Here is a 57671-nt window from a genome sequence, read left to right on the forward strand (position 1 = left end):
GCCTCTGATCCTCTTCGGTTTACCTGACATGGAGGAGGAGCGCACCCGCTTTGCCGTCGAGATCCCGGCACTCGGCAGCCTGATTCTGACCCACTCACTGACTGAGCAGGTTCCGGCGCTAAAATCATTCCCCAAAGATGAGCGACCTAACTCTGCTATCGTCTTCTGGTCATTCAGAGTGATGGTCGGCATGGGGATCCTGATGATTACCTTAGGCCTTGCGGCGCTGTGGCTTCGGTTTCGTCATCGGCTCTATACCTCACGACCTTTTCTGCATTTCGCCCTGTGGATGGGGCCGGCAGGCCTGATTGCCATTCTGGCTGGTTGGGTGACCACGGAGGTGGGACGACAGCCGTGGGTGGTTTACGGATTACTGCGTACCGTTGATGCCGTCTCTCTGCACAGTACCTTACAGATGAGCCTGAGTCTGCTTGCCTTCTTCGTGGTTTATACCTCTGTATTCGGCGTGGGCTATGGCTATATGGTGCGTATTATCAAGAAAGGACCGCAGCCTTATGATGCGCATCCTACCGATGGTCGACCGGCACGTCCGCTGTCTGCCGCTGGCGAGAAATTTGATAGTGAGGAGAGAAGCTAATGGGTATCGATCTGTCACTTATCTGGTTTGTGATCATTGTCTTCGCCACGCTGATGTATATCGTCATGGACGGATTTGATCTGGGTATAGGTATCCTTTTTCCTCTTATTCAGGACGAGGGTGAGCGGGATGTTATGGTCAATAGCGTCGCCCCTGTCTGGGATGGTAACGAAACCTGGCTGGTGCTTGGCGGCGCGGGTCTGTTCGGGGCCTTCCCCCTCGCTTATGCGGTGATCACTGATGCACTGGCTATCCCCCTGACGTTAATGCTGATTGGCCTGATATTCCGTGGCGTAGCATTTGAGTTTCGATTCAAAGCAACGCCGGAGCACAAACCTTTCTGGGACAAAGCCTTCCTCGGCGGTTCCCTGCTGGCCACCTTTACGCAGGGCATCGTGGTGGGCGCCGTGATAAACGGATTTCCCGTGTCGGGTCGCACCTTCAGCGGTGGCGCGCTGGACTGGCTGACGGCGTTCAACCTCTTCTGCGGAATAGGCCTGGTCATCACCTACGGGATGCTGGGCGCGAGCTGGCTGGTGATGAAAACCGAGGGTAATCTGCAGAACCGTATGCGGCGGGCCGCCAGGACATTGCTGCTGGCTTTATTACTGGCGATGGCGGTTGTCAGCATCTGGACTCCCCTGACCCATTCGGCTATTGCCGGGCGCTGGTTCACCTTCCCTAACCTGATGTTCTTTGCACCCGTTCCCCTGCTGGTGGTAGTGCTGAGCGTATTACTATGGCGAACCCTAAACGACACGCGGTTTCATGCGCTGCCCTTTATTTTGACGCTGGGGCTTATCTTTTTAGGTTTTAGCGGATTGGGTATCAGTATCTGGCCAAATATTATTCCGCCGGACATCTCATTATGGCAGGCAGCATCACCGCCACAGAGCCAGGGCTTTATGTTAGTGGGCGCTTTGCTGATTATTCCGGTGATACTGATTTACACTTTCTGGAGTTATTACGTGTTCCGTGGGAAAATTCAGCATGGGGAGGGATACCACTGATGTCATATAAACAAAAGGCGACCGTAAAAAAAATAATGTGGTTCGTTTTGCTGTGGCTTGGCAGCGTCCTGGCATTATTTGTCGCCAGCTCATTGATCAAACTTTTAATGTCAATGGCTGGCCTTCATACCTGAAATTAAGGATTAGCGGGTTGGTGAGCCTTCATCTTTTAATAAGGTGATTAATGCGCTCATTGCCCAGGCGGCAGCGGCTTTTACCACCGACTCGCTATCCCCTTCAAAGTGTTTTAACTGGGTATGGACTTTGTTATCAGGCAACTGCCAGGCGAACCAGACGGTGCCTGCCGGTGTACCATCTTCTCCACCATCGGGACCTGCATAGCCACTTACCGCCAGACTCACGTTCGCACCAGAACGCCGTTGCGCCCCTGCCGCCATCTCTTTTACCGTCTGCTCGCTTACCGCAGTCCACGTCGCGATGGTCTCATAGCTAACCTCCAGCACGGCAATTTTCGCTTCGTTGGTATAGGTGATAAAGCCACTACCGTAATACTCGGGCGTGTCTCCCGCAGCACATAATGAAGAGGCTATCAGCCCGCCAGTGCAGGACTCCGCAGTGGTCAGTTGCAAATTTTTCTTAGTCAGTACACGTCCAAGCTCCCTGGCAATGGATACTGTTTGCTCTGTCATCTTTCACCTCTTAGTAAGATTAGAGGGCGGCCTCGCCACGCGGGCCGCCCTTAGCAGTTACAGGGTTGCTTTCTCGCCTTGCATCCCCGGCACCAGAATGACCTTACGGCACTCCTCCTGGCGTTTTTCAAAGATTTCATAACCACGCGCCGCGTCTTCAAGCGGCATGTGGTGGGTCACTATCTCTTCCGGAGTGAGATGCCCTTTATCGATAAGCTCAAGTAAATCAGGCAGGAACGCGTGAACGTGAGTCTGCCCCATCTTGAATGTGATCCCTTTATCAAACGCATCACCAAACATAAATCCATGAATGAACCCGGCATAAACACCAGGGACGCTGACGATCCCACCACGACGCACAGCGGCAATCGCCTGGCGTAACACCTTGCCGCTGCTTCCCTCAATTTTCAGGGTACTGAGTACCGTTTCCGTAATGCTGCCCTTTGCCTCAAACCCAACGGCATCAATCACTGCATCCACCCCGCGATGACCAGGGGTGTTATCAATAATCCAGGCCGCTGGATCGTCATTCTGATCGAAATTAATGGGGATCACGCCATATCGCTGACTGGCAAAGGCCAGACGATAATCATTGTGGTCAATCATGAAAATCTGCTCTGCTCCCATCAGACGAGCACAGGCGGCGGATAACAACCCCACCGGCCCGGCGCCATAAATCGCGACGCGGGAGCCCTGCTTAATCTCGGCGTTCTTCACCGCCTGCCATGCGGTTGGCAGGATGTCGGAAAGGAAAAGCACTTTTTCATCAGGCAGGTGTGACGGCACTTTAAAAGGACCGGTGTTAGCTTTCGGCACACGCACATATTCTGCCTGGCCACCGGGAATGCCTCCGTAGAGATTGCTGTAGCCGAAAAGCGCAGCAGGCGGCGTGATGCTTTTACGGTTCAGCGCCGCCCCTTTCCCTGAGTTGGTGGTTTCGCAGGCCGAATACTGTTGCAGGCGGCAAAAAAAGCAGTCACCACAGGCGATAACGAACGGAATGACCACGCGATCGCCTTTGCTGACGTTTTTCACGTCCGGGCCCGCCTCAACCACTTCTCCCATAAATTCATGCCCGAAAATATCACCATGCTCAGTGCCAGGGATCTTTCCACGGTAGAGGTGCAAATCCGAACCACAGATTGCCGTTGCGGTTACCCGAAGAATGATATCGTCGCTGGCTTCGAGGCCAGGATCGGGCATATTATCGACGCTGACCTTATGAGGCCCATGATAAGTCAGTGCTTTCATCAGCAATTCTCCCGAAAAGGATTAATGATTTTAGAGGAACTCCACGGCCGCCTGAAAATATAATTCAGTGACAGGTCCCAGGTATAAATCTGAATCTGCTGGAGTAACCCAGTAATTGAGCTACCCATCGTTATTTCGTCAGAATATCGGCAATTAGCGTTCCATTCTTTCATTAAGATTAGAACATAAACCCTTTGCTGGCGTTGAATCTCAGCTATTTAATTACCGTCCTCAACAACCGAAACGGTATTAATGCTGTTCATTTTCGCTGCACTCTTCGGACTATTCCGGCTGAAAACTGGAATATCTGCGTTTATGCAACTATACCCTTCAAAATATGTTTTTTTGTTTGCTACAGCGTGTGGAGTAAAATGGATTACCTGGCCTGGACCGCAGCAACCGGCTGCCTGCTTTTACTGATGTCACTTTCTTATGGCTGGATTAGCCGCGTTCCCATCCCGGTCTTTGGCCTCTATTTACTGGTAGGGATCGTCTGCGGCCCCTGGGTACTGGGATTTATTAATCTGGATATTGCCACCCACGCTTCCCTGACCAGCCGCATCACCGAAATCGCCATGGCGGCTTCACTGTTTATTACCGGGCTTAAGATTCGCCTCCCCCTTACCTCCTCCTACTGGAAGATGGGGGTGATGCTGGCTGTTCCGGGCATGTTACTGACCATCGCCGGGATAATGGTGGTTTCACACTTTCTTACCGGGCTTTCATGGCCGCTGTCGCTGGCGCTGGCCGCTATTCTTGCCCCCACCGATCCGGTGCTTGCAAGCCTGGTCGCCATCACTGATGCACAGGATGGTGACAAGCTTCGTATCGCGCTTTCAAGCGAAGCGGGTCTTAATGACGGGACCGCGCTCCCTTTCCTGATGCTGGCGCTGGTCTGGCACAAAGCCAGCGGCACTATTGATTCCCATGAATGGTTAACCTGGTTCAGCGTGGATCTCCTCTGGGCTCTCTCGGGGGGCCTTGCGATCGGCTTTTTGTTAGGCCGGACCATTGGGCTGGTGGCGACCCGCTCACGCCATGCTCAGGGTGAAGTCGCCCCCAGTGATTTCATTGCCCTCGCCTTAATTTGCCTGAGCTTTTCCCTGGCAATGGCCGTGAGCGCCTCGGGTTTTCTCGCGGCGTTTGCCGCTGGTGTTGGCTTACGCAGTGCAGAAGTCACCGTGCAGAAGCGCCACCCCAATGAAACTGAAAAAGAGCACGATATTCCCGCTGAGATGCAGGTTAATCCCCATACCCGGCACGGGCTGGAAGAGCAAAACCCCATTAAATCGGTCGGCCTGGTTATCGGAGACGCGCTCTCCTTTGGCGATACGGTAGAGCGCATCTTTGCCGCCACGCTGGTGATTATTCTCGGTGTGACACTGGCACTGCACTGGGACGCCCACGCGCTTTTACTGGCCTTCATCATTTTTGTGGTTATCAGACCGCTTGCCGTATTCATTATTACCTGGCGTTCGGGCGCCTCCTTTTTCCACCGTCTCAGTCTTGGCTGGCTCGGCATCCGGGGCATTGGCAGCCTGAACTATATCGCCTTTGCGTACATGCATGGGCTTCAGGGAGGCAGTGCAGACACGCTCACCGACATGGCCATCACCATTGTGACCCTGAGCGTGCTGGTGCACGGGATATCGGTCACTCCCCTGCTGGCCCTGAGAAATAAACGACAGCAGCACTAACCAGCCCATTAATCCGGTAATGACTGCTATCTTTCATAACACAGAGGATAAAAAAAAGAGCAGCTTGTATTCCCGATGAGCGCCCACTGACGCACTGTTCAGAAGGCCGTTCTGCGCGTTCCTAAGGAGCATTTATGTTCTCAGGCCTGAATAAAAAAGAAGCAAGAAAACTTGCTGCTATTGAGATTCTGAAAAGAGATGACGCAGAACGCGACCGCGCCCTCGGAGAATTTGCCAGGCTTGCGAGCAGGGTGATGGGGGTTTCAGGCTGTTTTGTCACTATTTTTGACGATCGATTTCAGTACATTAAATTTTCGTTCAATATCCCGGATCTGAGCGGAAAAATGCCTGTCGAAGAAACCCTGTGCAAACATTCTGTGGCAGCCTGCCAGCCTGTTATCTGCTCCGACACCCGCACCGACCCCCGCTTTGTCGGTCATCCCCTCGTCAGGAACGGGCATGTTATTTTCTACGCGGCTGCACCGCTGAAGACAAAGGATGGCGATGCGCTTGGCACCTTATGCGTCAGTGAACAAAGCCCCTTTACCCCGACGCAGAGCGATATTGAAGAGTTTTTACGTATTGCCTCTCTCGCCAGCGCTTATCTCGAGTCATGGTACTCGTTAGGGCGCATTGATCCGCTCACGGGGCTACCCAACCGCCAGCATTTACGCGGTGAAATTGAACGACTGACGCACAAGAGTAAGACCCAGCAACATGCGTTACTCATTTTTGACTGTATAGACATTCCCCGGGCCTACGAGCTATCACGCTATCTGGGTCTGGCGGCAATAGAAAAGATGCTGCACAGTTTTGGCCCGCTGCTGAGGATGCGGCTTGAATTAGATAAGAGCGTGACGCTTTATGCCTTTGCGACAGGTCGCTATGCCGTTCTGGTCACCAGCCAGTACGCCAGAATACTTATCCGCAGAGCAAAAAATCTGCCCTCCACTCGCGCGCTGATCACCGGGGATATTGAAGTGCAGTTAAATATCTTCACCGGCTATGTCTTTTTTAAGGGGAGAACTATCCCTCCTGCCGAGATACTCAGACGTAGCGTCAGCGCCCTGCATGAAGCCATCAGACAGGTTGTTCCGGTAAAAGAGTTTGATGTGACCCTGGATCGGAAACGCAATGATGATTTCCGACTGCTCTATGACTTAAGCCAGGCATTTAAATCCTCAGACCAGATTTATCTGGTCTATCAGCCGAAGGTATCACTACGCACAGAAAAGATAGTGGGTGTCGAAGCGCTGCTGCGCTGGAAGCACCCTGAGCGCGGGCAAATCTCTCCGGCTGTCATCGTGGGGCTGGCGCAAAAAACCAGCCTGATGAATGACATCACCCACTGGGTAGTCAATGAGGCGTTGCGCCAGATTGGCCTCTGGCATGCCGCTGACATCCACATTCCTGTTTCTGTTAACTTCACGGTGAGTGATGTCTCGCAGCCCGGCTTCGCGAACGCTCTGGAGAGCAAGCTGCTGAAACTGGGGTTAACCACGGCGGATATTCGTATTGAATGCCTTGAAACCGAAGAAATCATTGCCAACGAGACAGCGCTCCGGGAGCTGGATATCCTTAAAAACAAAGGCTTCGATATCCTGCTTGATGATTTTGGCGCGGGCTACAGTAACATTAATTACCTGCGCAAAATTCCCCTCGACGTCATCAAACTCGACCGTTCAATTATTGGCAAAATAGCGGAAGACACGGGAAGTCGTATCATCGCCAAAAACATCATTACGATGCTCAAAGAGCTCGATTACACCGTGCTTGCCGAAGGTGTTGAGAATGCAGAAACTGCGGCCATTCTGCGGGAGTTTGGCTGCGATGAGGCGCAGGGTTTTTATTACTGCCACCCCATGATGGCCAAAGACCTGATCGACTGGCTCACCTCCCGCACGGCGACCACCGATACCGATCCTGATAACGCGTAAAAAGGCTGCACATGCAGGAGCACACCGGCGACGTACCGCCTGCTCCCGCGCAAAAAACCTGGCGTGAGCTGAATTTATTCTCCCCGCTATCGTTATGCGTCGAAGGGAAAGGCACCAGGAATCCTGCACGAAATCTCACATTACCGGTGAGGGTTTCTATACTTACCGCCGGAGGTCATTAATGAGAACGTTTTTAAAATCTTTATTCGCAAGCCCTGACACCTTACTTCAGGTCATGAGCCATAGTGAAATTCAGGATGCCATCGAGGATGGGGAGAGGATCGTGGTCGATGCCGATGGCAACACTTCGGTCAATGTACGTTGCGAGAAAGTCCAGCAGGACTTCAGGCGACACGTTGATGCACTGAAGAGGGCCTAGGTATGGGTACGGCAATTTTTATGGTAATGATGGTGTGCGGTTACTGGTATAGCTCCCACGATCTCACTACCCGCTTTAAATTTAAACGCAGCTTTGGCTGGGACGTCTATTTTCTGGTGGCCCTCTATGGCTGCATTTTTGTTTTACAGGGCATGTTTGCCACCGCCATTTTATGGCTGTGCCTGTTGGTAAGTTCCTGGGCGATGAATGCCCTGCCGGCTACTTTTGGTCCGGAATACCATCATTTGCATATGTCTTTTATGAACTGGACGTTTCTCGGCATTCAGGGGCCGGTGGTAGTCATGCTCGCCTTCGCCGTGACCTTCTGCCTGTGGCGCTCTAACTGGGCGCCCAGCGCCCGTCTGGATACCGGAGGAAGAAGAGAGTTATATAAGCATCTCTCGCGGGCTAATGGCGTTGAAGGGCTTATCTACCAGTGTATGGAGAGCGGGGATCTGGCATGGGTTACGCTGACCTCCCAACGCATTTACATCGGTATGGTGCATACCGCCACCTTCGACAGTGGTGATGCCAATAACATCGTGTTGATACCTATGCTCAGCGGCTATCGCGATCGCAACACCCTGGATTTGCATGTAGAACATAACTACAGCGCCTGGTATGACTCACATGACGTCGATATCCTTTCCGCGCTGAACTTTCGCAAAGTGCTGATGCTGTCGCAGGTGGAGAGCTTGTCGCTTTTTCATCCTGCGCAGGTGATGGCGATGGGTATTCATAAACAACTGAATACCCAACAGGAGCGTTAAAACCAGTTACGGCCCTGCACAGCCGGTTCGCTGCGATCGCTAAAGGGGATCTCAGGGGGGAGCGAGGCCAGATGTGCGGCCCAGAGATCCGCTATCCATTTCACGCCACGTGCGGTAAAGCGCGCCTGTGACCAGGTGCGCTGATTCTCAGCCACCCCATCATGGACGGTAAAATACCCGGCCTGAATATGATGCTTCGCGGGCATTAGCACTCCGCTCACGCGCTGCATGATATTACGCTCAAGCAAAAACTGCCGGAACTCAGGCTCTTTAGCCTTCAGCATTTTGCACAGTTCGCGAAAACCCAGCGCCTTTTCCACTTTCACGAAGTCGTCAAAGAACGCGGCCTTGGGAAACAGTAAAGCCAGCTGCTCCTCGGCCCGCTGGCGCTTCTCATACTGCTCCGCCCAGGCGTGAGCTGCGGCTGCGGGGTTCGTGAAGTCCGGCAGGCTGATGGCCTGCTCACGCGCCTGCCAGCGATCGAGAATATCCGCCGTAAAACCAGGGGAGAGACGGGCGACGGTTAACACCGAATCGCGTTTGTTGAGCAAAAACTCCTGCCGTTGCTCTCCGTTACGTTCGTACATCTGGAGTTGTACCGGTTGAGATAAGCGTTGCGCTGTTTCAAGGCTTGTCACCATACGCTTCACTTCGTTGTGGGCTATCCCTGTCAGCGTTGCGATTTCACGGCTACTCATGGTTGGTAACCGATCGTTCGAATTAAGAATATCCAAAGGAATCACCATAGCGTTCACCACTCTTCATGCTCACATAACAACCTGTAGAAAGAATAACCAATACCTGTTTAAATATCCAGTACATTTTTTGGGCTACGCTAAAAGTTTCGATCCGCTGCGCAATTCATCCATCAAGGGAGAGTGTCATGATTACGTTATGCAAAGCCTGCGGCACATCTTATGCGTTCCAGGGCAGCCGACCGCAGCAGTGCCAGATTTGCCAGGATGCGCGTCAGTTTGTCCCGCCCGAGGGGCAGAGCTGGGTCGATGTCCCACTGCTGTTGTCTTCGCATACCAATAGCTGGCAACAGCATGAGACCAGCCTGCTGAGTCTTACCACCGTTCCTGCTTTTGCCATTGGTCAGCGCGCTTTTTTGCTCAGAACCCCGGCAGGTAATATTCTCTGGGACTGTATTACCACACTGGATGAGGCAACCAGGACGCTGATCTCCGCACTCGGCGGACTTCACGCCATCGCCATTTCTCATCCACATTTTTACACCACAATGCAGGACTGGGCCGCCGCATTCGGTGCGCCGGTTTACCTCCACAGCAGCGATAGCCACTGGATCATGCGTGAGAGCCCTCATATCCGGCTGTGGGAAGGCGAAACACTGGCGCTGGCCGCAGATGTTACCGTGATGCGGCTGGGTGGACATTTTCCCGGCAGCTGCGTCCTGCACTGGGAAAACGACGGCGGTGCACTCTTTACCGGCGATACACTTCAGGTCACACCGGGGGCGGATGCCGTCTCCTTTATGTGGAGTTACCCAAACCTGCTCCCTTTACCAGGCCCGGTGGTGAGCGATATCGCCGACCGCCTGCGCGCGATTCGCTTCAACAGACTCTATGGCGGTTTTACAGGAAAAGAGATAACCGGAAACGCCGACCATATCGTGCAGCGTTCAGCGCAACGCTATCTGGACTGCCTGGAAAAAAGCCAGTAGTTGGCTTACCCCGTCTATATTGAGTTTTACTCACAATAAGGCGTAGTTTTTTTCGTTTTTCATTTAACAATCCGTCAACAATACTTATTCGCAAACTGCGGCCAGACGTTAAATTTGGTCGCGGTAAAGCGGAAATAATAAATAGCATGCGCTAAAAATAGTGAACTGCGCTTACAGTGATTTTCATTAGCGTTATTTATTAACCAGTCATAATGCAGTGCTGGTTAATGACAATATTAAGCTTTAGTTATCGGACCATGAAAGGGATTAGCGGAGTACGAGCGGATGACGTTTGACATGTTAAGTGATTTAATCCAACTGGCTTTGGCTGCCCCTTCTCAGCCGGACGTTATTTCACGGGAAAACACGACTACCCCATCAGATGCTGATGATACGTTGTCATTCTTTATTTCCCAGCTTGCGCCAGATAATTCCCACCGCGATAAACTCTCAAGAATACGATATCGCCTACAGTTGCTTTCTGAAGCACGACAGGATCCGGATAAAGCAGACGCATTATTAGCGACCAACCTCTCAGTGGATAACGGCGCCTTGCCTTTGCTGGACTTCACCCGCTGGCCGCAGGTTTATTATGCGGTTTCTGGCGAGTTGCAAACGGCGGAATCTGAGGCCTGGTTTCAGAACCTCTCTGCCGCTGCGGCAACGTTACGCGCTGCAATCGCCGATGCCGAGCGCGCGAAAGGCACGCCAGCGTTCAATATTCTTGAGAAAATCCTGGCCTTCAACAGCGCCCTTCCTGAACGTTATAAAGCTATGGCCAACATAATGTATTGAGTGAAGGTTCGCTTGCGCGCCGGCAATTCGTTACTATTGTCGCCCCCTCTTTTTGCGTGCAGCCAGATGCCTACGAACTTTGATGACTTCATTGCCCCTCCCTGTACTGACGAGATAGCGCTCCTCTACCAGGATGCGCATTTACTGATAATCGACAAGCCCAGCGGGCTGCTCAGTCTGTCGGGCAAGGATCCGCGCAACCTGGATTCGGTACATTACCGGCTGGTACAGGAATTTCCGGGGTGTACCCTGGTCCACCGCCTTGACTTTGGCACATCCGGTTTGATGGTTATCGCGCGAAATAAAAGCAGTAATGTCGCCCTAAACCAGCAGTTTAGCCAGCGGCGAGTCACCAAAGTCTACAGCGCCCTGCTTTGCGGACATCTGGAAAAGGATGAAGGGGTGATTGATGCGCCTGTTGCCAAAGACCCGGCATTGTTCCCGCTAATGTCGGTGTGTGCCCTTAATGGCAAACCGGCTCGTTCACACTATCAGGTTGTGGACCGTTTTTATGGTCAGGGTGAGGCGGGAGTGCGCGTCCCGTTGACACGGGTAATTTTTACCCCTGAAACCGGTCGCACCCACCAGCTACGCCTGCATTCCAGCTACATAGGGCACCCGATTCTCGGCTGTGACTTCTATGGTGGACTGTCGCTGCCCGGTACGGCGCACACCGCCCGGCTGATGCTGCACGCCAGTGAACTGCGTTTTGTTCATCCGGTAAGCGGCGAAACAGAGCATATGAAAAGCCAGTGTCCATTCTGACGCCGGGAAGATTCCCGGCGCGTTAACAGGGCTTTACCACATCAAATCATCAGGTACTTTAAAGTCTGCGTAAGGATCGTCTTCATCCTGCGCCTCCTGACTCAGCGTACTGTTTAGAACAATGCTGCTCGCATCACGCTGGGCAATTTTATCGGCAACGACCGCAGGGATGATGGCATACTGACTTTCACTGCCGCTGCCAGCCACCAGACGCGCAATGGCCAGGCGACCATTAATCAGCTGCGTTTGCGTCTGTTTGTCGACGACAACTTTTTTAATCACATTGTTGTCAGTGAAGTTAAATTCAATGTTCCCTTTCGCTACCGTGATGCGGTTCATCTCTATCAGCTGCTTGACCTGGGCTTTATACTCTTTTGCCAGCGCTGCCTGTTTTTGCAGTTCGCTCAGTTGTTTATCACGCTCAATCTGGGCTTTTTTATTTTCTTCCACCGCTTCTCTTGCCTCACGGGCCTGCACACGGGATTTCTTCGCTGTTCGCTGAACCTTGGCCATTTTTTTACTGGTCACGAGGCCCGCTTTGAGCATCTGCTCTTGTAAGGTAAGTTTTGTCATCGTCGTCTTTCAACCTGGTCAAAAATTTAGGGAAGTATACCTGTAATTGCCCTCACAGTGTCAGCGGGGGGAAGGTCACATTACAATGCCCGCCGCCATAAGACCGTAACCCACAGAGAAAGCAGCAGCCTGGCGATAAAGACGCATGAGGGAATAAAAGATGAGATGAGTTGCGTAAAAGCAACGCCTGCGACCTGTAGACTGGAATACCCGATGACGAAGAGGCGTGTTGTCTGCGCCAGCGGGCTTTTACTTAGGCTATTATCCGCGCCGTTATGTTGGCATGGAGAATGTCGTGACTTTATCGGTCTGCGGATCGATGGATATCATACAGATGGCGAAATTACCGCCCAGACGGTCTTTACGATCGGAAATTTTCAGATTATAGGTTTCAGAGAAAGAGAGATAACTCGACGCATTAGATTCATTCAGTTTAAAACCAATAATGTCTTCAAAATAAGCTCGCGTTTTACCGACGCTGGTTTTGCACTGGTCATTAGTAACGGTACCAACACGTCTTGCAGAGGTCGTTGTTTGCGATGATGGTGTATTTTTTGAATTAAGCGCAGCATTCACCGCTTTCATTTGATCGCCCACCGTTTTCTGGAAATCAGCACAGGATGAGGCAAGAAGAACCATTCCACATATTAACAACTTTTTTCATTGTATCCCTTTCAATAATTAACATTATTCATTAATGCTGTAGTATAAATTTTACAAAATAGTTACTCTACTTTTAATTCACGCGAAAAGGCTAAAAATTACTACCAATAATAGTAGGCGCGATTTTTTCTCCGACCTTGTGTGAGTTAAAGTCAACCTCAGCTCTTTCTTAGAAAGCGAATTCCGTCCCGCTTACGGCGCACGCCAGAGGCCGGGGCCAATGAACCAAAAAATAAGGATGCACCATGCGCGCTCTGTTATTGTCGCTCTTAGCCGTTCTGATGCTGATGCTGAGCACCGCCGTGCTGGCAAATAATGCATCCGCTCCCCTCATTACAGTAGAGAGCGAAGGCACTGGGCCGGATGTTATCTTAATTCCGGGCCTTGCCTCCTCGCGCGATGTCTGGGGCGATCTCTCTTCGCAGTTAACGTCACGGTTCCGTTTACATAAGGTGCAGCTGGCGGGATTTGCAGGTCAGCCGCCGTCCAGCCGACCAGACGGGCAGTTCGTGGCTCCTGTCGCCCGGGCTATTGCGGAGTACATTAAAACCCATTCCCTCTCCCACCCCGCTATCATCGGTCACTCCCTGGGTGGGGAGGTCGCCTTACTGGTAGCCGCACAGCACCCCGATCTGCCAGGCAGGGTGGCAGTGGTGGATGCATTGCCCTTTTTTAGTTTGATGTTTGATCCCGGTGCAACGCCCCAGTCGGTAACGCCGCAGGCACGCCAGTTTCGCCAGATGCTGTTAACCACTGATGAAGCCGGATTTAAGCGCCAGCAGCAGCAGGGGATCGCGCGACTGGTAAAAACCGACGCCGTACGTGAGCAGCTGGTCAGGGCCAGTCTCGATTCAGACCGGCAAACGCTTGCCGATGCAACATTTGACATTATGACCCTCGATTTGCGTCCGCAGTTATCCCTCATCCGCGTACCTGTCACCGTGCTCTACGCCTGGGATCCGCAGTACGGTATTCCAGCCGCCAGGGTCGACGCACTTTATGCTAACGCGTATGGCGCACTAAAAGGTGTGCAACTCAGGCGCATCGACAATAGCTTCCACTTTATGATGTACGATCAACCGGAGGCGTTTACGCATCAGATAAAGGCTTTTTTGCAGCAGGAATAGCGTGTTAGGTTGGATGACTGGACTGCGGCCTGGAACAGGGTAACGTGCTCACCGCTCACGCAGTCTCTGTTCTGCCAGGGCGACATCACTGAGCGTGTCGATATCTTCTGTCATGCCCGGGTCGTCGAGAGGAAGGTCCCACACCCGCCCCAGAGCGCGGGCGGCGGCGACCACATGCTTTGCACCTTCATCCCCTTTAAGCGCAGCAAGCTTGTCATAATATGTGTGTCCGAACGCCACCGGATGGCCTGACTGCTGGTGAAAGCGGGGCACGACGACCCGCTGCGCCCGCACAGCGTTCGCCACTGCCAGCAAAGACGCGGGCCGGACAAGCGGCAAGTCGCCCGGCAAAATAAGCCAGCCGCCAGCATCTGGGGTTGCCCGCACGCCCAGGGCAATGGACTCCCCCATCCCCGCCGTGCCTCCTGCGGGCTGAACAAGGTAGCTCTGAAGCCCGGCGTCACGCACGGCATCTTGTACCCAGGAGAGCACCGGTTTTCCTGCCAGCAGAGCCTGCAGTTTGTGTTCGCCAGCGCCAGAGGCATAAAAGCGCATCCCGCGCCCGGCGGCAAGCACCAGTACGACCGGGGCAGCGCTCATGGCGGCACTCTTCATGTCGGGCTCTGGCGCACGGCGGCAATCTGCGCCAGTATGGAGAGGGCCAGCGAGTGCGCATCGCGAGCTTTTGGGAAGATCCCGACAGGGGCATGGATACGCGCAATATCTGCGTCAGACCAACCCAGTTGCTGGAGTTTCCTGGTGCGTTTTTCGTGAGTGCGCGCGCTACCTAACGCGCCGATGTAAAACGGCGCGGCTGCCAGCGCCTGTTGCAGGATCTGTAGCTCATACCCGCTGTCGTGATAGAGCAGAATGACAGCCGTATCACGGTCAATGAGGCCGCTGAGGTTAAGCGGGTTGATTCCCGCCAGCGTCAGAACCTCATAACCTGCCGCCTGGGCCAGGGCAGCGGTTGCCTGCTCCTCAAGCGCACCGCCAGCCACTACCACCCGAACCTGGGGTCGGTAGCATACCGAATAGCTGCCATCCTCCTGCCCCAAAGTGACGCTCTCAGAGGCATGCGCTAACTGGCGCGATGTCGCATTGTAACGCAGAGTGGCGCTCTGGCGCTGCGCCAGCGCATTGAGGACCGACAGTAAGGGTTTCGCAGAGCGAAGCTTATGGATGGCAAGGGTAATACCTCCCCCGCAGGGGAGGACAATATCAAACCAGGGCGAGCCCTGACCGTAATCAATCAGCCGATCCTGACCCGTGCGGATGACCTCCAGCGCTTCAAATGCCGCAGCATTCTCAACACATCCACCCGAAACATAGCCACAATAGTGACCATCCTCGCGCACGGCCATCTGCGCGCCAACAGGTCGGGCCGCGCCACCACGTATCCCGACCAGGGTGACGAGGGCCGCCTCCATGCCTGCCGCCAGCGCCTCGGCGGCAAAGCGTAATACCGTTTCGCTGTTATCCGTCAGCCGGGCCCGTACGGGGGTGATAACCGGCGGTTCGGTCATGAAGTGTGTGGACACGCGCCCTCCTTACCCGGCATCCGGAAGCTTCTCCAGCAGCTTATCGAGCCTGATGGGATAATCCCTTACTCTTACGCCGGTTGCGTTATAAATGGCATTGGCGATAGCCGCGCTGACGCCGCAGAGTCCCAGTTCTCCCACCCCTTTCGCTTTCATGGGTGACGAGACGGGGTCGGTGTCATCAAGGAAAATTACCTCCTGGCGCGGAACGTCGGCGTGAACCGGCACTTCATAGGTGGCCATGTCGTGATTGACGAAATAGCCACGCCCGGTGTCCACCGTTAACTCTTCCATCAGCGCCGCCCCAAGCCCCATGGTCATAGCCCCGATGACCTGGCTGCGGGCCGTTTTCGGGTTCAGGATCCTTCCGGCGGCGCACACCGCCAGCATACGACGCACCCGCACTTCCCCTGAAGCGCTGTCGACCGCCACTTCAACAAAGTGTCCGGCAAAGGTGGACTGCTGAAACTGTTTATCCAGCGTGCCAAATTCTATCGTATCTTCGGCGGTCAGCGGGCCGTCCACGGTTGCCTCGGTGAGCGCCACACTGCGCGTTCCATCGTGAATTTGCCCATCGCTAAATTCCGCTAACGCCGGGTCAAACCCGGTTTTATGCGCAATGGATTCACGCAGTTTTACGCATGCCGCATAGACGCCAGAGGTGGACGTATTGGCCCCCCACTGGCCACCGGAACCGGCGGAGACCGGGTAATCAGAATCCCCCAGCCGGACCACCACGTTCTTCAGCGGCACTCCCAGCATTTCAGCGGCCGTCTGGGCAATAATGGTGTAACTGCCGGTGCCGATATCGGTCATATCCGTCTCGACGGTCACCACGCCCTGTGCATCCAGGTGCACTCTGGCACCTGAAGGGCCCACCAGATTGTCGCGGAAACCGGCAGCCATGCCCATGCCGATTAACCAGCGCCCCTCGCGGACCTGCGCGGGCCGAGGATGGCGCTGCGCCCAACCGAAACGTTCCGCACCGGTACGCAGACAGGCGATCAACTGACGCCGGGAGAAAAAGCGTTCCGGGTGCGCCGGATCCACCTGAGTATCATTCAGCACACGAAATTCAACCGGATCGATCCCGGCCTTTTCAGCCAGTTCATCAATGGCGATTTCGAGCGTCATCAGCCCTGGCGCCTCGCCCGGCGCGCGCATGGAATTCCCCTCAGGCAGATCAAGGGTTGCCAGACGCAATCCGGTATGACGGTTGGCACCGGCATAGAGGAAGCGGGTCTGATTTACCGCTGTCTCCGGCGCGCCGCCTGGCAGATTGCCCGACCAGCTGAGGTGCTGTATGGCGGTGATATGCCCCTGCTCATCGGCACCCAGGCGGATGTGCTGCAGGGTTGCCGGGCGATGGGTGGTGTTATTGGGAATAAAGGGTCTTGGCAGCATCACTTTGACCGGGCGGTTAACCGCCCGCGCGCCCAGCGCGGCCAGTAAGGCATCACTGCGCAAGAAGAGTTTGCCGCCAAAGCCGCCACCAATAAAGGGCGAGATGATACGCACATTGTCGGCAGCGATGTTCAGCGTTTTCGCCAGCTCATTTTTCCACCAGTTAATCATCTGGCTGGAGGTCCATACCGTTAACTTATCCCCCTCCCAGGCGGCCATAGAGGCATGGGGCTCCATTGCCATGTGGCTTTGATCGGGGGTGGTATACCAGGCATCCAGCGTCACGGATGCCTCAGCGAAAGCGCGTTCAACATCGCCGGTCATGTTATCCGGCGTATCTTCCGGCGGCTCGGTGACAGCGGTTTTTTCTTGCGCGAGATGGTAATGGCCCGCTTCCGGGGCATAGTCCACCTTGACCAGCCCGGCGGCCGCACGCGCCTCTTCAAAACTGTTTGCCACCACCAGCGCGATGGCCTGGTGGTAATGTTCAATCTCAGGGCCGCCCAGCAGCGCGGCGGCGTTCATCTCTCCCTTACCGAGCGCACCTGCAGTGGCATGGGTAATGACGGCCAGCACACCGGGTGCCGCTTCTGCCGCCTGTACATCAAGAGAGGTGATGCGTCCTTTGGCAATGCCGGAGCCGACCACGTGTCCGTAGGCTACCCCCGGCAGCGTGTCGTGCCATTCGTAAGCATAGGTGGCGGTTCCGGTAGTTTTCAGGGGGCCATCAATACGATTGACGGGTTGACTGATCACTCTGAGTTTATCAATGGGGTTCGTCCCGGCAGGTTTTTCAAATTTCATCGTTAGCCCTCCCTTGCGCGATAACAGAGGCAAGCGTGCGTTTTGCCAGCGTGAGTTTAAACGCGTTGTCGGCGGTGGGTGTTGCGGTGGCAAACAGGTGGTCATAAACCGGCAGCGCCCCCTGCGACACGGCGTTATCCGCCTCTTCGAGCCGCCAGGGTTTGTGGGCGACACCGCCCAGCGCCACGCGCCCGTTGCCGTCGGGCTGGATGATGGCAGCCACGGACACCAGCGCAAACGCGTAGGAGGCGCGATCGCGCACTTTTCGGTATATATGCACGCCGCCGGTGGCAGGAGGAAGCGTCACCCCGGTGACGAGTTCCCCAGGCTCAAGCACATTTTCAAGGTGCGGCGTGTCGGCAGGTGCCCGGTAAAATTCAGCCAGGGGGATACGGCGCTCCTCCCCGCCCGGAGTGACGGTCTCTACCACGGCATCCAGTAGCCGCATTGCGACCGCCATATCGCTCGGATGCGTTGCAATGCAGGCCTCACTCGCCCCCACTACCGCATGCTGGCGACTAAAACCCGTCAGCGCGGCGCACCCGCTACCGGGCCGACGCTTATTACAGGGCTGATTCGTATCGTAAAAATAGGGACAGCGGGTACGCTGCAACAGATTACCTGCGGTCGTCGCGCGGTTACGCAGCTGACCCGATGCCCCCGCCAGTAGCGCACGTGCAAGGACGGCGTAGTCGCGGCGCACCACCGGATGCGCCGCAAGATCGGTATTGCGCACCAGTGCGCCGATGCGCAACCCTCCCTCCTCTGTGGCCGAGATGCTATCGAGTCCCAGTCCGTTTACATCAATGAGATGAACCGGAGTTTCGATTTCAAGCTTCATCAAGTCGAGCAGGTTGGTCCCGCCAGCGATGAACTTTGCCCCAGGCGTACGCTGTGCACTGGCGGCTGCCGCGGCGGCAGTCGTGGCGCGCTCATAGGTAAAAGCCTTCATGATTCGCCCCCCTCCGCTACCTCTTCAATTGCAGCCAGAATGTTGGCATACGCGCCGCAGCGGCAGAGATTTCCGCTCATACGCTCGCGCACCTCTTCAGGCGTTCGTCGGGGCGGTGACACCAGATCGTGCGTGACGTGACTAGGAATGCCCGCTTCAATTTCCTGCAACATCGCCACCGAGGAGCAAATTTGTCCAGGCGTACAGTAGCCGCACTGGTATCCGTCATGCTCGATAAACGCCGCCTGCATGGGGTGAAGATTATCCGGCGTGCCGAGACCTTCAATAGTGGTTATCTCCGCATCCTGATGCATCACGGCAAGGGTCAGACAACTGTTGATCCTGCGCCCATCCACAATGACGGTACAGGCCCCGCACTGACCGTGATCGCAGCCTTTTTTACTGCCGGTCAGATGAAGATTTTCCCGCAGGGCATCAAGTAAGGTGGTGCGGGTATCCACGTCAAGCTGATGCATCACGCCGTTCACCTTCAGCGAAAGCGGCAGGATGACAGGTGCGGGGGTAGTACTGACGGTGTTCTCACGCGCAGGTGACAACGCTGCCGGGGTTTCGCCTTGGTTGCTCATGCCAGGCCTCCAGTATGTTTTATTTATAGAAATCAGAAAAATTAACCGACGCTTTATGCGTTTTTTGAATAATGGTTAAGCATAGTCGCCAGGTGCGGCAGGATTATTCTTAAAAGGGAAACGGGCGAGGCGCATCCGGTGGGCGGGTTTGCTGGCATAAAAGGGACAGAGCGTCTCTCTTATCCAGGAGTAACAGGAGGAAAACGCCGGAGCGTGAGGGCTCCGGCTGGAGGATTAAAACTCGTAGCGCGCCCCTATATTGTAACGGCGTCCTTCCAGAATGGAGGTCTGGTTATAGGAGGTGACATGGAGCGGGTTAACATCGAACAGGTTATAGACGCCTCCCATCAGGGTGATGTCTTTGGTCAGATGGTAACGGGCACCTAAATCAACCAGCGCATAAGCTTCTGTTGAGTTAGCGGTTCCGAGATCCGGCGTATTGCTGCGCCAGCTGGCTTTAGTCCACAACTCCAGGGCTTGTGCCGCATTCCAGGTCAGCGAGACGTTAGCCATGCTGCTCGGGTACTCACTCAACGCATAGCCCTTATAAATGCCATTCTTCTGCTCGCTGTGAGTCCAGGTGTAGTTCGCATTCGCCTTCAGTGTGTCCGTTACCTGCCAGTCTCCGTTCAGCTCAAGTCCATAGATTTCTGCATCGCTGATGTTGAAATACTGGAACACCGTCTGCGCCACATAGCCATTGTACTGACAGGTCTGTGTCCCGGAGGCTGTGCAGATGGTTCTGTCGCTGATTTTGTTTTTAAACCGGGTGTAGAAGAGGGTCGCATCCAGCGCCAGTGCGTCCTGCTGCCAGTACAGGCCCACCTCGGTATTCACACTCTCTTCCGGTTTCAAATCGTCATTGCCGATGCCGATTTCTGAATAGGGATAGGCACCGTAAACGCTGGTGAATCCGGCGTTGTTCTCCCGTAAATCCGGTTTTTTATACCCTGCCGATACGCCCCCTTTCAGGGCCCAGCTTTCGTCGATAGTCCAGTTACCATAAAGCTTAGGGGTAACGTGGTAGCCAAAGTAGCTATCGTGATCCAGACGTGCAGAGGTGGTGAGCGTGAAGTCCGGCACCATCATCCACGCATCTTCTGCAAACAGCGCCCATCCGTCGCGGTGGATTTTACTGACCGGCGTAACCCCTGGCGCGATTTTGTCCTCAATGCCAAAGGTGTCATCAAGCGAATTTCGGGTGAAGTTTGCCCCCACCGTGAGTTTGTGATCGCCAAGGGTAAAGGTATTCGCGCTATTGGCTTCAACATTACGTTGTTCAATAAATTGCGAAGACATGCCGGGCACACGGTATTCGGTGCGGGCTTTTTCGTAGCTGATGAAGTTCCTCGCCTCCACCAGGTCATCGCCATACCAGGCATGTTGAGAAAGCGAGGCCGCCTCACGCTCAAACCCCCAGTACCACGCGCTGTCGTTATGCGTTTTCTCCTGCAGTCCCCGTGATGCATTAAGCTCCCATAGCTGGGTGTCAACGGGAGACATCGACACGGTAGCATCCAGATTTCCGGCCTGGTGCTTAACAAAACGCTCGTCGTTCACGCTGTCGTCATCACGGCGATCGAGATAGTCAGCACCGACGCTGATCCCAAGCTTACCGGGGATAACCGGCCCCATGACAAAAGCATTGGTCTGATTCGTGTTGCCGTATTCGCTCTTCTCCTGAAGGAAGTAGTTGTCCTCCAGCACGCCGGTCCATCTCTCAAGGTTGAACGCCTTTTTGGTGATAACGTTAACCACGCCGCCAATGGAGTCGGATCCATAGAGCGAGGACATCGGCCCACGGATAACCTCAATGCGCTCAATGGCGGCGAGCGGCGGCATAAAGTTCGCCTCCGACCCGATGTGATGACCGTAAGGACGGGATTCGCGGGTGCCTTGTTTAATACCGTTCACCATGTACGCGGTGTAGGTTGACCCCATGCCGCGCATCTGCACATCCCCTGACGCCAGGCTACCGTTTCCACTGCCCGTCAGCACACCGGGCATTTCGTGCAGTGCCTCCGTAACATTCTGATTCGAGCGGGTGTTCAGCGCTTTTTCGTCAACCACGGATATGGTGGCAGGTGCTTCGCGCCGTTCCTGGCTAAAGCCGGTGGCCGTCACCACCAGCTCATCTTCATTTTTTGTCTCGTTATCTGCGGCCAAAACAGCAGCGGGAAGGTGTGCGAGGGCGAGCGTCATCGCCACGGCTATGCGTGTCTGGGTAATCACTGAAGCGTCCTTAACGTGGGTTTAAAGTGGGGCGTAAAGGCGGTTAATGTTGACAGTCTCCACCTGCATCGCGGCTTTGCGTGAAGGTTCCAACCAAAAGGTAACGCGCGCTCTGCTTCTCACCGGTTGTGAAGACATGTCATTTTTCTTTACAGTTGTTTACGTGTCGCAAATGGTAATCAATCTTAATATCATTTGCAATTGTGATGTATGCGACTTGTGCAGCGCTTATTATTTTTGCGGATGACCGCAGACGTGCCCTGGTTATCTGCTCGCGGCGCGTTTCAAAAGACGGGAGAGCGAGTAAGGCGTGTAGGTATCACGTCGCGTTGAGGTAGGGGAAGTGAGTTGCGGGGCGAAAATAGCAAGCGGCTGTGGCCGCTCGCTATGGGTTCTGGCATCAAGAGGGAATAAACGTCTTTAAAAGGATGCCTGTTGTCGCCTGCGGGTTGCGGTTAGCGGTAGACAATCCCACCGTCAATGAGAATAGCCTGGCCGGTTACGTAGTCTGAATCAGGGCCCGCCAGGTAAGAGACCAGACTTGCGACGTCGTCCGGGGTTTCTGCACGGCCCAGCGCAATACCTTCCACGTATTTTTTGTACGTTTCTCCGACTGGCGCACCTGTAATCTCGGCAAAGCGCTGGTCAATTTCGGTCCACATGCCGGTGCCAACAATCCCCGGGCAGTAGGCATTTACCGTGATCCCACGACTGGCATACTCTTTGGCAGCCGCCTGCGTCAGCGCGCGCACCGCGAACTTGGTCGCGGAGTAAATGCCCAGCATGGCGAAGCCGTCATGCCCGGCAATAGAACAGGCGTTAATAATTTTGCCTTTCTGTTTACGCTCTTCGAATTTTTTCGCAGCGGCCTGGATGCCCCAGAGGGTACCCTGCACGTTAATGCGCATAATGTTGTCCACTTCCTGCGGCGTAACATCCGAAAGAGGCTGCACCTGCGCAATACCCGCATTGTTAACGATAATGTCAAAACCACCCAGTTCACGCTCGGCGCGGGCGACGGCTTCATAAACCTGTTCGCGATCGGAAATATCAGCCACAAAGGTGGCAGCCTTGCGCCCCAGCGCGCGCACTTCAGACGCCACGGTTTCCAGAGCTTCTGCGTTCATATCCACCAGCATGACTGACGCGCCATCTTTTGCCAGACGCAATGCGATACCGCGCCCAATCCCCTGCCCGGCACCTGTCACCAACGCGACTTTATTTTCAATTGTCATACTTTCTTCACCTCATCCTGACTGAAAACGCTGCATTTACCACAGCAGATATGCAGTTACAGTACCGCCAGCAAGCCAGGGTGGCCTACCCCCTCTGATGGGGGGGATCCTGCACAACGGGCGGTTATCCGGGCACAACGCTGGTGACGATGCGGCTCCTTCGGTACACTCAGGGAAAAGAAACATTAACGAGGTCGCGGTTGCATGGCGTTTATGCCCCCCCAAGGTCACCTCCCTGAAGAGAACGTAAACGACACCCCCTTTCGCTTTGCGCATAAACTGCCGCTGATCCTGACCAAGCTGACACCGCCCCGCACGCCGGGGGCGTTATTACAGCGGGATCGCTTACTGGCGCAGCTCAAAAAGGGTTCGGCTGCCACCCTGACGCTGGTCTGCGCTGGCGCAGGCTTTGGCAAAACGACGCTGCTGGCCCAGTGGTATCGCACCCGTCAGGCCCAGGGAGACGCCCTGGCCTGGCTCAGTCTGGAAGAGGACGACAACGATCCCGCCCTCTTTATGCGTTACTTACTTCGCGCGCTGCGTCCGCTTTACGCGGGGCTGGATACCCTCTCTGCCCGCCCAGAAGGTGATGAACCGGCCAGGGACAGTGCGCCCGGTCTGGCGGAGCTGACCAATGCCCTCCATGCCTGCCCACATCCGCTGTACCTGATCCTTGATGACTTTCACTGCATCCACGATCCCCATATTCATGAAGGCATACGCTGGCTGTTACACCACGCGCCAGCCTGCCTTCATTTGATTATGGGTAGTCGCACCCGGCTGCCATTCAGCCTGAGCCGCCTTCGGTTACAGGAACAGTACGTTGAGATAGATGACCAGGCGTTACGTTTTACCCTCACCGAGGCACAGCGCTACTTCGCCCCCTCGTTGACGACACAGGATATTCCTCAGCTGCATGTTCTTACCGAAGGCTGGGTGGCGGGCATGAAAATGGCTACTCTCGCGCCGCAGACTGGCGCCCGTCCACACCCGCTGACCGGAGAACTTCGTGCTGGCTCCCGCTTCATAGAGCGCTATCTGGATGAGGTGATTTTCTCGCCGCTTCCGCAGGCAGTGGTTGAGTTTCTGATGCTTACCTCAGTGCTGAACCGTCTGCACCCGGAATTATGTGACACTGTCACTAAATCAACGAACGGTGCGGCCATGCTGCACTGGATTGAACAGCATAATTTGTTTCTCAGCGCCCTGGATGAGAGCGGCCTCTGGTTTCGCTATCACCCTCTGATGCGTGACGCACTGCGAAAACGGCTACAACAACAAGGGAATGTGGATATTGGTCAGCTACACGAGCGGGCGGGAAACTGGTTTGCTGCTCAGCAGTTATGGGCGGAAGCCATACGTCACGCCCTGGCGGCCGGAAAATTGACCCTCCGCCATGCTGAAGCCGGCGCGCAGTCTCTTGCTGAAGAGGGTGACATTGACAGCCTGGTGCGCTGGACCCGTCATTTTCCCGCCACGCCCGATCCCTCCCGCGTTGAACTTCAGCTCAATCTGGCCTGGGCGCTGGCGCACCATTTTCATTTTGCCGATGCCCGTCAGTTGCTGGATGCCATTGATTCGCTGACCGCTGAACAACCAGAGGCGCCTGGTCACTCAACACGCATAAAGCAGCGTGTGGTGCGCGCTATCTGTGAAGCCTTTGCTGATAACATCACCGGCAGTATTGCACTTGTGGAGCCCCTACTGTCAGAGGTGCCCTGTGGCGATGTGTGGGTTGACGGGCTTGTCTGTAATATTCTCGCTTACTGCCATCTGGCGCTGGGACAGCCTCAGCGCGCCCTCGATGTTCAGCAACGTTTTCCCGTCGGACTGCAAAAAAATCGTAACCTGTTTATTGAGGTCTACCGGGCATTTGTGCTGTCGCTCGCCTGGTTCCGTCAGGGGAATCTGAATGAAGCTGAGCGTCAGGCTACACAGGCGCTGCAGCAGGCTGAACAGCAGACTGGCCCGCACTCAAGCAGCGGAGCGACGCTGGTCCCGGTGCTGGCCGCCATTGCGCTGGAGCGAGGCGACGGGCAGTACGCCCATTCGCTTCTGACACCGCGCCTGGAGATGATTGATGAGGTTTGCCCTGCCGATGGCGTTACACTCTGTTACCTGACGCTGGCACGCTGGGAACGCCTGAACGGACGCGATGATAAAGCGCAGCAGTTACTCCGCCATGCCGAACGACTGGCACTGCAACGTGGCTGGTGGCGCGCACGGCTGGCGCTGATTGCCGGTAGCGTGACGTTGTCACCTGTCCCTGGCGATATCCTGCGGGTGAAACAGACTATGGGGGAACTATCATCTCTCGCTCGCGATAAGCAAAATCGTGTTGCAGACTGGTGTCGCGCTGTGACACAAAGCCATCTGCTGCTGCTCGATAACGCCCCGCTCTGCGCCGCCGCCACGCTTGAACCCCTGGTTGCGGAGCAGGAGGCCTGCACAGAATGGCACTTCGCGCTGCGCACGCGCTTACTACAGGCGGTCGCGCTCTGGCGCGCGGGTGAGGTCGAACGTGCCGCGCTGACCTGTCAACCGGCGCTTTTAAAGATCAAGGAACATCAAATGTTGCAGTGCCTGCGTGATGCCGGGCCGGATCTGCTTGCCCTGCTTGTCCGGATGCGTGAGAGCAGGCGTTTTTCAACCCTGGTGGCGGAGCTTGAGACGCTGCCGGGGAGTCCGGTGACTCCTGAAACCGGCGCGCCACGGCTCACGGAGCGCGAGCAGCAGACGCTACGTTTGATCGCGAATGGCGACTCCAATAAAGCTATCGCCCGCACTCTCGGCATTTCAGTAGAAACAGTGAAGTGGCATCTCAAGCAGCTCTACGAAAAACTCGGCGTGAGCGGGCGCATCCAGGCAGTGAATCAGGCGAGGAAGTTAAAAATGTTGACCGCGCCTGATGAGGTCAGTCATGCCGGATGACGCCTCTCAACCCTCGCTTTTTTGATACAGGCCGCCGGTTACCGGCTGTTCACTGCACTGACCCGCAGGTTGAAAGTAGCGGTCGCACTCACCTTTGCATAAGGTGCTCATCCAGCAGCGCCTTCAGTTCACCATCCTGCTGCCACCGGGCAAGGAGTGAAATAAGCGAGGCAAAATAGCGCGAGTCATTTTTCGCCACACATATCGCCTGCCGGATACCGGTGAAATCGTCCGGCAGCACCCGAAAATCGGGGTTTTCCCGCGCGGTTTTTTCCAGCGGCTGACGGATGCCTGCCGCCATCTCACCCGCGCCGTCGAGAAAGGCATCAATTGCCGTCCGGGAGGAGGCATGTCGTATGAGAGTGGCAGCATGAATTTCACGGGTCAGCCACAGGTCATAGGCCGCATTCTTGCCCACATTGATGACCACACCGGGTTTATCCATCTCGGCCACGCTTTGCCAGTTACTGTTCTGCCTGACCAGTAGCGTGCCCTGAATGGTGATATAGGGGGAGGTAAAGCGCAACACGGCTTCGCGCTTCGGATCAACAGCCAGGAAAGCAATATCCCAGACCCCCTTTCCCGCATCCTCGACCACCTCTCCTGCGGCAGGATAGGTCACAAATTCTGGCTTACGCCTAAGGCTTGCGGCGATTCTGTTGGCCAGTGCAACGGTGATGCCACCAGGTTGTCCGTGTTCATTAACGTTTGCGAGTACGCCATTACCGAGATTAATGGCAAAGCGTAAAGGTGCGGCTGCAATATCTGTCATCGGGATAGCCTTACGACGTGAAGGATAAAATTATCCTTACTGAGGATAGCAGCATGCAGGCACCTTAACTCTCCAGGCGCTGGCGATGACGCAGACCGGGGAACCATTTCATCCACAGTGCGACCACGATAAGCGTGCCAATACCGCCAATGGCGGCGGCGGGTACGGCCCCCAGCCAGGCGGCGAGCATTCCGGACTCAAACTCGCCCAGTTGGTTTGAGGTATTGATAAAGATAGCGTTCACCGCATTAACACGCCCGCGCATCTCGTCCGGGGTATCGAGCTGCACCAGGGAGCCACGGATAACCATACTCACCATGTCACAGCCTCCCAGCGCAAAGAGTGCCAACAACGAGAGCCACATCCAGCTTGAGAGGGCAAAAACAAGGGTTGCCACGCCAAAGCCCGCCACGCTCATGAACATAATGATCCCCACGTTGCGTCTGAGCGCCCGGTGACTCAGCCAGAAACCAACCAGGAGCGCGCCAACTGCCGGGGCACTGCGCAGCAGTCCCAGTCCGAAGGGCCCGGTATGCAGCACGTCATGGGCAAATATCGGCAGCAACGCGGTGGCACCGCCAAGCAGTACGGCAAAGAGATCCAGCGAAATCACCCCGAGCACGTCCGGGCGTTTACGAATAAAATCAACGCCTGCAAACAGTGAGGTCAGGGTTGGCGGCGTGCGCGGCGGCAGCTTCTGTTCATAGCGCAGGGTCAGTACCAGCAGCAGTGAGACCAGATATAAGCCAGCGGTGACGGTGTACACCACATCCGCACCGGCGGCGTAAAGAAAGCCGCCCAGCGCCGGGCCAACAATCTGTGCGGCCTGGCCTGAAACGGCATTCGCTGCCGTCGCACGCGGTAAAATCGAAGCAGGCACCAGCGCGGGCAGCATGGAGATCATCGCCGGAGACTCGATGGTCCTGGCGCAGGAGATAATAAAGATAAGCAGTAATATTACCCCGACGCTGGCATCCCCCTGCCAGGTAAGCCATGCCAGAAACGCGATGGCGATCCATTCACACACCTGCCCGCACATTACGACCCGGCGGCGGTCAAACTGGTCGGCAATGTGCCCGGCGGGGAGTGCCAGCATGAACGAGGGCAGGAACTGCACCAGGCCTATCATCCCCAGCCAGAAAGCGCTATGGGTCTGGGAGTAAATTTGCCAGCCCACGATTATCGAGAGCATCTGAAAGCCAAAGCTTGAACTGGTACGTGCCAGCCAGAACGCCACAAACGAACGATGTTGCAACAAACTGCCGTCACGTGCTGATAAAACCGGAGCCATAAACCTGTCCCATTCATGTAAAAAACGGCCCGGGCTTGTCGTGCCCGGTGCCGGTGCAAAGTCCTTTAACCAACCTTTAATGTGCCGCGGAGGGGGCGCCTCCCGGCGGTCCTGAGTGGACAAACGGCGGTTTCGCAAACCAGATAATCACCACCAGCGCCATAAAACCCCAGCCCAGCAGCCAGAAATAGTCGATGGTGGACATCATATAAGCCTGTTGCTCGATAGTTTTATCCACTGCCGCCAGATGTTGCTGCGTCACACCTCCCATCCTGTTCAGATAATCCACGGCGGGCGGATGATACACCGACACGCTCTCGGTCAGATTCGCATGATGATAAATTTCGCGCCTCGACCACAGCCAGGTCGTCAGCGATGAGGCAAACGAGCCGCCCAGCACGCGGAAGAAGGTCGCAAGCCCGGAGCCCTCGGCTACTTCATTCCCGTGCAGATTCGACAGAACGATGGTGGTTATCGGCATAAAGAACAGCGCCACACCAATGCCCATAAACATCTGCACTTCGGCGATGGTGCGAAAATCAACGCTGGTATTGAACTGTGCACGGAGCAGGCAGGACGCCCCCATCGTAAGGAACGAGAGCGAGGCCAGAATACGCAGATCCACCCGAGTGGCATAGCGCCCCACAATGGGCGTAAGTAACAGCGGTAAAAAGCCCATCGGTGCCGCCGCAAGCCCGGCCCAGATAGCGGTATAACCCATCTGGGTTTGCAGCCACTGCGGCAGAATGATGTTAATGGCAAAGAACGCCGCATAGCCAAGCATCAGCGTGGTGGTGCCAATAGCAAAGTTACGATCTTTAAACAGTCGCAGATTCACAATCGGATGGCGCTCGCCCAGTTCCCATATCACAAAGGAGACCAGTGCAATGGCTGATATTACCGACATCACAATGATTTCCGTTGAAGAGAACCAGTCCAGATCGTTGCCTTTGTCGAGTACCACCTGCAACAGCCCCACCCCGAGCACCAGCAGTGCAATGCCGATGTAATCGACAGGCGCGCTGACGGTAGTCTCTTCACGCCCGCGCAACTGCGTCCAGACCACGATGGCCGCAAAGATCCCAATTGGCACGTTGATATAGAAGATCCACGGCCAGGAGTAATTATCGGTTATCCAGCCGCCGGTGATCGGCCCGACAATCGGTGCCACCACCGTTACCATCGACAGTAGCGCCAGCGCCATACTGCGTTTGGTGGTCGGGAAAATCACCAGCAGTAACGTCTGGCACATGGGGAACATGGGTCCGGCAAAAAAGCCCTGCAACGCACGGAAGATAATCAGTTCGGTCATGCTGTGGGCAAAGCCGCACAGGAACGAGGTCAGGGTGAATAGCGAGACCGATCCGATAAACAGCTTCAGTTGTCCGAAGCGCCGGGTAAACCACCCGGTCAGCGGCAGGGCAATGGCATTACAGACCGCAAATGAGGTGATAACCCAGGTGCCCTGATCCGAACTCACGCCGAGGTTTCCGGCAATGGTCGGCAGGGCCACGTTGGCAATGGTGGTATCCAGCACCTGCATAAAGGTTGCCAGCGACAGCGCAACGGTGGCGAGCAACAGGCTGGGTGGCGTAAACGCTGCCTTATCTTGCATAACGCCTCACTTAGCGGCTGCTCGTCGCAGCGGCCTGACGGTTGTCATGAAGAATTTTGGCCACCACCTGGTCGGCTTTATCCAGCGCATTCTGGTACACATCCGTCGTAAAGCGCGGTGCAGCAACGGTCTGTTGTGGCAGAAGGTGCCCGTCGGCGTCACGAATATCCACGCGCGCAAACATGGACAGCCCGACACGTAAAGGGTGTTTCTCCATGTCATGCGGGTCGAGGGTAATACGCACCGGCAGGCGTTGAACGATTTTAATCCAGTTGCCGCTGGCATTTTGCGCCGGTAACAGCGAGAACGCGCTTCCGGTCCCGATACCTAAGCTTTCGATAGTGCCCTGATATTCTACTTTGTCGCCATACAGATCGGCGCTCAGGGTCACCTTCTGACCCAGACGCATCGCACTGAGCTGGCTCTCTTTAAAGTTGGCATCCACCCAGACCTGATCCAGTGGCACGACCGACATCAGCGTGGTGCCGGACTCCACCCGCATTCCCAGTTGCACCGCGCGCCTGGCGACATAACCACTAACGGGGGCCACAATAGTGCTGCGCGCATTATCGAGAAAGCGCTGGCGCAGGGTCGCTACCGCACTTTTGATCTCAGGGTGGCTGTCAATAACGGTGTCATCGACCATCGCCAGATTGGTGGTTAACGCCTGTCTGGCTGCCGCCAAATCACTTTGCGCGCTGGATACGGCGTCGCGATAGTGAGCCAGATCTTCGGCAGAGACGGCGCCTGCGGCAAAAATTTTCTGCCGACGGGCGTAATCGCTTTGCGCAGTTTGTAGCGTGACCTGTTTTGCAGCCACCTGGGCGCGGTAGTTGTCTGCGGTGCTGTAAAGGCCACGGACCTGACGCACGGTACTGGCGAGATTGGCCTCCGCCTGCTGGAGGGCAATCTGCGTATCGCTGGGATCAAGCAGTACCAGTGGCTGACCTTTGGTAACGTAATCGCCCTCCTCCACCGCCACCTGGGTGACGGTGCCGGCGATTTGTGGCGTCAGGGTGACCAGGTTGGCATTGACGTAAGCGTCATCCGTTGTTTCGTAAAAGCGGGCGTAGAGCAGATACCAGGCCAGGCACCCCGCTGCTATCAGCACCACTATGATGAGTAAAATCAAAAAGTTGCGCTTGCGCTTGCCGGGCGCGCGTTCGGGTTGTGCTGAAGACGGTGCAGATGAAGTTTGCATTCTAGTTAAACCTTTTTTCAGAACAGCTTAGCGATGGGGTTTCGTTGCCTCGTCCGGCAGCATTTTAATCAGAAGCTGTGCCAGCTGGCGTGATTCTTCAGGGGTCAGACGCGTGGTGAGCGAGCTCAGAATGGCGCTAAGCGCCTCATTCTGAAAACGATCGCAGATAGTCTGGCCTTTATCGGTCAGCGCCAGGATCACCTGGCGTTTGTCTTCCGGATTCGGATTTCTCACGATCAGGGAGCGCTTTACCATGCGTTCCAGCATCCGGCTCATCGCCCCGGCATCCATCAGCAAATTTTTGCTGACTTCAAGGGGGCTGTTGAAGCCTTTGTAGATACTGATAAGCACCTTGAACTGCGCTGCGGTGATGTCCGTGTCAGCAAAAAAATGGCTGATAAGCTGGTCCTTGAACTGGTTCGCCAGATGGATCAGCAGGCCGAGGTGAAGTTTTGGGTTAGCAGTGTCCGCCATGTCGTTTATGTTATTTGCCTGGTCAATAATTACAATTGAAATTACTGACCAGGCAAATGTTTGTCAACGCAGTGTCAGCAAGAGAGCACAAAACTATACATTTTGCTCGCTTCTCCTCCGCCGTCGTCTTGTGTGCAGGGGTTGTTATCACCGCCAGTCGCGAAAAGAATGCTGCTCCGGGTGAGCCCAGCACTTCAACCCTGGCGGCACTGTCAATGATGGGGCGCTGATGACAGGCTTAACTGTCGGGCACCATTCAGCCCGAATGAAACGACTTACTTATAAGGCTTTAGCTATCAAATCCGTAGATTCATTCAAATATCTTTAAATATAAGCCGTGAGATATCGTAGCGTCATTAACAGCAAATGGAGCACGTATGAGCATGTCAGAAGAAACATCCCCGGCGGCAAAATGTCCTTTTCATGAGGGCCGTTCATCCTCACCGAAAAAAAGTAGCGTCACCACGAACCACGACTGGTGGCCTGAACAGCTGCGCGTGGACCTGCTGAATCAACACTCCCGACGTTCCAGCCCCCTCGATGAAACCTTTAACTATCGCGAAGAATTCAAAAAACTCGATTACAGCGAACTGAAAGCCGATATCAAAAAAGTGCTCACCGACTCTCAGGACTGGTGGCCAGCGGACTGGGGCAGTTATATTGGCCTGTTCATTCGCATGGCCTGGCACAGTGCGGGCACCTATCGCACCGTCGATGGCCGTGGTGGTTCCGGTCGTGGTCAACAACGATTTGCCCCTCTCAACTCCTGGCCTGATAACGTCAGTCTCGACAAAGCGCGCCGCCTGTTATGGCCGGTGAAAAAGAAACACGGGCAAAAAATTTCCTGGGCCGACCTGCTGATGCTGGCGGGAAATGTGGCGCTGGAGAACGCGGGCTTTCGCACCTTCGGATTTGGCGCAGGCCGTGAAGACGTGTGGGAACCGGACCTGGACGTGAACTGGGGGAATGAAAAATCCTGGCTTGAACATCGTCATCCCGAAAGCCTTGCCCAGGCCGCCATCGGTGCAACAGAAATGGGGCTGATTTACGTTAACCCTGAAGGCCCCAACGCCAGCGGCGAACCTGTTTCCGCTGGTGCTGCCATTCGCGCCACGTTTGGAAACATGGGCATGGACGATGAAGAGATTGTCGCCCTGATTGCCGGGGGTCACACGCTGGGTAAAACACACGGGGCTGCCTCAGCCGACCATGTGGGCGTTGAGCCCGAAGGCGCGCCCCTTGAAGCACAGGGCCTTGGCTGGGCCAGCAGTTACGCAAGCGGTGCTGGTGCTGATGCCATCACCTCCGGCCTGGAAGTGGTCTGGACGCAGACGCCGACCCAGTGGAGCAACGCCTTCTTCGAGAACCTGTTTAAATACGAGTGGGTTCAGACCCGCAGCCCGGCAGGTGCCATTCAGTTTGAAGCGAAAGACGCGCCGGACAGCATTCCGGACCCGTTTAACCCAGAGAAAAAACGCAAACCCACTATGTTGGTGACTGACCTGACGCTGCGTTTTGATCCGGATTTCGAGAAGATTTCGCGTCGTTTCCTTAACGATCCCCAGGCCTTTAATGAAGCCTTCGCCCGTGCCTGGTTTAAGCTGACCCACCGCGATATGGGTCCCAAAGCGCGCTACATTGGCCCTGAAGTGCCAAGTGAAGATCTGATCTGGCAGGATCCTCTGCCGCACGCGACCCACAACCCGACAGACGCAGACATTGCCGATCTGAAGGTTGCCATTGCTGCGACTGGCCTTCCGGTCAGCGAGCTGATCGCGGTTGCCTGGGCCTCTGCCTCGACCTTCCGTGGCGGGGATAAACGCGGCGGTGCCAACGGCGCGCGTCTGCAGCTTGCCCCGCAAAATAGCTGGCCGGTGAACGCCGTGGCATTGAAAGCCCTGCCTGCTCTACAGGCTATTCAGCAGGCATCCGGGAAAGCATCGCTGGCGGATATCATCGTGCTGGCGGGCGTGGTCGGCATTGAACAGGCGGCAGCGGCAGCCGGTGTGCATGTGACCGTGCCCTTTACCCCAGGGCGCGTCGATGCACGTCAGGATCAAACGGACGTGGCGTCGTTCAACCTTCTGGAGCCGCTGGCCGACGGGTTCCGTAACTATCGCCGCGAACGCGACGAGATAACCACCGAAACGCTGCTGATTGATAAAGCGCAACAACTGACGCTAACCGCGCCGGAGATGACCGTACTCATTGGTGGCATGCGGGTACTCGGCACCAATTTCGACGGTAGTCAGCACGGTGTCTTTACCGATCGCGTCGGTGTCCTCAGCAATGATTTCTTCGTTAATTTGCTGGATATGCGCACCGTATGGAAACCTGTCGATGAGAAAGCCGGGCTGTTTCAAGGGCGCGATCGCAAAAGCGGGGAGCTGAAATACACGGCGACCCGTGCTGACCTGGTGTTTGGCTCGAACGCCATCCTGCGAGCGCTGGCCGAAGTTTACGCCAGTGACGATGCCAGACAGAAATTTGTCACCGATTTCGTGGCGGCATGGAATAAAGTGATGAATCTCGACCGTTTCGACCTGCAATAACTCCTCTGTTCCGGCGAAGGGTCACCCTGCTCGCCGGGCATCATGCAGAATGGCTTAACGCGGTTCGGCCCCGGCGTTACCGGGGCCGAATCGAAAACGGTGTTAATCCTGACTTGCCGCCCCCTGGGACGCGAGATTATCCGGCCAGGCTGCTACGCTTGCCCGCACTATGTTTCGACCCGCATGTTTAGCTTCATAGAGTGCATCATCCGCAGCCTGAATCAGCTGACCATACTCCTTTTGGCTGCGCTGATTATGGCTGGCAACGCCGATGCTGACGCTGACAATCCCTGCCGGAGCATTAGCATGAGGAAGCGCCAGATTTTGCACGCTGGCGCGCAACTTCTCCGCGACTTCTACCGCATCCGCAGAGCGCATCTCCGGTAACAGCGCACAGAATTCCTCGCCGCCGTAGCGGAACAGCAAATCGCTCTGACGCGGCAGTGCGTTGCGCATCGCCGCAGCAACCTGCTTTAAACAAAGATCGCCCTGCTGATGGCCATAACGATCGTTGTAGCGTTTGAAATGGTCGACATCGATAAGCAGCAGCGAAAGCGATTTATTATTCCGCTTACTGGCCCGCCACTCCTTGTCGATACAGACATCGAAATAACGGCGATTCCCCACGCCTGTCAGTCCGTCCGATAAGGACTGGGATAATAAGACGTGGGCCTGCTCACGCAGCAGGGATTCACGCCGGACCGCGATGCTGACGTCGACAATTTGTATCAGTCCATAACGTTCGCTGTCACCGAGCGGCACGATAGTCACCGCCTGGCTCAGGCGCTGACCAGGCTGCGTCGGATCCGCAAATAACGGAAACGGCGAGCGATGCAACGACTGCGATAACAGTGCCGGCAGATTATGACTGAGCGCCTGTTTCAGCGCCACGCCTACGCGGTGGTTGCGTAAATCCGGGAATATCTTAAAAAAATCTTCGCCGAGCGTCTCTTTCGCGGTGCGTCCTGTGTGTGTTTCTAACCAAGCGTTCCACAGCGTAATGCGGTAGTTCGCATCCACAACTATCACCCCAAGGCTCAGGGCGGAAAATGCATCCAGTAACAGCTTGTCTTTCATCGTTATTATAATCCGTCAGGGACCATACCGGACTCCAGGCGCAGGATGTAGAGCCTGATTTGTTCGCGCAAATCGCGCAGCGCAGACATATCGAGTATGAAAGCGAGATATCCTTCGATTTGCTGGCGCTCGAGAGAAAAATCGATACGCAGCATCAGCACTGACGGGTCCGCTTCGTCGTGATTCGGATTCAGGATCTGCTCACTGCTACCTACCCGAAATACCGGCAGCGATCCCTCCAGCTCCTTCTGGAACATATTCGCCAGCGTACCGACGCAGGCATTGAGCACGATGTTGCCAATCTCGCTCATCGCTTCGCGTTCCATCTCACCGAGCTCATCCGCCGGGATAAGATCGCCCACCATCATGCGGACAATTTCAAAACTCGCGCGCTCAGGGAACATCAAAATCGCTTCGGTCGCGTAAGCGCCCTTGTACTGCTGGCTGATGCCGCAGAGGGAAAGCCCGGCCCCCAGCTCTTCTGCCGCTTCAGAGCGCGTCGTAATGCGAATTGACGGGACAGACATACGCACTTCTTCATTGACGATGCTGCTCATTGCCGCCGCAGCGTGGCCCACGCCGATGTTGAAGATCTCCATCAGGCTGTCGGCTTCGAGCTCACTCATGCTCATTTTATCCATCATACGCTGGACTCCAGGCCATTGAGCATAGCGTGGATATCGGCTTCTTTAATCGGTTTGGACAAAAAGCCCAGCCCCAGCTCTTCGGCCTGCGCCTGCACCGAGTGCTGTACGTTCGCCGTCAGGAGCACAATGTGTGTTTGCGGATGGGTCTGACGTAATACCGCAGCGGCGGCGAGCCCACCCATGCCTGGCATATTGACATCAAGCAAAATGAGCCAGGGCCTTTTCTCTGCTGCCATTTCAATTGCCTGTTCGCCCGTTGCAGCCTCTGCAATGTCCCGATCCTTGTGCAAACTCAGCACATACTGACGGGAAATCATCCGTGATAAACGACTGTCATCAACAATGAGGATACTTTTAGGCATTTTTACAATCTCTGTTCTGATACTCAGGTCAAAATTTCCCCCTCTCACCTTAACAAGAGACTCTGCACAGTGTGAGCGGGGGCGATACGTTTACTTCCACGGATACTGCACGCTACGTAAGAGGGAGGCATATTTCCGTTAGGTACACTGTTAATCGGCACCGTAACGCATTTAATTAGCCCTTAAGTGTAATTTGATGTGCAACTGCTACCAGCAGAGGCGCAGGCAGAGGATTTTATGGCGTACGCGGGCAGTATCAGAAGAAAGAAAGGTGTTTTACGCTGCAAGAAAGGAGAAACATTCAGGGGTGCGGTAAACATGAGAAAAAGCTGCTGACACCGTGCGGTATCGGCAGCTTTTTCAAGGCTTAAACAGGCCTGAGCCTATTTTTTATCCGGGGCTGGTTTTTTATCGCCGGACTCCGGTGAATTACGTGGATCGTCTTTTTCAGTCGTCATAACAGAACCTCCTGAAATAGTTTAATAAGGGTACTGCTCTTTATTTTATGAAACGCTTACTGTCACCGGTAATGTCTCATAAAATTAACAGCAGCCTAATTAATCACGTTAACCAAAAACCATTACCCGTGAATATTTCGCATTTGGGTCAAGCGGAGACTTATTTTTTGTCTCCACTGCGGTTGCTGCTTTGCCCGCCTTTTTTGCCCGCTTCGGAGGCACGTTGCGGATCATTTTTAAAATTCCCGCCGCTATGCTGACCGCCTTTCTTACCTGCATCTGATGCTTTTTCACGGTCTTCTGCGAAATTACCGGAACCGCCTCTATGTTCTGCCATGATATAACTCCCGTTCATGTTATTAAATAACCGATACGAAAAACTGATATCGATCGCGTACAAGAATTAACCTTAGGCGCTCTGTCAAAATAGTCAAAGCGAAGCAGCAGAAACAAGCGAAACGCAAACAGAGGGTTATCGCCTGATATTTCACGGTTTATTACGGGAATAAAAAAACGGAACTTTTATGCTCCGTTTTTAAAATTAGCTGGCAGGGATAAGAATAATCAATAGAAGCCCATTGCTGAACCACTATAACTGACCAGCAGATTTTTAATCTGTTGATACTGGCTGAGCGCCATTTTGTGGGTTTCACGCCCTACGCCGGAATTTTTATAGCCACCAAACGCCGCATGTGCAGGGTAAAGATGGTAACAGTTAGTCCAGACGCGACCCGCCTTGATGCCGCGCCCCATGCGCCATGCACGGTTGATGTCCAGCGTCCAGACACCCGCTCCAAGACCGTACTCAGTATCATTGGCAAGCTTAAGGGCTTCAGCTTCGTCCTTAAAGGTGGTTATCCCGATAACCGGCCCGAAGATCTCTTCCTGGAAACAGCGCATCTGGTTGTGGCCCTTAATCAGGGTCGGCTGGATATAAAACCCATTACCCAGTTCTTCACCGTGGGTGACGTGCGCTCCCCCGGTAATGATTTCGCCGCCCTCTTCACGGGCAATATCAATATAGGAGAGGATTTTGTCGTACTGTTCGCGGGAAGCTTGCGCACCTATCATGGTTTCGGTGTCAAAGGGGTCGCCCTTGCGGATGTTCTCCATTCGCGCCAGCACCTTTTCAACAAACTGTGGATAGATAGACTCCTGCACCAGCACTCGGGACGGGCAGGTGCAGACTTCCCCCTGGTTGAAGAAACCAAGCACAACGCCTTCAATCGCTTTATCAATGTATCCTTCGTCGCCGTTCAGCACATCTTCAAAGTAGATGTTCGGCGATTTGCCGCCAAGTTCAACGGTACTCGGAATGATGTTTTCCGCCGCACAGGAGAGGATGTGTCGTCCGATAGATGTTGAACCGGTAAAGGCAATTTTTTCGATGCGTTTACTCCGCGCCAGGGGTTCACCAGCTTCAGTACCAAAGCCATGCACCACGTTCAACACCCCTTTAGGTAGCAGGTCACCGATCAATTCCATCAGCACACAGATGCCGAGTGGGGTCTGCTCTGCGGGTTTGAGTACCACGCAGTTACCCGCAGCCAGCGCCGGGGCGAGTTTCCAGGCTGCCATCAGTAAAGGGAAATTCCAGGGGATGATCTGACCGACTACACCGAGCGGTTCATAGATATGATATGCCACCGTGGTGCTGTCAATTTCCGCCGCCGTCCCCTCCTGCGCCCGGATACACCCGGCAAAGTAACGGAAATGATCTACCGCCAGCGGCAGGTCCGCATTCAGGGTTTCACGGACAGGTTTGCCATTATCCCAGGTTTCGGTGAGCGCCAGCAGTTCAAGGTTTTGCTCAATGCGATCGGCGATGGCCAGCAGCACATTGCCACGCTCCTGGGCGCTGGTTTTTCCCCAGGCGTCGGCCGCAGCGTGGGCTGCGTCCAGTGCTTTTTCGATATCTTCTGCACCTGACCGTGGAAACTCAGCGATAACCTGCCCGGTAACCGGGGAAGTGTTTGAGAACCAGCGCCCCTCTACCGGATCGACAAACTTCCCGCCGATAAAATTGCCATAACGATTTTTAAAGGAGACTTTCGCGCCAGCGAGGCCAGGATGAACGTATTTCATTAGATGTTCCTCTCATTATTATGGGTACAGGTTAGGCGATACAGGGTACGTCAGGAGGGAATAAGCAGTTCTTATGCCAGGGGGGGATAAAATGAGGAGTATTTTTTTAAAATACCTGTAGAACAATACATTACGCTCCACAGGCATTCTGGGAACAGTGCTGACTAAAGCTCACGAATCAGATTCTCTTTCTGAAGTGTGTCGTTCGTCGCTACATGCGGGACACCATTATGCTACACATTTGTAACATCTTTGTTTATGGAGTGAGTCATGCCGCAATCCCCACTCTCGTCGACGCTTCTCCAGCCTGACGCCGGATTACCCTGCCAGCTGGAAGACTCCTGGCAGCGCAGCCTGAACTATGGCCTGACCCGTGATGATGACGCTCAGCCGTGGGTGGCGAGTTCACAGCTTAACGATGCGCGAGCGGAAAATACCTGGATTAGCCAGCTGGTGGCGCCGCTACTGACCCGTTTACGTAGCGATCTGGTCCGCCATCCATCGATTCTGGTGATGTCCGACGCGGCAGGGCTGGTGCTGGAAACGCAGGGGAATACGGATTTCTTACACCAGGCCGAACGCTACGCCCTCGCCCCTGGCAACCTCTGGGGGGAGCATGCGCGGGGCACTAACGCCATCGGCACCGCCCTGGCGCTGCAACGCCATTGTGAAGTATCAGGCGGGGAACACTACCTCAGCCGTAACGCCGGTCTGTTCTGCTCCGCCTCGCCGGTGTTTCGCCCGGACGGGCAGATAGCTGGGGTTCTCGATATCTCTACGCCGGCACGGCTTCCCCGCCACGACGCCACCGCCTTCATCCGCCGTGCGGTTTGTGAAATTGAACATGCCTGGACCACCAGCGCGGCTGGCGCTAACCGCTGGCTGCTGAGTCTGCATCAGGATGCCAGCGTTCTTTCCACGGCACATGAATTGCTGCTTATCTTTGAGGATGAAACGCTGCAGGGTGCCAACAAGCTGGCGATGGATGCCTTCTCTCTGACGGCGCGACACTTTGGTACAACGCCTCTCTCTGCCCTCTTCCCGGATGCCAGATTGCACACCGGGCAGCGCACGCTTGATGCCGCCAATCGTCAACGCTATTTCGTGCGCCAGACCGCCCCAGAGCGCCGTTACAGCGGGCGCGGGGTCGCACGCCCTGCAGCCAGCGTATCGCCTGAAAAAGAGAAGGCGCTACGGATCCTTAACGCCGGGATAGCTTTGTGCGTGACCGGAGAAACCGGCTGTGGCAAAGAGCATCTTGCCAGAGAACTTCACGCTAAAAGCCGCTGGTGCAACGGCAATTTTGTCGCCATCAACTGCGCCGCCCTGCCGGAAAATCTGATTGAATCCGAACTGTTCGGCTATGTGCCGGGTGCATTCACCGGAGCCAATCCCAAAGGGTACATCGGCAAATGTCGTGAGGCTGACGGCGGTATTTTGTTCCTCGATGAAATTGGCGATATGCCCCCCGCTCTGCAGACCCGGTTGCTGCGCGTGTTGCAGGAGAAAAAGGTGACACCGCTTGGGTCAAACACCGCCTGTGAGGTGAACTTTGCACTGGTGTCCGCGACCCATCAGGACCTGGCGTCCAGAGTGCAGGCGGGTGCCTTTCGTGAAGATTTGCTCTACCGCATTCAGGAGTTCCACTACCGTATTCCCCCCCTGCGGGAGTGGCCCCATATCGCCTCCTTTATTCGCTTATTGTGGCAGCAACAGGGGGCAGAGTCTCGCCGTTTGCGTCTGAGTGATGAGGTTGTGTCGGCGCTTGCCCGCCGGCGTTGGCCGGGAAACGTCCGGCAATTGTTAAGCCAGCTACGCGTGCTGATGGCGCTGGCAGATGATGGCACTGAAATTACGCTGGCGGATTTACCCGGAGAACCGGCTTTTGCGGGCGTGCCGACAGGCGTAGCCCGAAAACCGGTGGAAGAGATGGCCATTGAGGAAGCGCTGGGCAATATGAGCCTGGCGGCAAAAAAACTGGGGGTATCGCGCAGCACGTTATACCGCCGCCTGGAGAAACGTCAGGCAGCGGGGTGATCTCAGGTGACAGGCAGTTCATCCAGCCAGTGGCCCACCACCTGCCGCGCCGCGCTGGAGAGGCTTGCGCTGTAGCGCGTGGCATCTTCACGCAGCGTGCGAGGGTCAATACCAGCCTGGTGAAGTTCGCAGGCGTGACCAACCAACCAGCTCTCAAGCGCTGCGGCGGTAACTTCAAGGTGGAACTGGAAAGCGAGCGCATAGGTGCCAATACGGAAGGCCTGATTATCACACTGGTCGCTGCTGGCAAGTAAAATGGCATCCTGCGGCAGTTCGAACCTGTCGCCGTGCCAGTGCAGTACGGGGAGGTTATCAAGGGCGGCAAAGTACGCTGGCGCCTGAGCGCTAACCGTCACGGGACCATAACCTATCTCTTTAAGCCCCATTGACGCCACCCGTGCACCCATCGCTGTTGCCATCATCTGGGCCCCCAGGCAGATCCCCAGCACCGGTTTCCCGGCTAAGAGTCTTTCACGGATAATGCGCAGTTCTGTCTCAAGGAAGGGATACAGATGCTGCTCGTAAACCCCCACTGGCCCGCCCAGCACAATCAAAAGATCGTCCTTGAGCGCATCAAACGAGGCAAGAGACTGAACAGGGGTATCAATGCAGCGCCAGCGATACCCTTTAGCCAGCAGGGTTTCGCTCAGTGAATCCAGATCTTCGAAAGGTACATGTCGAAATACAACGGCTGTCTTCATACCAGAAATCCATCCTTTGTTGTAAGCGTGAATCGTTAACCTCTCCTGCCAGCATACAGAAAATCGTCGCCTGGGGGCTCTCTTAAGCACATAGTTGCGATCCCGGTGGCCTCTTTTTCCGGTGGCGATTGCAAAAAAACACTTTTAATCATGTGGTTGTGATTCTCGTTTTTCACCGCTGCCTGATAAGACATCTCATCCAGCACCCGCTACCTGTGAATATGGCACCGCGCTCGCCCCTGCCGCCGTGGCGTTTTCCTGATAAACCGTTCTAAGCCTGTCTGACGAATTCTGGCGTCTATACTGAAGCACTGTATAACGCATTAAGGAGGTAGAATGGCTTATCTGTTACAGCTGAACATGGTTTCGGTATTAATGTCGCCCACATTCTGGGTAAATCTGGCGATCGTATTTTTTATCACCCTCGTTACCTACTGGGTAACGACTCGATTACTCGATCTACTCTATAAAACCATTCATCGTGCAGGTAAGAATAATGCCAGGGTGGAACGGCTGGGTTCAGTTGCATTTGATATGCTGAAAAAGACCAGTAAGTTGCTCATGCTATTTGCGGCATTTCTTTTCAGCCTGCGTTTCGTCCCCTTACCGGAGCGCTTATTTTCCACCGTTTCGCATGCCTGGTTTGTGGTGTTCGCCATACAAATGGCCATCTGGCTCGATCAGGGCGTGCAGTCGTGGATGCGGCACCTTCTTTATTCTCCCGGAACCAATAAAAACCCCGTTACGCTCGTCATTCTGGGGATGATATTACGGACGTTTGTCTGGGCGATTATGTTACTTTCCGTGCTGGCAAATGCGGGCGTCGATATTACTGCGCTGGTTGCCAGCCTTGGTGTGGGTGGTATTGCTATCGCGCTTGCTGTTCAGACAGTGCTGAGCGATGTGTTTGCCTCACTCTCAATTGGATTCGATAAGCCGTTCGAACCCGGCGACTTTGTGGTCTTCAGTGATGTGGCGGGTACTATTGAGCATATCGGCTTAAAAACCACCCGTATTCGAAGCCTCAGCGGGGAGCAGATCGTTTGCGCCAACGCCCAGTTGTTACAGCAGACCATCCATAACTACAAACGTATGCAGACGCGCCGTATCGTCTTTACGTTTGGTGTCTCCATCACTACGCCGCCAGAGAAGCTGCGGATTATTGGCGATCTGGTTAAAAAGATCGTTACCGAAGTGGGCGAGACAAAATTCGACCGTGCACATCTGCTCGACTTTAATAAAGATCGCTTAACGTATGAAGTCGTCCATATCGTCAATACCGCTGACTACAACAAATATATGGACATTCAGCAAGAGATTAATATTCGTATCATCGAAACTCTCGCAGAGCATGATATCGAACTTGCACTTCCCTCCCTTATCGTTCGTTCTCCACTTCGGGTGACGCCAGAGTCAGGGGCATTACGCTCGGCCAGTAATTTCTAAGGAGCAGAAGGCAATGTGGTGGCCTGGTGCCACCACATTTATTAAAGGGTGTCGTTTAAATGATCAAATGCAGAGTCGGTGCCAGGCCTTCTCTGACTTACGGAAATGTCCCGGAAGTAATAAAAATGGAGGCATTTCTCTTACCACAATTTGCGTTCTGGCAGAGGGGCAAAACAGTCCTGGCAAAATTTTTACCAGAAGCCATATCTCAAATAAATTTTTTCGATTATGCCATTCCCTGAGGCCATAATCCCGGTCCAATAAATGAGTCTCCGCCACAAGAGGCAACTCAAAAGCAGAACATCCTCTTTTTCCAGGTACGTATATCATTTTTTTCTGACCATTACTTAATTAAAATATTTATGACATTCTCATCACACATTCTCGAAGACGCTTTAGGCGTTCAGGATCTTTAATGCAATCAACTGGCTTTATCCCTTCTAATGCTGGAAGATCTTGTTCTATCCACCATAAGGCCTCTTTCATCCCTCTTTTGCCATAAATAATTATAGCCAAATCCAAATGGCCATCCAATCTTTCAGAAAGTAAGCGGGCATTATCATCTAAATAATCTTCAGCATAAAAATCAGAATAACTTTTCCACTTTTTATCACCAGCGTAATGGTGTTCGAAAGAAGACATATCTAAAACCCTCCGAATGATATTAAGTTAGAACTAGTTGAATTTCTTGCTGAGGGAGCATATATGCCATCATGTCATTGTTTCTTAGCCTAACCTCCGATTTGATGAGCGATAATGTTATTATTACCTATAATATCACTTAAAGAAACACGCAATTTATCTCTCACACGCGGACGAGTCAGATCTGATACTTATTTAATTGTACCTTTTTGCTAATTAATACCCTGTTTGATAGATCAAGATCCCAATGGGTTACTTCAGAAAGTGCGGTTTTACGTGAGTTTGCATCATAGATACCCCCCAAACCTTCATCTGTATATCTATGCGAAGCTTTAATATTTCATTTATGGGGTGTCCACATTGTGCTCATTCTGTCAGGTGCTTCAAATCTGTACACCGTTCGGTTAATTTTTCTCCTTGTCGGCGACGTTGAACACTTCATCTGCCCCAGCGGATCCATCCATCCCAGCACATTTCGCGCATACTGATAGAGGTTCATTCCCCCGGCCAGCCCTATCGGCTCAGCTGACGCAATCAGCCCTACTTGAACATCATACTACCGGGTTAGTTCATATAAATCCGATACCACCACGTCATAGTTCATACGCTACCGCCATACCCTGATAAATCCGTCTATTTGTGCAAGAATTATTTTACTTTTAAAACAAAAGGTTAACTAGAAAACATGAACCATATAGTTGGCGCTGTCAGCATCTGCCACACCAACCGTAAAACCACAGTCCCGACATATAACGCCCATATCCCCAGTATCCACCTTAAAGGCAACTGGCTGAGGCGGGTTTTGACAACGGGCGCGGCGTGATGGTGCGGATTTCGAAGGGGTGCATCGTGCTGATCGCCGACTGCGACGAGGTGCAGGAGCTGCGCGAGCAGCTTTATCAGCTGCGGCAGGTGGTGAAGGGGGTTAAGGAGGCAGTTGTTTAGTGGGCTGAACAGCGGCGGGTAAATAAAAAATAAGCCGGGAAAATATATACCCCGGATTTTTTATTTATCTATTTTTCAATATATTTAAACCATCATTCAATATTTTTGTATTATTTACATCTCCGCCACGATCTATATATGACGACCATTCTGGATAGTATTCTTTAAATAACAAGTTACCGACATCAGAAAGATCAGAACTATATAAGATAAGATCTTCTTTTAAGCTACCGTCATCTTTAAATGGTTCAACCATAACCAACCCATTTTCCTTGAGAAACGTCATTAACACTATCGTTATTTTTGTTATTTGTTCACGACAAGATAAATTTTTGCTTCTTTTCAACAAAGTTGTGTAATTAAACCTTAACAAGTCCATCATATTTATTCCTGTTAATCAAGGCGTATTATTCGAGAGATGTCATCAGAAAGTTCTATCAACTCTTTTGTCACTGGATGACGAACGAAACCACCTCCGGCAGCTCGAATTATCTCTTCTTTTGCAGATTGGGCTACTTTCGAAGCTGTTTTACTCGTGACCTCAATTCCTTTCCAGCCATCCTTTGTCTTAACTACAAAATCAAGAATTCGGGAGCCTTTTATTTTGCCTAACGCAATAGCATCATCAACAAGACCAACGATTTTTCCTTGAGCATTGCGTAAATGTCGCTGACTTAGAACATTTTCTGCCCCATACATATTCTGTAATCGTTTTAAAAGTCTTGCTTCTCGGGCATCACCATCTACCTTGTTTGTTATACATTTAAGACCTAACGTTTAGCGCGGCGCTGATGTGCTCGAACACACCAACGCCGCTCACCACAATTAACTACGCAGGAGTTAATCATGGCTGAACGCGATTCGAAGCCAGCAGTCACCATTTCCAAAACCCAGCGCCGGGTAAAAGTCGGCGCTGTCGGCATCTACCACACCAACCGCAAAACCAAAGTCCCGACCCATTACTTCCATATCCCCGGTATCCACCTTAGAGGCAACTGGCTTAGGCGGGATTTGACACCGGGCGTGGCGTGACGGTGAGGATTTCAGAAGGGTGCATCGTGCTGATCGCCGACTGCGACGAGGTGCAGGAATTGCGTGAGCAGCTTTATCAGGTGCAGCAGGCGGTGAAGGGGATTAAGGACGCTGTGATTTAATGGGCTGAACGAGCATTAAAAAACCGGGAGATATAAACCTCCCGGTATAATATTACTCATAAACTTTTGCAGCCATTAAAACATCAGCAATAAATGTCCAGTTAACATTATCGGGAACAGGTAATTTTTGATTTAAATAATATCCATCCATGTCTTCTATCCAGGATGCCATTGATTCGAGATATGAAGGTAAATCTTTATTTTCCCATTCACTTAGATTATTCTTGGCATTTGATGACAAAAACTCAATAAATTCAACTAAATCTTCTCTAGTCTTTATTTCTTTAGTATTCATAAAACATCACTCCAATATTTTCTTTACCCTATCACCCAGTTTGAGAATGATTGACTTACCATCTGTTTTTGTTGTCATTTTCCACATCTGATTAGCAATTTCACTAGGTGAAGCCCATTTAAATGGAACATTATCAAGCCCCGCCAATTTAAATGCAGCTAACCTACGATGATCCAGAGTCCATATTTTACCCAAATCATCTTTCCATATTCTAATTGGCGGTAAATCGGAAGGTTTCAAAGTACCTTTAAGTAAAGCATCTGCATTACCGAAAAAAAGTATAATCCCCGGTTTGATTTTTTATAGAACTTTGCATATGAAGAACATCTTTTGGCTCAATGTTCCCGTCAGCCTTTCCACATGTCAGCCCTAACGGATCGATCCACGATAGCGGATTCGGCGCATACTGATAAAGGTTTAAACCGCCTCTTAGCCCTATCGGGTCTTGCTGCGTAAACCTTCCGCTTTCCGGATCGTAGTACCTGAACAGGTTATAATGCAGTCCTGTTTCACAGTATAGCCGAGAGAATCAGTAAGTAATTTTCTCAGCTAATAATGCATTAAAGACGATTATATATTGATTTTAATTCTTTTGCGTACTTTATGGAATTTGGAATTCTTAATTTTTTCAAATAGTCAGCAAGAGCAGATGGATTATTTTTTAAGAAATAAAATTCGATGATATATCCAATTAAAAATGTTTTTGGAAATGGTAATATCTCTAATGTTTCAGACTTATCGCCATCATCATTATAATCATCTTCGTCGTCTTCTATTTCTGCAAATTTTAATTTTGTGAATGCTACAAGATGCTCTTTTTCTGAGTAACATAGCTCATTTAATACATCTAAATTAATGCCGGATTTATTTACACAATCTGCATGAATATTAAACATCTGGCTAGATGGTTCATCTTTACTCACATTTATATTCATACGTTCGATTACCTCATTCAATAAAGAGATATAATCGTTTGTTTTAATAAATTCTCTTAGATTGTTTGTTGTTACCATGAGTTAGGTCCTAATATAATACGTTCTAATTTATAACCTGTGTGTCTGTTTGGGTCCATTGTCACATGTCCCCATGGAGTAGTTTTTTCTAGGTTCCATTGCTCATTGGCTTTTGGTGAAACTCCTCTTTGTGGCAAGCTCCTATGGTGAATTTCCATTGATACATCTTTAACTTCAAGTTTCCCTGTTTTGTAGTTAAAGACTTCAACTTTCATTCTTGGTGCCTTACCTTCAATCATACGTTCAAGGTTATTCCGTGAATATCTATGAGGATTGGTTCTGGCCTCACGTATCCAAAAATCTTTTCTTGCAGAAGACCAGCATTTAAGACCTAACGGATCTATCCAATTGAGAGGATTTGGCCCATATTGATAGAGGTTTATCCCCCCCGCCAGCCCTATCGGGTCAGGCTGCGTAAACCGTCCACACTCCGGATCGTAGTACCTGAACAGGTTATAGTGCAGCCCCGTTTCACGGTCAAGGTACTGGCCCTGCATCCGCAGGTTTTGTGGATAATCCGCCGCCTTATGAGGCATCTCCCGCAGCAGTTTTCCCCAGACGCTGTTCTGCCCTTCCCAGCGCAGTTCGCCTTCGATATCTGTCATCCGCTCCGGTGTGCCGTTCGGCTGACAGTGAAACCAGTAAATGTCGGGTGATTCCGTACCATCAATACGCGCCAGCGGCTCATAACTGCCCTGATCGCTGTAAACTTAAGTGAGCGGGACGCCGTCGTGGATTTCCTGCAACAGGCGGAAACCTTCCCACAGGAAACGGGTTGTGACACGTTTGCCAACGGGTTGTCCGCCCAACAGTTGCTGACGCGTTTTGCTGATACGCCTGCCTGACGGATCGTAGCGGAAGCTCACCCGGGTCTGGGGTTTATTACGATCACGCGGCTGGCTCAGCACCGGCCTCAGGGCGGGAACAACAGATCGAGATCATCAGCCAGTTGCCGCGAACCAGGCAGAAGCTGGTTTCCAGGATTTTAAACGTGACAGGAAAAACGCAGTAATAACAGCTAGATAACGCGGTAGCTAAGGGCGGCAACCCTTAACCACCGCTCACCACAACTAACTACGCAGGAGTTAATCATGGCTGAACGCGATTCTACGCCAGAAGTGACCATTACCAAAGCCCAGCGCCGGGTGAAAGTCGGCTCTGTCGGCATCTGTCACACCTACCGTAAAACCAAAGTCCCCACCCGTTACTCACAAAGCCCCAGCATCCACCTTAAGGGCGACTGGCTGAAAGAAGCGGGATTTGACACCGGGCGCGGCGTGACCGTGAGGATCACGGAGGGGTGCCTGACCATCATCGCGGACAACAACGAAGTGCAGGAGTTGCGGGAAGAACTTTACAAGGTAAAACAGGTGGTAAAGGGGATTAAGGAGGCGGTTGTTTAGTGGGCTGAACAGCGGTGGATAAATAAAAAATAAGCCGGGAGATTTAATTTCTTGCCCGGCTTTTATTTTAATCTATATAAGAAGTGCCAACAGAATTTCTGTCCTGTTTAATCATTTTTATTGCTAGTTCCCAGCCATCATCAACTTTTTTCCTCCCTGAAAAAATATATATAACATCTCCGGATGATAAATTCTTCTCCATCATATTATTTTTTTCAAATTCTACCTGACAAATGAAAATCATAGGTATATCTTCAATAAACCGCCAACTTGGTTCTCTAATCCATTTAGGTTTTTCATTCATGAACAGGAACTTTTTATTAAGGATATTAATCATCCATTCCTTGACATCTGCTGGGACAGATTTTATCCAATTCATGTCTGGTGCAGGATGCGATGTTAATAAATATTCATCATAAACACGTTTCATAAACAGTTCGGACTCACCGTGACCGATTCCTGCATTACAAGCGTTCGCAGCCAATTCAGACAAGGCTGCACAAAATAAGATGTAGGATCTATCCATTACCATGAGTTAACTCCCGTTATAACTTCAATAAGTTCAATTCCAGGATGCCTATATTTATCAACATCCTTATGTTGCCACGGATCTACCTCATCCAAATTGTTTTTATTATGAACTCTAGGGCCACCTTGCCTTTGAGGTATATTTTTGTGGTGTAACTCATATGATATATCTCTTACTTCTATTTTTCTTGTTTTATTTACTCTAACCTTAGCTCTGAATTTAGGTGCGCGACCAGCTACCATTTCCAGAATATTTCTTGGGGAATATAACCCTGACGGGTTGGCTAGTTCTTTTGCTCCAACATCTTTCCAATAATCTTTTTGCGCAGTAGACCAGCATTTCAGTCCTAACGGATCGATCCATGACAACGGATTCGGCGCGTATTGGTAGAGGTTTATCCCCCCCGCCAGCCCTATCGGATCCGGCTGCGTAAACCGTCCACACTCCGGATCGTAGTACCTGAACAGGTTATAGTGCAGACCCGTTTCACGGTCAAGGTACTGGCCCTGCATCCGCAGGTTTTGTGGATAATCCGTCGCCTTATGAGACGTCTCCCGCAGCAGTTTTCCCCAGACGCTGTTCTGCCCTTCCCAGCGCAGTTCGCCTTCGAAATCTGTCATCCGCTCCGGTGTGCCGTTCGGCTGACAGTGAAACCAGTAAATGTCGGGTGATTCCGTACCATCAATACGTGCCAGCGGCTCATAACTGCCCTGATCGCTGTAAACGTAAGTGAGCGGGACGCCGTCGTGGATTTCCTGCAACAGGCGGAAACCTTCCCACAGGAAACGGGTTGTGACACGTTTGCCAACATGTTATCCGCCCAACAGTTGCTGACGCGTTTTGCTGATACGCCTGCCTGACGGATCGTAGCGGAAGCTCACCCGGGTCTGGGTTTGTTACGGTCACGCGGCTGGCTCAGGGATGGAACAGCAGATCGACATCATCAGCCAGTTGCCGCGAACCAGGCAGAAGCTGGTTTCCAGGATTTTAAACGTGACAGGAAAAACGCAGTAATTACAGCCAGATAACGCGGTAGCTAAGGGCGGCAACCCTTAACCACCGCTCACCACAACTAACTACGCAGGAGTTAATCATGGCTGAACGCGATTCTACGCCAGAAGTGACCATTTCCAAAACCCAGCGCCGCTATAAAGTCGGCTCTGTCGGCATCTGCCACACCAACCGTAAAACCAAAGTCCCGACATATAACTCACATATCCCCGGTATCCACTTTAAAGGCAACTGGCTCAAAGAGACTGGATTTGACATCGGGCGCGGCGTGACGGTGAGGTTTCAGAAGGGTGCATCGTGCTGATCGCTGACTGTGACGAAGTGCAGGAGTTGCGCGAGCAGCTTTATCAGGTGCGGCAGGTGGTGAAGGGGATTAAGGAGGCGGATGTTTAGTGGGTTGAACAGCGGCAACTAAATAAAAAATAAGCCGGGAAGAGTTAATTACTTACCCGGCTTTGTTTTTATTTCTTTATATATATATCCTTATATAGCAGAACTCTTTCGATGTGTAAGGGTGTGTTTGTATAGGTATTTAAATAATCACCATTTAATTTACTGTATCCAGTATCACTCAATTTATCTGACTGCCAACCACAAACAGGACATATTTCAAAAACAGAATCATCTTGACTCTCAAAAACAATATACCCGCAAGATGCACAAGACACCCCCGTAATTTCACTATCAGGATGATCAATAATCTTTATATCATTTCCTGTGATTTCTTTTATCTTTTTTTCTAAATACTTATTTCTAACTAGTGGTGATATCTTATAATTATCTAAAAGATCATCATTGAATATTTGCTTTTTAGCGAGAGCGGCAGACTGCTCATCAATTACTCCGTTCTCATACAAAAAAACAGTTCTATCATCCAAGCTTAGAGTAAATAACGAATGATAGCCCAAAAACTCAATCACTTCGCTACGTAGAAATTCTGTACACATCACTTTGCTCCAGCCAAGTCAATTGCATCCTGGAATGGGGTACTACTTCGCCCATCATCTTTGTAATAAGTCCTTATCTCCCTTTTACCCATATGGCCTACAAAAATCTCACCAGTATCTTTATCGTGTCTAATTACAAAATTACCGACTTTTGCTTCTTGCATTGATGGTTTTAAAGGTTTGGTAGCAAATTCTTTAGCCTTTGCCATATATTGATTCTGAGTAATATTCCCAAACTCATGACCGTGTTTTTCATAGTGTCCTTGCAAGCCACTCTTACCTATTAATGGATTTTTATTTGGATTTAATCCTTTCCACTTAACAGAACCAGCAATACCACAATTTGTTAATCCCAGCGGATCGATCCACGACAGCGGATTTGGCGCATATTGATAGAGGTTAATGCCCCCATTCAGCCCTATCGGGTCAGGCTGCGTAAACCGTCCACACTCCGGATCGTAGTACCTGAACAGGTTATAGTGCAGCCCCGTTTCACGGTCAAGGTATTGGCCCTGCATCCGCAGGTTTTGTGGATAATCCGTCGCCTTATGAGGCATCTCCCGCAGCAGTTTTCCCCAGGCGCTGTTCTGCCCTTCCCAGCGCAGTTCGCCATCGATATCTGTCATCCGCTCCGGTGTGCCGTTCGGCTGACAGTGAAACCAGTAAATGTCGGGTGATTCCGTACCATCAATACGCGCCAGCGGCTCATAACTGCCCTGATCGCTGTAAACGTAAGTGAGCGGGACGCCGTCGTGGGTTTCCTGCAACAGGCGGAAACCTTCCCACAGGAAACGGGTTGTGACACGTTTGCCAACGGGTTGTCCGCCCAACAGTTGCTGACGCGTTTTGCTGATACGCCTGCCTGACGGATCGTAGCGGAAGCTGACCCGGGTCTGGGGTTGTTACGGTCACGCGGCTGGCTCAGCACCGGCCTCAGGGCGGGAACACCAGATCGAGATCATCAGCCAGTTGCCGCGAACCAGGCAGAAGCTGGTTTCCAGGATTTTAAACGTGACAGGAAAAATGCAGTAATTACAGCCAGATAACACGGTAGCTAAGGGCGGCAACCCTTAACCACCGCTCACCACAACTAACTACGCAGGAGTTAATCATGGCTGAACGCGATTCTAGACCAGAAGTGACCATTTCCAAAGCCCAGCGCCGGGTCAAAGTCGGCTCTGTCGGCATCTGTCACACCAACCGTAAAATCACAGTCCCGACATATAATTCACATATCCCCGGTATCCACTTTAAAGGCGAATGGCTGAAAGAGGCGGATTTTGACACCGGAACCGGCGTGACCGTGAAGATTTCGCAGGGCTGCATCGTGCTGATCGTCGACTGCGACGAGGTGCAGGGACTGCGTGAGCAGCTTTATCAGGTACGGCAGGTGGTGAAGGGGATAAAGGAGGCGGTTGTTTAGTGAACTAAACAACCGTGAGTAAATAAAAAATAAGCCGGGAACAGTTAATTTTCATCCCGGCTTTTATTTATTATTTACATGTCTTCCAAAAAGAATAATCGCCTATATATATTTCATTCAATTTCAAGTTTAATGGAATGCTATCTATATTGTCAGCTATCTCATCAAATGGTGGCGGCAATATAAATGAAAAACCAAAATCATCGTCTATAATAATGGCGCCGTTAAATATTCTTTGTCGAGAAGTAAGTTTTCTTATCTCTCCCATTTCTTGCCCGGCATATAATGATTTTTTATATAAGCCTTTATAATTTTGATTACATCCAATGGAAAATATATTCCCATCAGTTTTAGTTGATATAGTTAAAGTTTCATCCAATACATAGGCAAATCTCTTGCTCCCGTCAGGTAGAAGATACTCCTTGCACTCAACACAATGATCAGCATACATTTCAGTAAGGTAGACAGATATATTTGTATTTAACAGCACATTGCCCAACGAATGAAAAGATTTTATTTCTGCGGAAAAATCAAACATTTTATATTCCACCATTTACTAATACACCATCGATATAAACAGGAGAATCCTTTATAAGAGCGTAATTTTCAAAACCATCATGGCCTATACGCCCATATACAACATCTTCACCTCTACTATTAGTTCTATAAACTTTCCAGTAATCATTTCCATGAATATTTGGCTATTTTGCATTACCGCCAGGATGATAATCTAATTTATATGTTGTGCCAGATCTTGTCGTTTTCACATATTGTATATGTTGAATAGCATCAGGTCTGCCAGCTTGTGGATAGATCTTAGTCCAGCCTTTAGATGTTAAAAGGGAATCTACTTCAGCCGGAGTTTTACCTGTTAATTTATCCACCCATCTTTGGGTTATATTGTTCTTTTCCGCGAAGCCACACTTTAGTCCCAGTGGATCGATGTATTTCAGCGGATTCGGCGCATACTGATAAAAATTCAGCCCGCCTCTCAGCCCAATCGGGTCAGGCTGCGTAAACCGTCCACACTCCGGATCGTAGTACCTGAACAGGTTATAATGCAGCCCCGTTTCACGGTCAAGGTACTGGCCCTGCATCCGCAGGTTTGTGGATAATCCGTCGCCTTATGAGGCATCTCCCGCAGCAGTTTTCCCCAGACGCTGTTCTGCCCTTCCCAGCGCAGTTCGCCTTCGATATCTGTCATCCGCTCCGGTGTGCCGTTCGGCTGACAGTGAAACCAGTAAATGTCGGGTGATTCCGTACCATCAATACGCGCCAGCGGCTCATAGCTGCTCTGATCGCTGTAAACGTAAGTGAGCGGGACGCCGTCGTGGATTTCCTGCAACAGACGGAAACCTTCCCACAGGAAACGGGTTGTGACACGTTTGCCAACGGGTTGTCCGCACAACAGTTGCTGACGCGTTTTGCTGATACGCCTGCCTGATGGATCGTAGCGGAAGCTCACCCGGGTCTGGGGTTTATTACGGTCACGCGGCTGGCTCAGGGCTGGAACAGCAGATCGAGATCATCAGCCAGTTGCCGCGAACCAGGCAGAAGCTGGTTTCCAGGATTTTAAACGTGACAGGGAAAATGCCGTAATTACAGCCAGATAACGCGGTAGCTAAGGGCGGCAACCCTTAACCACCACTCACCACAACTAACTAAGCCGAAGTTAATTATGGCTGAGCGCGATTCTAAACCAGAAGTGACCATTACCAAAACCCAGCGCCGCTATAAAGTCGGCTATGTCGGTATCTGTCTGTCACACCAACCGTAAAACCAAAGTCCCCACCCGTTACTCACTAAGCCCCAGCATCCACCTTAAGGGCGACTGGCTCAAAGAGGCGGGATTTGATACCGGGCGCGGTGTGACGGTGAGGATTTCAGAAGGGTGCATCGTGCTGATCGCCGACTGCGACGAGGTGCAGGAGCTGTGCGAGCAACTTTATCAGGTGCGACAGGTGATGAAGGGGATTAAGGAGGTGGTTGTTTTGTGGAATGAACGGCGACGACTGAGTAAAAATAAGCCGGGAAGATTTAATTTCTTGCCCGGCTTTATACTAGAATGTCCTATATCGCTGATATATTATTATTTGATTTTCACTTTCTCTACACGTACTCCAATCAATTTGGTACCTTTTATTCTGTTGTAGATGCTTTCATATATAAGCAATCCTTTGCTTGTACAGCATATTGGATGTGTTGGATATTCATTTTCTAGTAAAAAACATGGAGATCGTTCCCTTCTCGCTCGGAAATGACATTCCGGGCAAACTGCTTCCCTCTCATTTTCAGGAACGGGTACCCCATCAAAAATATAGGCTTTTTCGCCTCTAAGTACAATATATTCATGCTTGCTAACAAAAGTCACAAACGGTTGTTTAGTATCATTCTTTGCCACACCATTATAAACTGAACCAATATTTAGATGTTCACTGGCATTTTCTCCTAATAATTCAAATAAGCGGCATGACATAACACCGGGTATGGAAAGATGGCCTACAAATGGCATATCTAAGTTTTTTCTTATTTTCCCATCAGTAACAAAATCCATAGCGCTATGAGGAAGTTTTAATCTGGTACAACGATGACAAAAGTGTTCTTTATTTTCGGATATCCACTCAGGAACTAAATCGTAAACATCCATTCCTGAGTAATAAAGATGATAAAGCTGTTCACGTATCATGGTATTTTCTTATAATTGCCTTTAGTCATGTTATCAATAACAGCATCGAAGATACTGGTTCTGTGAGTTGCATCCGTCTTTTTAGCTGCATCAAGTACCGCATCCAAAGCTTTTTGCTGAGCACCGGGCTGACTTTGCATCATATCCTCCCAATCAATCGCACCGCCACCTTTACCACCACCTCTCATTCCAAATAATTTTTTAAGGCTATCATTCAAATTATTATGGAAATCAACGTGAGGAGCTGTATCTAATTTGATCAAATCCTGCTTTTTATTCCCACCTAAGAATTTAGGTATTGGATGATGTTTCTGAGATGATCCACAGAACAATCCCAACGGATCGATCCAACTTAACGGATTAGGCGCATACTGATAAAGGTTTATCCCCCCCGCCAGCCCTATCGGGTCAGGCTGCGTAAACCGTCCACACTCCGGATCGTAGTACCTGAACAGGTTATAGTGCAGACCCGTTTCACGGTCAAGGTATTGGCCCTGCATCCGCAGGTTTTGTGGATAATCCGTCGCCTTATGAGGCGTCTCCCGCAGCAGTTTTCCCCAGGCGCTGTTCTGCCCTTCCCAGCGCAGTTCGCCTTCGATATCTGTCATCCGCTCCGGTGTGCCGTTCGGCTGACAGTGAAACCAGTAAATGTCGGGTGATTCCGTACCATCAATACGCGCCAGCGGCTCATAACTGCCCTGATCGCTGTAAACGTAAGTGAGCGGGACGCCGTCGTGGATTTCCTGCAACAGGCGGAAACCTTCCCACAGGAAACGGGTTGTGACACGTTTGCCAACGGGTTGTCCGCCCAACAGTTGCTGACGCGTTTTGCTGATACGCCTGCCTAACGGATCGTAGCGGAAGCTCACCTGGGTCTGGAGTTTATTACGGTCACGCGGCTGGCTCAGCACCTCCGTCAGACGGTGCTCCGTGTCATAGCGATAGCGCCAGCGGGTCTGGCCGTTGTCTTTTTCGGTGGTGCGTCCGTGGATGTCGTACTGCCAGTGAATACCATTGAGCTGCGTGACGCGGTTATGCCGCACACTCTGTTGCAGCGAATCATCCAGCGGGTTACTTGCGGCGTCCCATCGCCATTGCTCCTGCCCGGGCAACGTGCCGTCCTGCTCGAGCAGCCTGCCAGCGCTGTCGTACTGCCAGTTGGACCAACAAAAAGGATTGTCATCACGCTCTTCGCGTACCAGATTATTGCGATAATCATAATCCCAGCGGCGTGACCAGCGCCTCGGGGCCGGACGCTGCGCATTACCCGCAAAGACATCACGACGCCGTACGCGCCCCAGCCTGTCGTAGTCATTTCGGCTGGTCAGCAATCCCTGGCTGCGGCTCACTTCCCGGTGGAGTTCGTCGCGGGTGAAGTCGCTGATGGGGAGATTATCCAGCGCCAGACTCAGCAAATGCCCGCTACCGTAATAGAGATATTTAAGGTTGCGTCCGTCGGGCAACTGTACTGACGTTCGGTTGTTCAGCGCGTCATAACGCCAGCCCAGCGCGCCATTTTCACCTTCTTCACCGATAACCCGTCCTAATGCGTCGTATCTGAACTCGATTTCCTGTTCGGGGGCCTGACTCCAGACGCCCTCGCCCAGCGGTGGATGTTGTGCAATACGCTCAATTTGCCCGGCAGTGGCGTAATGATACAGCGTCATACCTTCCGGCGACGTGCGTTCAAGCAACTGCCCGGACGCGCTCCAGCGGAAACCATGTGTAATGGCCTGCCGGTGCCCGGCGGCGAAGGTGCGCTTGATCGTGCGTCCACAGGCGTCATAGGCATAACGCGTCGCCACGTCATCCAGCCCAATTTCCGCCAGAAGGAGTGAATCTGCCCCCCATTCGAACCGATACGCTTCACCCTTCTCGTTCTGTAGCGCAGTCAGGCGATTACGGCTGTCCCACTGGCGATGAATGGCCTCACCGAGTGCATTCCGGCTGGCAACAAGTCGCCCCGTTGCATCGTATTCAAAATCCTGACGCTTACCGTCTGGCGTGATGTGGTATTCCGGAAGCCCCCGCCTGTTCCAGCCAATGGATTCCTGCCAGCCTTCAGCCCGCTCCAGTTGCAACGGGCGACCGGCGGCATCGTACTGATACCGCGTTTGTTCACCATCGGCAGTTACGACAGCGTGTAACCAGCCGAGTGAAGTGTAGCGATAATGAGTGGTGCGGCCCGAACAATCCCTTTCAGAGACAATTTGCCCAGCGTCATTAAACACCCGCCGCCGGGTATTTCCCCCTGCATCTACCTCTTCCACTACCTGACCACATTCATCGCGGCGCACAAGCGTCGTCTGCCCCATCGCGTCGACAACCCGCCCGAGGCCAAAATGCTCGTCGTAATAAAACCGTGTCGCCGCCCCGTTTGCCTCCGTGATAACCGTTGGCAGCGCACGCTGTACCAGCCATTCGGTGGTACGAATGTTCCCCAGCGGGTCGATTTCCTGAATGCGGTTACCCGCGTCGTCATAGACAAAGGTTGTGACGTTTCCCAGCGGATCGGTACGTTTTGTCAGCAGGTCGTTGTCGTTCCATTCATACTGCCAGCGCCCGCCGCGTTCATCGACAAAGCAGGTGATCAGCCCCTGCTTATTCCAGAAATGCTGGCGGACGTTACCGTCATACTGGCGAACGGTGGTCACCCCGGCGTCCAGATCGTAATCAAAACGGCAGCCGTCGCCGCTGCTGGTGCGGTTTTCTACCACCCGCCAGTGGTCAAATTTCTGCCAGCGATACTCACTTTCAAGACCGCCCGGCAGGCGGTGCCAGGTCATCAGGCGCTCATCGTTGTAACGAAACTCGCGGGTTATTACGCCCGCCGCGTCTTCCACCGCCGCCAGTTGCCCGCGCCTGTCAAACCGCCAGCGCATCAGCGGCCAGTGCCGGTCGCCGTCAAAGTGACTGGCCGATGTCACCCGCATCGGGAAACGTTCATCCTCGTAACGCAGTGTCACATCAATGGCGAGCGGTTCGTCATGAATGCGTACCAGCCGCCCGTGTTCATCCCAGCCCGTTTCCAGCATATTGCCGTACTCGTCGCTGAGCGAGGCCAGACGCAGAATTGCCGGGTTCTGGCGCGTCGGTTTATACAGCCGCCAGACCGCGCCATCGTCGTCGGCAATCGCCACATCACCCTGTTCATTACGACGGATAATCAGCCCTTCACTGACGCTGTAAAAGGCGCTGTTGCTGGCAGGCAGCGTGAAGGTCAGCTCGCGCCCGGTGTCATCAAACCAGGTCGCCGTCTCGCCGTCGAGGTGCATAACGCTGTCGAATACCGTGGCCCAGCCGGTGCCGAATAAGCCTTC

The 57671-nt window shown here is 52.8% G+C and carries 51 protein-coding genes and 11 pseudogenes (2 of these 62 only partly in view); 23 read left to right on the top strand and 39 right to left on the bottom strand.

From position 1 onward, the window contains the following. The 3 genes in view from M1D91_RS12610 to M1D91_RS12620 are tightly spaced (at most 35 nt apart) and all read left to right on the top strand, a layout consistent with a single transcriptional unit that may run on beyond the window. Positions 1-598, top strand: partial view of a cytochrome ubiquinol oxidase subunit I gene (locus tag M1D91_RS12610; protein WP_437432897.1) — the 3' portion only. Its footprint begins 803 nt before the window's first position; the window shows 598 of its 1401 coding nt (coding positions 804-1401); its start codon lies beyond the left edge, outside the window; its stop codon occupies positions 596-598. Continuing rightward, a complete protein-coding gene (gene cydB, locus M1D91_RS12615; protein ID WP_437432898.1) occupies positions 598-1608 on the top strand; it encodes a cytochrome d ubiquinol oxidase subunit II in 1011 nt (336 codons plus the stop codon). Before M1D91_RS12610 ends, cydB begins: the two co-directional genes overlap by 1 nt. A gap of 35 nt (positions 1609-1643) precedes the next feature. Continuing rightward, a complete protein-coding gene (locus M1D91_RS12620; protein WP_457976336.1) occupies positions 1644-1742 on the top strand; it encodes a DUF2474 family protein in 99 nt (32 codons plus the stop codon). A 9-nt stretch (positions 1743-1751) separates the two neighbouring features. Here M1D91_RS12620 and M1D91_RS12625 read toward each other — a convergent pair whose 3' ends face one another. Both M1D91_RS12625 and M1D91_RS12630 read right to left on the bottom strand, forming a co-directional pair. Further along, positions 1752-2258, bottom strand: coding sequence for a 2-oxo-tetronate isomerase (locus M1D91_RS12625; protein ID WP_437432900.1), 507 nt, complete (start codon positions 2256-2258; stop codon positions 1752-1754). Between the two features lie 57 nt (positions 2259-2315). Then, positions 2316-3509 (bottom strand): zinc-dependent alcohol dehydrogenase, encoded by a 1194-nt coding sequence (locus M1D91_RS12630; RefSeq protein WP_437432901.1) that lies wholly within the window; start codon positions 3507-3509, stop codon positions 2316-2318. Positions 3510-3880: 371 nt separating this feature from the next. On the opposite strand from M1D91_RS12630, the gene M1D91_RS12635 reads away from it, so the two are divergent. From M1D91_RS12635 to M1D91_RS12650, 4 genes are all read left to right on the top strand, one after another. Beyond that, on the top strand, positions 3881-5206 hold the full coding sequence (locus M1D91_RS12635) for a cation:proton antiporter (RefSeq protein ID WP_437432902.1): 1326 nt from the start codon (positions 3881-3883) through the stop codon (positions 5204-5206). 134 nt (positions 5207-5340) lie between these two features. After that, entirely contained in the window at positions 5341-7143 is a 1803-nt protein-coding gene (locus M1D91_RS12640; RefSeq protein WP_437432903.1) for a sensor domain-containing protein, read from the top strand. 181 nt (positions 7144-7324) lie between these two features. After that, the gene (locus tag M1D91_RS12645) at positions 7325-7522 is read left to right on the top strand and encodes a hypothetical protein (protein ID WP_437432904.1); all 198 of its coding nucleotides are present in this window, start codon (positions 7325-7327) and stop codon (positions 7520-7522) included. Between the two features lie 2 nt (positions 7523-7524). Further along, entirely contained in the window at positions 7525-8292 is a 768-nt protein-coding gene (locus M1D91_RS12650) for a hypothetical protein (RefSeq protein ID WP_437432905.1), read from the top strand. Here M1D91_RS12650 and M1D91_RS12655 read toward each other — a convergent pair. Then, a complete protein-coding gene (locus M1D91_RS12655; RefSeq protein ID WP_437432906.1) occupies positions 8289-9038 on the bottom strand; it encodes a phage antirepressor KilAC domain-containing protein in 750 nt (249 codons plus the stop codon). The genes M1D91_RS12650 and M1D91_RS12655 overlap by 4 nt on opposite strands. 137 nt (positions 9039-9175) lie before the next feature. On the opposite strand from M1D91_RS12655, the gene M1D91_RS12660 reads away from it, so the two are divergent. From M1D91_RS12660 to M1D91_RS12670, 3 genes are all read left to right on the top strand, one after another. Further along, a complete protein-coding gene (locus M1D91_RS12660) occupies positions 9176-9976 on the top strand; it encodes an MBL fold metallo-hydrolase (RefSeq protein WP_437432907.1) in 801 nt (266 codons plus the stop codon). Positions 9977-10273: 297 nt separating this feature from the next. Further along, a complete protein-coding gene (locus tag M1D91_RS12665) occupies positions 10274-10771 on the top strand; it encodes a hypothetical protein (protein WP_457975797.1) in 498 nt (165 codons plus the stop codon). A 66-nt stretch (positions 10772-10837) separates the two neighbouring features. Further along, on the top strand, positions 10838-11536 hold the full coding sequence (locus M1D91_RS12670; protein ID WP_437432909.1) for an RluA family pseudouridine synthase: 699 nt from the start codon (positions 10838-10840) through the stop codon (positions 11534-11536). Positions 11537-11569: 33 nt separating this feature from the next. On the opposite strand, the gene M1D91_RS12675 is transcribed toward M1D91_RS12670, so the two are convergent. Further along, complete coding sequence (locus M1D91_RS12675; RefSeq protein WP_437432910.1) at positions 11570-12109, bottom strand: DUF2058 domain-containing protein; 540 nt, start codon at positions 12107-12109, stop codon at positions 11570-11572. A 273-nt stretch (positions 12110-12382) separates the two neighbouring features. Next, a complete protein-coding gene (locus tag M1D91_RS12680) occupies positions 12383-12748 on the bottom strand; it encodes a hypothetical protein (RefSeq protein WP_437432911.1) in 366 nt (121 codons plus the stop codon). Between the two features lie 269 nt (positions 12749-13017). Between M1D91_RS12680 and M1D91_RS12685 the strand changes: the two genes are divergently transcribed. Then, a complete protein-coding gene (locus M1D91_RS12685; protein ID WP_437432912.1) occupies positions 13018-13899 on the top strand; it encodes an alpha/beta fold hydrolase in 882 nt (293 codons plus the stop codon). 48 nt (positions 13900-13947) lie between these two features. On the opposite strand, the gene M1D91_RS12690 is transcribed toward M1D91_RS12685, so the two are convergent. The 7 genes from M1D91_RS12690 to M1D91_RS12720 all read right to left on the bottom strand — a co-directional run bounded on the left by M1D91_RS12690 (position 13948) and on the right by M1D91_RS12720 (position 22654). Further along, positions 13948-14499, bottom strand: a complete 552-nt coding sequence (locus M1D91_RS12690; protein WP_437432913.1) for a nucleotidyltransferase family protein — start codon at positions 14497-14499, stop codon at positions 13948-13950. Positions 14500-14510: 11 nt separating this feature from the next. Further along, positions 14511-15425, bottom strand: a complete 915-nt coding sequence (locus M1D91_RS12695; protein WP_437432943.1) for an XdhC family protein — start codon at positions 15423-15425, stop codon at positions 14511-14513. Positions 15426-15449: 24 nt separating this feature from the next. Then, positions 15450-17648, bottom strand: coding sequence for an aldehyde oxidoreductase molybdenum-binding subunit PaoC (gene paoC / locus M1D91_RS12700; RefSeq protein ID WP_437432914.1), 2199 nt, complete (start codon positions 17646-17648; stop codon positions 15450-15452). Next, complete coding sequence (locus M1D91_RS12705) at positions 17638-18600, bottom strand: FAD binding domain-containing protein (RefSeq protein ID WP_437432915.1); 963 nt, start codon at positions 18598-18600, stop codon at positions 17638-17640. The genes paoC and M1D91_RS12705 overlap by 11 nt, the downstream gene beginning before the upstream one ends. Beyond that, positions 18597-19187: an aldehyde dehydrogenase iron-sulfur subunit PaoA gene (paoA, locus tag M1D91_RS12710; protein WP_437432916.1), complete on the bottom strand. Its 591-nt coding sequence runs from the start codon at positions 19185-19187 to the stop codon at positions 18597-18599. The genes M1D91_RS12705 and paoA overlap by 4 nt, the downstream gene beginning before the upstream one ends. A 234-nt stretch (positions 19188-19421) precedes the next feature. Further along, positions 19422-21419, bottom strand: a complete 1998-nt coding sequence (locus tag M1D91_RS12715; RefSeq protein WP_437432917.1) for a TonB-dependent receptor domain-containing protein — start codon at positions 21417-21419, stop codon at positions 19422-19424. Between the two features lie 455 nt (positions 21420-21874). Further along, complete coding sequence (locus tag M1D91_RS12720; protein WP_437432918.1) at positions 21875-22654, bottom strand: acetoin reductase; 780 nt, start codon at positions 22652-22654, stop codon at positions 21875-21877. A gap of 213 nt (positions 22655-22867) precedes the next feature. On the opposite strand from M1D91_RS12720, the gene M1D91_RS12725 reads away from it, so the two are divergent. Next, positions 22868-25585: a LuxR C-terminal-related transcriptional regulator gene (locus tag M1D91_RS12725; RefSeq protein WP_437432919.1), complete on the top strand. Its 2718-nt coding sequence runs from the start codon at positions 22868-22870 to the stop codon at positions 25583-25585. Positions 25586-25673: 88 nt separating this feature from the next. Here M1D91_RS12725 and M1D91_RS12730 read toward each other — a convergent pair whose 3' ends face one another. The 5 genes from M1D91_RS12730 to M1D91_RS12750 all read right to left on the bottom strand — a co-directional run bounded on the left by M1D91_RS12730 (position 25674) and on the right by M1D91_RS12750 (position 30938). Continuing rightward, the gene (locus M1D91_RS12730) at positions 25674-26357 is read right to left on the bottom strand and encodes a transporter substrate-binding domain-containing protein (RefSeq protein WP_437432920.1); all 684 of its coding nucleotides are present in this window, start codon (positions 26355-26357) and stop codon (positions 25674-25676) included. Between the two features lie 64 nt (positions 26358-26421). Next, the gene (locus M1D91_RS12735) at positions 26422-27648 is read right to left on the bottom strand and encodes an MFS transporter (protein ID WP_437432921.1); all 1227 of its coding nucleotides are present in this window, start codon (positions 27646-27648) and stop codon (positions 26422-26424) included. Between the two features lie 76 nt (positions 27649-27724). Beyond that, positions 27725-29263 carry a DHA2 family efflux MFS transporter permease subunit gene (locus M1D91_RS12740; protein WP_437432922.1) on the bottom strand — a complete coding sequence of 513 codons (1539 nt, stop codon included), beginning with the start codon at positions 29261-29263 and terminating at the stop codon, positions 27725-27727. A gap of 10 nt (positions 29264-29273) precedes the next feature. Beyond that, positions 29274-30464: an efflux RND transporter periplasmic adaptor subunit gene (locus tag M1D91_RS12745; RefSeq protein ID WP_437432923.1), complete on the bottom strand. Its 1191-nt coding sequence runs from the start codon at positions 30462-30464 to the stop codon at positions 29274-29276. Between the two features lie 27 nt (positions 30465-30491). Further along, entirely contained in the window at positions 30492-30938 is a 447-nt protein-coding gene (locus M1D91_RS12750; RefSeq protein WP_437432924.1) for a MarR family transcriptional regulator, read from the bottom strand. Positions 30939-31315: 377 nt separating this feature from the next. On the opposite strand from M1D91_RS12750, the gene katG reads away from it, so the two are divergent. Then, complete coding sequence (gene katG, locus M1D91_RS12755; RefSeq protein ID WP_437432925.1) at positions 31316-33490, top strand: catalase/peroxidase HPI; 2175 nt, start codon at positions 31316-31318, stop codon at positions 33488-33490. A 102-nt stretch (positions 33491-33592) separates the two neighbouring features. On the opposite strand, the gene M1D91_RS12760 is transcribed toward katG, so the two are convergent. The 5 genes from M1D91_RS12760 to exaC form a co-directional block, all read right to left on the bottom strand. Then, the gene (locus M1D91_RS12760) at positions 33593-34567 is read right to left on the bottom strand and encodes a diguanylate cyclase (protein ID WP_437432926.1); all 975 of its coding nucleotides are present in this window, start codon (positions 34565-34567) and stop codon (positions 33593-33595) included. 5 nt (positions 34568-34572) lie between these two features. Beyond that, positions 34573-35211 (bottom strand): chemotaxis protein CheC, encoded by a 639-nt coding sequence (locus M1D91_RS12765; protein WP_437432927.1) that lies wholly within the window; start codon positions 35209-35211, stop codon positions 34573-34575. Continuing rightward, a complete protein-coding gene (locus M1D91_RS12770) occupies positions 35208-35576 on the bottom strand; it encodes a response regulator (RefSeq protein ID WP_437432928.1) in 369 nt (122 codons plus the stop codon). Before M1D91_RS12770 ends, M1D91_RS12765 begins: the two co-directional genes overlap by 4 nt. Before the next feature lie 618 nt (positions 35577-36194). Further along, the gene (locus M1D91_RS12775) at positions 36195-36371 is read right to left on the bottom strand and encodes a con-10 family general stress protein (protein WP_437432944.1); all 177 of its coding nucleotides are present in this window, start codon (positions 36369-36371) and stop codon (positions 36195-36197) included. Positions 36372-36598: 227 nt separating this feature from the next. Beyond that, positions 36599-38119: an acetaldehyde dehydrogenase ExaC gene (gene exaC / locus M1D91_RS12780; protein ID WP_437432929.1), complete on the bottom strand. Its 1521-nt coding sequence runs from the start codon at positions 38117-38119 to the stop codon at positions 36599-36601. Positions 38120-38389: 270 nt separating this feature from the next. Here exaC and M1D91_RS12785 point away from each other — a divergent pair, with 270 nt between their 5' ends. Then, positions 38390-40156, top strand: coding sequence for a sigma-54-dependent Fis family transcriptional regulator (locus M1D91_RS12785; RefSeq protein WP_437432930.1), 1767 nt, complete (start codon positions 38390-38392; stop codon positions 40154-40156). A gap of 2 nt (positions 40157-40158) precedes the next feature. On the opposite strand, the gene M1D91_RS12790 is transcribed toward M1D91_RS12785, so the two are convergent. Further along, positions 40159-40857: a glutamine amidotransferase gene (locus tag M1D91_RS12790; protein ID WP_437432931.1), complete on the bottom strand. Its 699-nt coding sequence runs from the start codon at positions 40855-40857 to the stop codon at positions 40159-40161. Positions 40858-41193: 336 nt separating this feature from the next. On the opposite strand from M1D91_RS12790, the gene M1D91_RS12795 reads away from it, so the two are divergent. Beyond that, entirely contained in the window at positions 41194-42303 is a 1110-nt protein-coding gene (locus M1D91_RS12795) for a mechanosensitive ion channel family protein (RefSeq protein WP_437432932.1), read from the top strand. 360 nt (positions 42304-42663) lie between these two features. Here M1D91_RS12795 and M1D91_RS12800 read toward each other — a convergent pair whose 3' ends face one another. Beyond that, positions 42664-42945: a hypothetical protein gene (locus M1D91_RS12800; RefSeq protein ID WP_437432933.1), complete on the bottom strand. Its 282-nt coding sequence runs from the start codon at positions 42943-42945 to the stop codon at positions 42664-42666. A 685-nt stretch (positions 42946-43630) separates the two neighbouring features. Here M1D91_RS12800 and M1D91_RS12805 point away from each other — a divergent pair. Next, positions 43631-43890, top strand: a pseudogene (locus M1D91_RS12805) (SymE family type I addiction module toxin). Between the two features lie 64 nt (positions 43891-43954). On the opposite strand, the gene M1D91_RS12810 reads toward M1D91_RS12805, so the two are convergent. Beyond that, complete coding sequence (locus M1D91_RS12810; protein WP_437432934.1) at positions 43955-44272, bottom strand: hypothetical protein; 318 nt, start codon at positions 44270-44272, stop codon at positions 43955-43957. A gap of 11 nt (positions 44273-44283) precedes the next feature. After that, positions 44284-44589: a hypothetical protein gene (locus M1D91_RS12815; protein ID WP_437432935.1), complete on the bottom strand. Its 306-nt coding sequence runs from the start codon at positions 44587-44589 to the stop codon at positions 44284-44286. A 147-nt stretch (positions 44590-44736) separates the two neighbouring features. Between M1D91_RS12815 and M1D91_RS12820 the strand changes: the two are divergent. Beyond that, a pseudogene (locus M1D91_RS12820) lies at positions 44737-45044 on the top strand (SymE family type I addiction module toxin). Positions 45045-45096: 52 nt separating this feature from the next. Here the strand turns inward: M1D91_RS12820 and M1D91_RS12825 are convergent. From M1D91_RS12825 to M1D91_RS12845, 5 genes and pseudogenes are all read right to left on the bottom strand, one after another. Beyond that, positions 45097-45339 (bottom strand): DUF7660 family protein, encoded by a 243-nt coding sequence (locus tag M1D91_RS12825; RefSeq protein ID WP_437432936.1) that lies wholly within the window; start codon positions 45337-45339, stop codon positions 45097-45099. A 6-nt stretch (positions 45340-45345) separates the two neighbouring features. Then, on the bottom strand, positions 45346-45579 hold the full coding sequence (locus M1D91_RS12830; protein WP_437432937.1) for a ParB/Srx family N-terminal domain-containing protein: 234 nt from the start codon (positions 45577-45579) through the stop codon (positions 45346-45348). Between the two features lie 118 nt (positions 45580-45697). Then, a pseudogene (locus M1D91_RS12835) lies at positions 45698-45850 on the bottom strand (RHS repeat-associated core domain-containing protein); the annotation flags it as partial. A gap of 49 nt (positions 45851-45899) precedes the next feature. Further along, the gene (locus M1D91_RS12840; RefSeq protein ID WP_437432938.1) at positions 45900-46352 is read right to left on the bottom strand and encodes a hypothetical protein; all 453 of its coding nucleotides are present in this window, start codon (positions 46350-46352) and stop codon (positions 45900-45902) included. Next, positions 46346-47269, bottom strand: a pseudogene (locus tag M1D91_RS12845) (RHS repeat domain-containing protein); the annotation flags it as partial. The gene M1D91_RS12840 and the pseudogene M1D91_RS12845, both read right to left, overlap by 7 nt. On the opposite strand from M1D91_RS12845, the pseudogene M1D91_RS12850 reads away from it, so the two are divergent. Beyond that, positions 47260-47364, top strand: a pseudogene (locus M1D91_RS12850) (transcriptional regulator); the annotation flags it as partial. The pseudogenes M1D91_RS12845 and M1D91_RS12850 overlap by 10 nt on opposite strands. 79 nt (positions 47365-47443) lie before the next feature. Then, a complete protein-coding gene (locus M1D91_RS12855; RefSeq protein WP_437434519.1) occupies positions 47444-47755 on the top strand; it encodes a SymE family type I addiction module toxin in 312 nt (103 codons plus the stop codon). 67 nt (positions 47756-47822) lie between these two features. Here M1D91_RS12855 and M1D91_RS12860 read toward each other — a convergent pair whose 3' ends face one another. Then, the gene (locus M1D91_RS12860) at positions 47823-48287 is read right to left on the bottom strand and encodes a hypothetical protein (RefSeq protein WP_437434518.1); all 465 of its coding nucleotides are present in this window, start codon (positions 48285-48287) and stop codon (positions 47823-47825) included. Beyond that, positions 48281-49203, bottom strand: a pseudogene (locus M1D91_RS12865) (RHS repeat domain-containing protein); the annotation flags it as partial. The pseudogene M1D91_RS12865 and the gene M1D91_RS12860, both read right to left, overlap by 7 nt. Before the next feature lie 174 nt (positions 49204-49377). On the opposite strand from M1D91_RS12865, the pseudogene M1D91_RS12870 reads away from it, so the two are divergent. Further along, positions 49378-49688: pseudogene (locus M1D91_RS12870) on the top strand (SymE family type I addiction module toxin). 68 nt (positions 49689-49756) lie between these two features. On the opposite strand, the gene M1D91_RS12875 reads toward M1D91_RS12870, so the two are convergent. Then, positions 49757-50242: a CPCC family cysteine-rich protein gene (locus M1D91_RS12875; protein WP_437434517.1), complete on the bottom strand. Its 486-nt coding sequence runs from the start codon at positions 50240-50242 to the stop codon at positions 49757-49759. Further along, positions 50242-51173 (bottom strand): annotated as a pseudogene (locus M1D91_RS12880) (RHS repeat domain-containing protein); the annotation flags it as partial. The gene M1D91_RS12875 and the pseudogene M1D91_RS12880, both read right to left, overlap by 1 nt. A 180-nt stretch (positions 51174-51353) precedes the next feature. Here M1D91_RS12880 and M1D91_RS12885 point away from each other — a divergent pair. Then, positions 51354-51665 (top strand): SymE family type I addiction module toxin, encoded by a 312-nt coding sequence (locus tag M1D91_RS12885; protein ID WP_437434516.1) that lies wholly within the window; start codon positions 51354-51356, stop codon positions 51663-51665. 70 nt (positions 51666-51735) lie between these two features. Here M1D91_RS12885 and M1D91_RS12890 read toward each other — a convergent pair whose 3' ends face one another. After that, complete coding sequence (locus M1D91_RS12890; protein WP_437434515.1) at positions 51736-52203, bottom strand: hypothetical protein; 468 nt, start codon at positions 52201-52203, stop codon at positions 51736-51738. Between the two features lie 163 nt (positions 52204-52366). After that, positions 52367-53169 (bottom strand): annotated as a pseudogene (locus M1D91_RS12895) (RHS repeat domain-containing protein); the annotation flags it as partial. On the opposite strand from M1D91_RS12895, the pseudogene M1D91_RS12900 reads away from it, so the two are divergent. Then, positions 53166-53264 (top strand): annotated as a pseudogene (locus M1D91_RS12900) (transcriptional regulator); the annotation flags it as partial. The pseudogenes M1D91_RS12895 and M1D91_RS12900 overlap by 4 nt on opposite strands. A 79-nt stretch (positions 53265-53343) precedes the next feature. After that, a pseudogene (locus M1D91_RS12905) lies at positions 53344-53644 on the top strand (SymE family type I addiction module toxin); the annotation flags it as partial. A 110-nt stretch (positions 53645-53754) separates the two neighbouring features. Here the strand turns inward: M1D91_RS12905 and M1D91_RS12910 are convergent. Then, on the bottom strand, positions 53755-54351 hold the full coding sequence (locus tag M1D91_RS12910) for a hypothetical protein (RefSeq protein ID WP_437434566.1): 597 nt from the start codon (positions 54349-54351) through the stop codon (positions 53755-53757). After that, positions 54348-57671, bottom strand: the 3' portion of a protein-coding gene (locus tag M1D91_RS12915; RefSeq protein ID WP_457975799.1) for an RHS repeat-associated core domain-containing protein. It continues 1005 nt past the right edge of the window; only the last 3324 of its 4329 coding nucleotides appear in the window; its start codon lies off the right edge, out of view; its stop codon occupies positions 54348-54350. The genes M1D91_RS12910 and M1D91_RS12915 overlap by 4 nt, the downstream gene beginning before the upstream one ends.

Source organism: Enterobacter sp. SA197, assembly GCF_054131575.1.

Excerpts from the sequence above, each read along its gene's own strand:
- M1D91_RS12660 (WP_437432907.1), top strand. The coding sequence starts at position 9,176 with ATGATTACGTTATGCAAAGCCTGCGGCACATCTTATGCGTTCCAGGGC.
- M1D91_RS12685 (WP_437432912.1), top strand. The coding sequence starts at position 13,018 with ATGCGCGCTCTGTTATTGTCGCTCTTAGCCGTTCTGATGCTGATGCTG.
- M1D91_RS12800 (WP_437432933.1), bottom strand. The coding sequence starts at position 42,945 with ATGTCTTCTTTCGAACACCATTACGCTGGTGATAAAAAGTGGAAAAGT.
- M1D91_RS12745 (WP_437432923.1), bottom strand. The coding sequence starts at position 30,464 with ATGCAAACTTCATCTGCACCGTCTTCAGCACAACCCGAACGCGCGCCC.
- M1D91_RS12725 (WP_437432919.1), top strand. The coding sequence starts at position 22,868 with ATGCCCCCCCAAGGTCACCTCCCTGAAGAGAACGTAAACGACACCCCC.
- M1D91_RS12650 (WP_437432905.1), top strand. The coding sequence starts at position 7,525 with ATGGGTACGGCAATTTTTATGGTAATGATGGTGTGCGGTTACTGGTAT.
- M1D91_RS12770 (WP_437432928.1), bottom strand. The coding sequence starts at position 35,576 with ATGCCTAAAAGTATCCTCATTGTTGATGACAGTCGTTTATCACGGATG.
- M1D91_RS12795 (WP_437432932.1), top strand. The coding sequence starts at position 41,194 with ATGGCTTATCTGTTACAGCTGAACATGGTTTCGGTATTAATGTCGCCC.
- M1D91_RS12665 (WP_457975797.1), top strand. The coding sequence starts at position 10,274 with ATGTTAAGTGATTTAATCCAACTGGCTTTGGCTGCCCCTTCTCAGCCG.
- M1D91_RS12680 (WP_437432911.1), bottom strand. The coding sequence starts at position 12,748 with ATGGTTCTTCTTGCCTCATCCTGTGCTGATTTCCAGAAAACGGTGGGC.
- M1D91_RS12810 (WP_437432934.1), bottom strand. The coding sequence starts at position 44,272 with ATGATGGACTTGTTAAGGTTTAATTACACAACTTTGTTGAAAAGAAGC.
- M1D91_RS12910 (WP_437434566.1), bottom strand. The coding sequence starts at position 54,351 with ATGATACGTGAACAGCTTTATCATCTTTATTACTCAGGAATGGATGTT.
- M1D91_RS12625 (WP_437432900.1), bottom strand. The coding sequence starts at position 2,258 with ATGACAGAGCAAACAGTATCCATTGCCAGGGAGCTTGGACGTGTACTG.
- M1D91_RS12765 (WP_437432927.1), bottom strand. The coding sequence starts at position 35,211 with ATGATGGATAAAATGAGCATGAGTGAGCTCGAAGCCGACAGCCTGATG.
- M1D91_RS12890 (WP_437434515.1), bottom strand. The coding sequence starts at position 52,203 with ATGTTTGATTTTTCCGCAGAAATAAAATCTTTTCATTCGTTGGGCAAT.
- M1D91_RS12640 (WP_437432903.1), top strand. The coding sequence starts at position 5,341 with ATGTTCTCAGGCCTGAATAAAAAAGAAGCAAGAAAACTTGCTGCTATT.
- M1D91_RS12655 (WP_437432906.1), bottom strand. The coding sequence starts at position 9,038 with ATGGTGATTCCTTTGGATATTCTTAATTCGAACGATCGGTTACCAACC.
- paoC (WP_437432914.1), bottom strand. The coding sequence starts at position 17,648 with ATGAAATTTGAAAAACCTGCCGGGACGAACCCCATTGATAAACTCAGA.
- M1D91_RS12825 (WP_437432936.1), bottom strand. The coding sequence starts at position 45,339 with ATGAATACTAAAGAAATAAAGACTAGAGAAGATTTAGTTGAATTTATT.
- M1D91_RS12855 (WP_437434519.1), top strand. The coding sequence starts at position 47,444 with ATGGCTGAACGCGATTCTACGCCAGAAGTGACCATTACCAAAGCCCAG.
- M1D91_RS12875 (WP_437434517.1), bottom strand. The coding sequence starts at position 50,242 with ATGTGTACAGAATTTCTACGTAGCGAAGTGATTGAGTTTTTGGGCTAT.
- katG (WP_437432925.1), top strand. The coding sequence starts at position 31,316 with ATGAGCATGTCAGAAGAAACATCCCCGGCGGCAAAATGTCCTTTTCAT.
- paoA (WP_437432916.1), bottom strand. The coding sequence starts at position 19,187 with ATGAGCAACCAAGGCGAAACCCCGGCAGCGTTGTCACCTGCGCGTGAG.
- M1D91_RS12620 (WP_457976336.1), top strand. The coding sequence starts at position 1,644 with ATGTGGTTCGTTTTGCTGTGGCTTGGCAGCGTCCTGGCATTATTTGTC.
- M1D91_RS12760 (WP_437432926.1), bottom strand. The coding sequence starts at position 34,567 with ATGAAAGACAAGCTGTTACTGGATGCATTTTCCGCCCTGAGCCTTGGG.
- cydB (WP_437432898.1), top strand. The coding sequence starts at position 598 with ATGGGTATCGATCTGTCACTTATCTGGTTTGTGATCATTGTCTTCGCC.
- M1D91_RS12735 (WP_437432921.1), bottom strand. The coding sequence starts at position 27,648 with ATGGCTCCGGTTTTATCAGCACGTGACGGCAGTTTGTTGCAACATCGT.
- M1D91_RS12645 (WP_437432904.1), top strand. The coding sequence starts at position 7,325 with ATGAGAACGTTTTTAAAATCTTTATTCGCAAGCCCTGACACCTTACTT.
- M1D91_RS12790 (WP_437432931.1), bottom strand. The coding sequence starts at position 40,857 with ATGAAGACAGCCGTTGTATTTCGACATGTACCTTTCGAAGATCTGGAT.
- M1D91_RS12705 (WP_437432915.1), bottom strand. The coding sequence starts at position 18,600 with ATGAAGGCTTTTACCTATGAGCGCGCCACGACTGCCGCCGCGGCAGCC.
- M1D91_RS12885 (WP_437434516.1), top strand. The coding sequence starts at position 51,354 with ATGGCTGAACGCGATTCTAGACCAGAAGTGACCATTTCCAAAGCCCAG.
- M1D91_RS12675 (WP_437432910.1), bottom strand. The coding sequence starts at position 12,109 with ATGACAAAACTTACCTTACAAGAGCAGATGCTCAAAGCGGGCCTCGTG.
- M1D91_RS12775 (WP_437432944.1), bottom strand. The coding sequence starts at position 36,371 with ATGGCAGAACATAGAGGCGGTTCCGGTAATTTCGCAGAAGACCGTGAA.
- M1D91_RS12695 (WP_437432943.1), bottom strand. The coding sequence starts at position 15,425 with ATGACCGAACCGCCGGTTATCACCCCCGTACGGGCCCGGCTGACGGAT.
- M1D91_RS12740 (WP_437432922.1), bottom strand. The coding sequence starts at position 29,263 with ATGCAAGATAAGGCAGCGTTTACGCCACCCAGCCTGTTGCTCGCCACC.
- M1D91_RS12670 (WP_437432909.1), top strand. The coding sequence starts at position 10,838 with ATGCCTACGAACTTTGATGACTTCATTGCCCCTCCCTGTACTGACGAG.
- M1D91_RS12785 (WP_437432930.1), top strand. The coding sequence starts at position 38,390 with ATGCCGCAATCCCCACTCTCGTCGACGCTTCTCCAGCCTGACGCCGGA.
- M1D91_RS12815 (WP_437432935.1), bottom strand. The coding sequence starts at position 44,589 with ATGTATGGGGCAGAAAATGTTCTAAGTCAGCGACATTTACGCAATGCT.
- M1D91_RS12690 (WP_437432913.1), bottom strand. The coding sequence starts at position 14,499 with ATGAGCGCTGCCCCGGTCGTACTGGTGCTTGCCGCCGGGCGCGGGATG.
- M1D91_RS12860 (WP_437434518.1), bottom strand. The coding sequence starts at position 48,287 with ATGGTAATGGATAGATCCTACATCTTATTTTGTGCAGCCTTGTCTGAA.
- M1D91_RS12730 (WP_437432920.1), bottom strand. The coding sequence starts at position 26,357 with ATGACAGATATTGCAGCCGCACCTTTACGCTTTGCCATTAATCTCGGT.
- M1D91_RS12635 (WP_437432902.1), top strand. The coding sequence starts at position 3,881 with ATGGATTACCTGGCCTGGACCGCAGCAACCGGCTGCCTGCTTTTACTG.
- M1D91_RS12750 (WP_437432924.1), bottom strand. The coding sequence starts at position 30,938 with ATGGCGGACACTGCTAACCCAAAACTTCACCTCGGCCTGCTGATCCAT.
- M1D91_RS12720 (WP_437432918.1), bottom strand. The coding sequence starts at position 22,654 with ATGACAATTGAAAATAAAGTCGCGTTGGTGACAGGTGCCGGGCAGGGG.
- M1D91_RS12630 (WP_437432901.1), bottom strand. The coding sequence starts at position 3,509 with ATGAAAGCACTGACTTATCATGGGCCTCATAAGGTCAGCGTCGATAAT.
- M1D91_RS12840 (WP_437432938.1), bottom strand. The coding sequence starts at position 46,352 with ATGGTAACAACAAACAATCTAAGAGAATTTATTAAAACAAACGATTAT.
- exaC (WP_437432929.1), bottom strand. The coding sequence starts at position 38,119 with ATGAAATACGTTCATCCTGGCCTCGCTGGCGCGAAAGTCTCCTTTAAA.